This is a genomic window from Ferdinandcohnia sp. GQ5 (assembly GCF_059759275.1).
Map to the genome: position 1 here is coordinate 1 of NZ_JCAXEW010000018.1, position 57,671 is coordinate 57,671.

General features: G+C 38.4%; 38 protein-coding genes, 10 tRNA genes, 1 rRNA gene and 2 riboswitches (1 of these 51 running past the window's edge). Of the genes, 39 read left to right on the forward strand and 10 right to left on the reverse strand.

The window, feature by feature from the left end; genetic code table 11:
• Positions 1-41 precede the first annotated feature (41 nt).
• The 18 genes from rrf (at position 42) to glmS (ending at position 9,834) form a co-directional block, all read left to right on the forward strand.
• Positions 42-157: ribosomal RNA gene (gene rrf, locus AC6CHV_RS19725) — 5S ribosomal RNA — on the forward strand.
• A 6-nt stretch (positions 158-163) separates the two neighbouring features.
• A tRNA-Asn gene (locus AC6CHV_RS19730) sits at positions 164-238 on the forward strand.
• A 2-nt stretch (positions 239-240) separates the two neighbouring features.
• A tRNA-Thr gene (locus AC6CHV_RS19735) sits at positions 241-313 on the forward strand.
• A gap of 23 nt (positions 314-336) precedes the next feature.
• A tRNA-Glu gene (locus AC6CHV_RS19740) sits at positions 337-411 on the forward strand.
• A gap of 5 nt (positions 412-416) precedes the next feature.
• Positions 417-492: transfer RNA gene (locus AC6CHV_RS19745), tRNA-Val, on the forward strand.
• Positions 493-507: 15 nt separating this feature from the next.
• Positions 508-583: transfer RNA gene (locus tag AC6CHV_RS19750), tRNA-Thr, on the forward strand.
• A 15-nt stretch (positions 584-598) separates the two neighbouring features.
• Positions 599-683: transfer RNA gene (locus AC6CHV_RS19755), tRNA-Tyr, on the forward strand.
• Positions 684-1,011: 328 nt separating this feature from the next.
• A tRNA-Gln gene (locus AC6CHV_RS19760) sits at positions 1,012-1,086 on the forward strand.
• A 5-nt stretch (positions 1,087-1,091) separates the two neighbouring features.
• Positions 1,092-1,164 (forward strand) — tRNA-Lys (locus AC6CHV_RS19765).
• 5 nt (positions 1,165-1,169) lie between these two features.
• Positions 1,170-1,244, forward strand: a tRNA-Gly gene (locus AC6CHV_RS19770).
• A 23-nt stretch (positions 1,245-1,267) separates the two neighbouring features.
• Positions 1,268-1,343: transfer RNA gene (locus tag AC6CHV_RS19775), tRNA-Ala, on the forward strand.
• Between the two features lie 174 nt (positions 1,344-1,517).
• Positions 1,518-2,420 (forward strand): arginase, encoded by a 903-nt coding sequence (gene rocF, locus AC6CHV_RS19780; RefSeq protein ID WP_498079536.1) that lies wholly within the window; start codon positions 1,518-1,520, stop codon positions 2,418-2,420.
• 174 nt (positions 2,421-2,594) lie between these two features.
• Complete coding sequence (gene sigW / locus AC6CHV_RS19785) at positions 2,595-3,158, forward strand: RNA polymerase sigma factor SigW (RefSeq protein WP_121448404.1); 564 nt, start codon at positions 2,595-2,597, stop codon at positions 3,156-3,158.
• A 12-nt stretch (positions 3,159-3,170) separates the two neighbouring features.
• Entirely contained in the window at positions 3,171-3,794 is a 624-nt protein-coding gene (locus AC6CHV_RS19790; RefSeq protein ID WP_498079537.1) for a zf-HC2 domain-containing protein, read from the forward strand.
• Positions 3,795-3,937: 143 nt separating this feature from the next.
• Positions 3,938-4,759, forward strand: coding sequence for a diadenylate cyclase CdaA (gene cdaA, locus AC6CHV_RS19795; protein WP_341329644.1), 822 nt, complete (start codon positions 3,938-3,940; stop codon positions 4,757-4,759).
• Positions 4,752-5,990, forward strand: coding sequence for a CdaR family protein (locus tag AC6CHV_RS19800; protein WP_341329645.1), 1,239 nt, complete (start codon positions 4,752-4,754; stop codon positions 5,988-5,990). The genes cdaA and AC6CHV_RS19800 overlap by 8 nt, the downstream gene beginning before the upstream one ends.
• Positions 5,991-6,022: 32 nt before the next feature.
• A complete protein-coding gene (glmM, locus tag AC6CHV_RS19805) occupies positions 6,023-7,369 on the forward strand; it encodes a phosphoglucosamine mutase (RefSeq protein ID WP_498079538.1) in 1,347 nt (448 codons plus the stop codon).
• A gap of 662 nt (positions 7,370-8,031) precedes the next feature.
• Complete coding sequence (gene glmS, locus AC6CHV_RS19810) at positions 8,032-9,834, forward strand: glutamine--fructose-6-phosphate transaminase (isomerizing) (protein WP_498079539.1); 1,803 nt, start codon at positions 8,032-8,034, stop codon at positions 9,832-9,834.
• A 180-nt stretch (positions 9,835-10,014) separates the two neighbouring features.
• On the opposite strand, the gene AC6CHV_RS19815 is transcribed toward glmS, so the two are convergent.
• A complete protein-coding gene (locus tag AC6CHV_RS19815) occupies positions 10,015-10,671 on the reverse strand; it encodes a hypothetical protein (protein ID WP_498079540.1) in 657 nt (218 codons plus the stop codon).
• 239 nt (positions 10,672-10,910) lie between these two features.
• On the opposite strand from AC6CHV_RS19815, the gene AC6CHV_RS19820 reads away from it, so the two are divergent.
• Positions 10,911-12,077, forward strand: coding sequence for an MFS transporter (locus tag AC6CHV_RS19820; protein WP_498079541.1), 1,167 nt, complete (start codon positions 10,911-10,913; stop codon positions 12,075-12,077).
• Between the two features lie 270 nt (positions 12,078-12,347).
• A complete protein-coding gene (locus AC6CHV_RS19825; protein WP_498079542.1) occupies positions 12,348-12,818 on the forward strand; it encodes a CcdC protein domain-containing protein in 471 nt (156 codons plus the stop codon).
• A 168-nt stretch (positions 12,819-12,986) separates the two neighbouring features.
• On the opposite strand, the gene AC6CHV_RS19830 is transcribed toward AC6CHV_RS19825, so the two are convergent.
• From AC6CHV_RS19830 to AC6CHV_RS19840, 3 genes are all read right to left on the reverse strand, one after another.
• Positions 12,987-14,810: an ABC transporter transmembrane domain-containing protein gene (locus AC6CHV_RS19830; RefSeq protein WP_498079543.1), complete on the reverse strand. Its 1,824-nt coding sequence runs from the start codon at positions 14,808-14,810 to the stop codon at positions 12,987-12,989.
• Positions 14,800-16,557 (reverse strand): ATP-binding cassette domain-containing protein, encoded by a 1,758-nt coding sequence (locus AC6CHV_RS19835; protein WP_498079544.1) that lies wholly within the window; start codon positions 16,555-16,557, stop codon positions 14,800-14,802. The genes AC6CHV_RS19830 and AC6CHV_RS19835 overlap by 11 nt, the downstream gene beginning before the upstream one ends.
• An 80-nt stretch (positions 16,558-16,637) precedes the next feature.
• Positions 16,638-17,132: a MarR family winged helix-turn-helix transcriptional regulator gene (locus AC6CHV_RS19840; protein WP_341329655.1), complete on the reverse strand. Its 495-nt coding sequence runs from the start codon at positions 17,130-17,132 to the stop codon at positions 16,638-16,640.
• A gap of 261 nt (positions 17,133-17,393) precedes the next feature.
• Between AC6CHV_RS19840 and AC6CHV_RS19845 the strand changes: the two genes are divergently transcribed.
• The 3 genes from AC6CHV_RS19845 (at position 17,394) to AC6CHV_RS19855 (ending at position 20,896) form a co-directional block, all read left to right on the forward strand.
• The gene (locus AC6CHV_RS19845; protein ID WP_498079545.1) at positions 17,394-17,693 is read left to right on the forward strand and encodes a TIGR04104 family putative zinc finger protein; all 300 of its coding nucleotides are present in this window, start codon (positions 17,394-17,396) and stop codon (positions 17,691-17,693) included.
• Positions 17,694-17,906: 213 nt separating this feature from the next.
• On the forward strand, positions 17,907-19,121 hold the full coding sequence (locus AC6CHV_RS19850; RefSeq protein WP_440274489.1) for an MFS transporter: 1,215 nt from the start codon (positions 17,907-17,909) through the stop codon (positions 19,119-19,121).
• A 488-nt stretch (positions 19,122-19,609) separates the two neighbouring features.
• Positions 19,610-20,896: an Nramp family divalent metal transporter gene (locus AC6CHV_RS19855; RefSeq protein WP_341329658.1), complete on the forward strand. Its 1,287-nt coding sequence runs from the start codon at positions 19,610-19,612 to the stop codon at positions 20,894-20,896.
• Between the two features lie 68 nt (positions 20,897-20,964).
• On the opposite strand, the gene AC6CHV_RS19860 is transcribed toward AC6CHV_RS19855, so the two are convergent.
• From AC6CHV_RS19860 to AC6CHV_RS19880, 5 genes are all read right to left on the reverse strand, one after another.
• Positions 20,965-22,164 (reverse strand): phosphoglycerate dehydrogenase, encoded by a 1,200-nt coding sequence (locus AC6CHV_RS19860; protein ID WP_341329659.1) that lies wholly within the window; start codon positions 22,162-22,164, stop codon positions 20,965-20,967.
• A 126-nt stretch (positions 22,165-22,290) separates the two neighbouring features.
• Positions 22,291-22,369, reverse strand: a riboswitch (ZMP/ZTP riboswitch).
• Positions 22,370-22,507: 138 nt separating this feature from the next.
• The gene (locus AC6CHV_RS19865) at positions 22,508-23,170 is read right to left on the reverse strand and encodes a methionine ABC transporter permease (protein WP_121448472.1); all 663 of its coding nucleotides are present in this window, start codon (positions 23,168-23,170) and stop codon (positions 22,508-22,510) included.
• Entirely contained in the window at positions 23,154-24,194 is a 1,041-nt protein-coding gene (locus tag AC6CHV_RS19870; protein WP_341329660.1) for a methionine ABC transporter ATP-binding protein, read from the reverse strand. Before AC6CHV_RS19870 ends, AC6CHV_RS19865 begins: the two co-directional genes overlap by 17 nt.
• A 117-nt stretch (positions 24,195-24,311) precedes the next feature.
• Positions 24,312-25,145, reverse strand: coding sequence for a MetQ/NlpA family ABC transporter substrate-binding protein (locus AC6CHV_RS19875; protein WP_341329661.1), 834 nt, complete (start codon positions 25,143-25,145; stop codon positions 24,312-24,314).
• 63 nt (positions 25,146-25,208) lie between these two features.
• On the reverse strand, positions 25,209-26,318 hold the full coding sequence (locus AC6CHV_RS19880) for an iron-containing alcohol dehydrogenase family protein (protein ID WP_341329662.1): 1,110 nt from the start codon (positions 26,316-26,318) through the stop codon (positions 25,209-25,211).
• Between the two features lie 94 nt (positions 26,319-26,412).
• A riboswitch (SAM riboswitch) is annotated at positions 26,413-26,530 on the reverse strand.
• Positions 26,531-26,676: 146 nt separating this feature from the next.
• On the opposite strand from AC6CHV_RS19880, the gene AC6CHV_RS19885 reads away from it, so the two are divergent.
• The 8 genes from AC6CHV_RS19885 (at position 26,677) to AC6CHV_RS19920 (ending at position 44,081) form a co-directional block, all read left to right on the forward strand.
• The gene (locus AC6CHV_RS19885) at positions 26,677-27,819 is read left to right on the forward strand and encodes an alpha-hydroxy-acid oxidizing protein (RefSeq protein WP_498079546.1); all 1,143 of its coding nucleotides are present in this window, start codon (positions 26,677-26,679) and stop codon (positions 27,817-27,819) included.
• 469 nt (positions 27,820-28,288) lie between these two features.
• Positions 28,289-30,949 (forward strand): endo-beta-N-acetylglucosaminidase, encoded by a 2,661-nt coding sequence (locus AC6CHV_RS19890; RefSeq protein ID WP_498079547.1) that lies wholly within the window; start codon positions 28,289-28,291, stop codon positions 30,947-30,949.
• Positions 30,950-31,100: 151 nt separating this feature from the next.
• Entirely contained in the window at positions 31,101-34,115 is a 3,015-nt protein-coding gene (locus AC6CHV_RS19895) for an endo-beta-N-acetylglucosaminidase (protein ID WP_498079548.1), read from the forward strand.
• A gap of 214 nt (positions 34,116-34,329) precedes the next feature.
• Positions 34,330-37,044 carry a glycoside hydrolase family 38 N-terminal domain-containing protein gene (locus tag AC6CHV_RS19900; RefSeq protein WP_498079549.1) on the forward strand — a complete coding sequence of 905 codons (2,715 nt, stop codon included), beginning with the start codon at positions 34,330-34,332 and terminating at the stop codon, positions 37,042-37,044.
• 11 nt (positions 37,045-37,055) lie between these two features.
• Positions 37,056-38,387, forward strand: a complete 1,332-nt coding sequence (locus AC6CHV_RS19905; protein WP_341329667.1) for a glycoside hydrolase family 125 protein — start codon at positions 37,056-37,058, stop codon at positions 38,385-38,387.
• Positions 38,388-38,422: 35 nt separating this feature from the next.
• Positions 38,423-39,043, forward strand: coding sequence for a YesL family protein (locus AC6CHV_RS19910; protein ID WP_341329668.1), 621 nt, complete (start codon positions 38,423-38,425; stop codon positions 39,041-39,043).
• A 34-nt stretch (positions 39,044-39,077) separates the two neighbouring features.
• On the forward strand, positions 39,078-40,958 hold the full coding sequence (locus tag AC6CHV_RS19915; RefSeq protein WP_341329669.1) for a beta-N-acetylhexosaminidase: 1,881 nt from the start codon (positions 39,078-39,080) through the stop codon (positions 40,956-40,958).
• A gap of 12 nt (positions 40,959-40,970) precedes the next feature.
• Positions 40,971-44,081, forward strand: coding sequence for a glycoside hydrolase family 38 N-terminal domain-containing protein (locus tag AC6CHV_RS19920; protein WP_498079550.1), 3,111 nt, complete (start codon positions 40,971-40,973; stop codon positions 44,079-44,081).
• Positions 44,082-44,171: 90 nt separating this feature from the next.
• On the opposite strand, the gene AC6CHV_RS19925 is transcribed toward AC6CHV_RS19920, so the two are convergent.
• A complete protein-coding gene (locus AC6CHV_RS19925; RefSeq protein WP_440272447.1) occupies positions 44,172-44,900 on the reverse strand; it encodes a ThuA domain-containing protein in 729 nt (242 codons plus the stop codon).
• A 198-nt stretch (positions 44,901-45,098) separates the two neighbouring features.
• Between AC6CHV_RS19925 and AC6CHV_RS19930 the strand changes: the two genes are divergently transcribed.
• From AC6CHV_RS19930 to AC6CHV_RS19965, 8 genes are all read left to right on the forward strand, one after another.
• Positions 45,099-46,028 carry an ABC transporter permease subunit gene (locus tag AC6CHV_RS19930; protein WP_498079551.1) on the forward strand — a complete coding sequence of 310 codons (930 nt, stop codon included), beginning with the start codon at positions 45,099-45,101 and terminating at the stop codon, positions 46,026-46,028.
• A gap of 156 nt (positions 46,029-46,184) precedes the next feature.
• Complete coding sequence (locus tag AC6CHV_RS19935) at positions 46,185-47,063, forward strand: carbohydrate ABC transporter permease (protein ID WP_341333457.1); 879 nt, start codon at positions 46,185-46,187, stop codon at positions 47,061-47,063.
• 23 nt (positions 47,064-47,086) lie between these two features.
• The gene (locus tag AC6CHV_RS19940; protein ID WP_341329673.1) at positions 47,087-48,544 is read left to right on the forward strand and encodes an ABC transporter substrate-binding protein; all 1,458 of its coding nucleotides are present in this window, start codon (positions 47,087-47,089) and stop codon (positions 48,542-48,544) included.
• A gap of 348 nt (positions 48,545-48,892) precedes the next feature.
• The gene (locus tag AC6CHV_RS19945; protein ID WP_341329674.1) at positions 48,893-50,689 is read left to right on the forward strand and encodes a sensor histidine kinase; all 1,797 of its coding nucleotides are present in this window, start codon (positions 48,893-48,895) and stop codon (positions 50,687-50,689) included.
• Positions 50,682-52,187 carry a response regulator transcription factor gene (locus tag AC6CHV_RS19950; RefSeq protein WP_341329675.1) on the forward strand — a complete coding sequence of 502 codons (1,506 nt, stop codon included), beginning with the start codon at positions 50,682-50,684 and terminating at the stop codon, positions 52,185-52,187. Before AC6CHV_RS19945 ends, AC6CHV_RS19950 begins: the two co-directional genes overlap by 8 nt.
• 19 nt (positions 52,188-52,206) lie before the next feature.
• Complete coding sequence (gene gmuD / locus AC6CHV_RS19955; RefSeq protein WP_498079552.1) at positions 52,207-53,619, forward strand: 6-phospho-beta-glucosidase GmuD; 1,413 nt, start codon at positions 52,207-52,209, stop codon at positions 53,617-53,619.
• A gap of 382 nt (positions 53,620-54,001) precedes the next feature.
• Positions 54,002-56,998, forward strand: a complete 2,997-nt coding sequence (locus AC6CHV_RS19960) for an endo-beta-N-acetylglucosaminidase (protein WP_498079553.1) — start codon at positions 54,002-54,004, stop codon at positions 56,996-56,998.
• 112 nt (positions 56,999-57,110) lie between these two features.
• On the forward strand, positions 57,111-57,671 hold the start of the coding sequence (locus AC6CHV_RS19965; protein ID WP_498079554.1) for a glycoside hydrolase family 38 N-terminal domain-containing protein. Its footprint extends 2,562 nt past the window's final position; 561 of the gene's 3,123 nt are visible here — the first part of the coding sequence; its start codon is at positions 57,111-57,113; the stop codon falls past the right edge of the window.

Sequence of the window (57,671 nt, forward strand, 5' to 3'; positions counted from 1 at the left end):
AGTACGTTATCTAGTTTTGAAGGAATGAATCCTTCATATAGTCTAGTGGCGATAGCGAAGAGGTCACACCCGTTCCCATACCGAACACGGAAGTTAAGCTCTTCAGCGCCGATGGTAGTTGGGACTTTGTCCCTGTGAGAGTAGGACGTCGCTAGGCTTTTATTCCGCAGTAGCTCAGTGGTAGAGCTATCGGCTGTTAACCGATCGGTCGTAGGTTCGAATCCTACCTGCGGAGCCATTGCTTCCATAGCTCAGCTGGTAGAGCACTTCCATGGTAAGGAAGAGGTCAGCGGTTCGAGCCCGCTTGGAAGCTTAAAAAAGAGAAATTTACAAATTGGCCCGTTGGTCAAGCGGTTAAGACACCGCCCTTTCACGGCGGTAACACGGGTTCGAATCCCGTACGGGTCACCATTTTTGGAGGATTAGCTCAGCTGGGAGAGCACCTGCCTTACAAGCAGGGGGTCGGCGGTTCGATCCCGTCATCCTCCACCATTTTAATATATATTTGCCGGTGTAGCTCAGTTGGTAGAGCAACTGACTTGTAATCAGTAGGTCGTGGGTTCGACTCCTATCGCCGGCACCATCTTCATTTAATGATGGAGGGGTAGCGAAGTGGCTAAACGCGGCGGACTGTAAATCCGCTCCCTCCGGGTTCGGCGGTTCGAATCCGTCCCCCTCCACCATTTACATATCCTTATAAGCCTTTATTCTTTCTTTGGACAAGTTCAAAAGGTTGAAATAGGCTATTTTTATGAAGTGACATATTTTATTTCCTTAGATTCACATAATTTGTATGCTATATGAGCAAGATACTAGGGTAATAAAAAAATATAATTCCGTGTTATGATAACTTTTGAAAGATGAAAAGACATACTATGTTAAGGAATACATTAATATTAGTATTGTCGACGATATTTCGTAATATTTCCTACTGAAATATCCCAAAATATCCTCTTGCGTTGATTTTTCTTGATGTTTATTCAAGGAAGACTAATCACGTAGTAAAATCAATGGGCTATAGCCAAGCGGTAAGGCAACGGACTTTGACTCCGTCATTCGTAGGTTCGAATCCTGCTAGCCCAGCCATTTTAGAGCCATTAGCTCAGTTGGTAGAGCATCTGACTTTTAATCAGAGGGTCGAAGGTTCGAGTCCTTCATGGCTCATTTAAGCGGAAGTAGTTCAGTGGTAGAACACCACCTTGCCAAGGTGGGGGTCGCGGGTTCGAATCCCGTCTTCCGCTCCATGAACTACTTCTTTTTTATATTTGGGGCCTTAGCTCAGCTGGGAGAGCGCCTGCTTTGCACGCAGGAGGTCAGCGGTTCGATCCCGCTAGGCTCCACCAATAACATACAGAACTAACAATAAACCTATTAGGGTTTATTTTTTTTGCATAAACCCTACATTTATGTTCATTCTGTTCCCTTTATTCCTGCATATATATACATGTTTTTGTTGAGTTGAGTCATTCTATTAAAAGTAGGTACAATAGGGTATGGGAGAAGGAGGTTCATATAACATGAAGAAGGATATTTCCATAATTGGTGTGCCCATGGACTTAGGCCAAATGCGTAGGGGAGTAGATATGGGGCCAAGTGCCATCCGCTATGCGGGTGTCGTTGAACGATTAGAAAGACTTGAATATGATATAGATGACTTAGGTGATATTGAAATTACACGTCCCACTCGTGAAGAGATTGCAAAGGATCAGAACTTAAAGAACCTTGAAAAAGTTTCAGAGGCGAATGAAAAGCTTGCTGCAACAGTGGACGAGGTCATTAAAGCTGGTAGATTTCCGCTTGTCCTAGGTGGTGATCATAGTATTGCGATTGGAACTCTTGCGGGTGTTGCGAAGCATTATCAAAATCTAGGAGTTATTTGGTACGATGCCCATGGAGATTTAAATACAGCAGATACTTCACCGTCAGGTAATATCCATGGAATGCCACTCGCTGCAAGTCTGGGCCTTGGTCATAAGAGATTAACGGACATCTCTGGTTATGGTCCTAAAATAAAGCCTGAAAACATTGTCATTATTGGGGCAAGATCACTTGACGATGGTGAGAAGGAGTTTATTAAAAAGTTAGGAATCAAAGTTTATACCATGCATGAGATAGATCGTATAGGTATGACAAAGGTTATGGAAGAAACGATCTCTTATTTAAAAGACAAGACAGATGGTGTTCACTTATCATTGGATTTAGATGGTTTAGATCCACATGATGCACCAGGTGTAGGGACTCCAGTTCTTGGAGGCATTAGTTATCGTGAAAGCCATCTTGCAATGGAAATGTTAGAGGAATCAAAATTGATTACTTCTGCTGAATTTGTAGAAGTGAATCCAATCCTAGATGATAAAAACAAAACGGCTTCTGTTGCAGTTGCTTTAATGGGATCCTTATTTGGAGAAAAACTTTTATAATACTATACAGTATCTCGATACATGGGATGCTGTCTTTTTTTTATTTTTAAAGATTTGATTTCCTAGCACATAAACCAACCAAAATTTGTTAAAATGAAAATTATGGAGAAAATGAAACCTTTTAAGAAATGAATCGTAAATAATGATACCCGCGAGTAGAGCGGAGGTATACAAATGGAGACAATTATAAAAAACAGAATAAGACAGTTAAAAAATGGAGACCAGAATGCATTTGCGGAGATAGTAGAATTTTACAAAGACAAGGTTTTTCAGATATGCTATCGTATGCTTGGGAATCGACATGAGGCGGAGGATATTGCACAGGAAGCCTTTATTCGTGCATATGTAAATATCCATAGCTATGATTTGAATAAAAAGTTTTCAACATGGCTATACCGTATTGCAACGAATCTGTCGATTGACCGTATTCGAAAGAAAAAACCGGATTACTATTTGGATGCCGAGCTTGCAGGATCAGATGGACTAACAATGTATTCGCAAGTTGCCGCAGATGTAACACTACCAGAGGACGAGCTTGAGACAATGGAGCTACAAGAGTTAATCCAAGCAGAAATATTGAAGCTTCCAGATAAGTACCGTTCTGTTATTGTTTTAAAATACATCGAGGAGTTTTCACTAAAGGAAATTGGTGAAATTCTTGACCTGCCAGTAGGTACGGTAAAAACGAGAATTCATAGGGGCCGCGAAGCTTTACGAAACCAACTTCGACATGTATAGGGGTGAGAAAAAATGAACTGTTCAGAAAAAGACATGGTTACGTTAATGCATAATTACCTAGATGAGGATATTTCTGAAGAGGAAGAGAAGCTACTACGTGAGCATTTGCATGCCTGCGAATCCTGTAATCAACATTTTCATGAGCTAAAGAAGACAGTTGCGTTGGTACAAAGTACTTCTCATATTTCTGCACCTGACGATTTTACATTAAAGGTCATGCAAAATCTGCCGAAGGAAAAACGCACAGTAAGCTTTAGACGTTGGTTCAGGGAACACCCAATGCTATCAGCTGCCGCTCTCTTTCTTGTATTAATGGCAGGAAGTCTCTTTTCCGTCTGGAATGAAAGTGATCAATTTTCCGTTTCGAAACAACCCAATCTAATTGTTGAAAACAATACCGTCATTGTTCCAGAAGGTGAAACAGTGAAAGGGGATGTCGTTGTCAAGAATGGGAAGCTTGTGATAGAGGGAGACGTAGATGGGAATGTCACTGTGATTAATGGTGAGAATTATATGGCCTCTGCTGGAAATGTAACAGGCGAGGTTAAGGTAGTCAATCAAATGTTTGAGTGGCTTTGGTACCACATAAAAAAAGTTGGTATAGATGCTATCCACATTTTTGATAATGAAGAATAGGTCATCGGACACGGTGGCCTTTTTTTCGACGCTAAAATTAAGCTTATCCACCTACCAATTTGTAATCGGTTAGGGAAAGATATATGATATAATATTATAGCTAACTATGTATGTTTGGATTATTTCATAGAGGAAGTGTGAGAATGTCATTTAATGAACTCCCATTACTAGGTTACCTTGGCATTTTTCTAGATGTTCTCCTTGTCTGGTATGTGATATATAAAATTTTATCCCTTATTCGCGGAACAAAGGCTGTACAGCTTTTGCAGGGGATTATTGTTATTGTTTTTATCCGCTTATTAAGTAGCCTGTTAGAGTTACATACTTTGTTTTGGTTAGTAGACCAGGTAATGGACTGGGGATTCTTAGCGATTATCGTTATTTTCCAGCCTGAATTGCGAAGGGCATTGGAACAGCTTGGCCGTGGAAAAATATTTTCAAGAAGTGGTAATGATGAAGAAGATCATCAGGTAAAATTAATTGAGGCTATTACAAAAGCCACTGATTATATGGCCAAACGCCGCATTGGTGCACTCATCTCAATTGAACGACAAACGGGGATGGGGGACTATGTGGAAACAGGGATTCCATTAAATTCAGCGATTTCTTCTGAGTTACTAATCAATATCTTTATACCAAATACGCCTTTACATGATGGAGCCGTGATTATTCAAAGAAATCAAGTAGCGGCTGCTGCGTGTTATCTGCCACTTTCAGAAAGCCCATTTATATCAAAGGAATTAGGAACTCGGCACCGAGCAGCACTTGGGATTAGTGAGGTAACAGACAGCATTACAATCGTTGTATCAGAAGAAACAGGAAGTGTGTCTTTAACAAAGAACGGTGAACTGCACCGGGATTTGAAACCTGATGCATTTCGAGATTTATTAAAACAAGAAATAATTACAAATGAAAGCATTACCTCTCATTCACTATGGCAATGGAGGGGGAAAAAGAATGGATAGATTAATTGATAACCGTTGGGTTACTCGGATTATTGCATTGTTCCTTGCATTACTCTTATTTGCGTCTGTCAGCTTTGAGAACCAACCTGCTACCAAGAGTCCTGCGGGATTGCCACTATTTTCAAATTACACAGAAACATTAACGGAGATTCCGGTAAATACATACTATGACGATCAGAATCTAGTTGTATCTGGAGTTCCTCAATATGTAAATGTAACAATAGAAGGTCCATCTGGGGTTACCAAAAGAGAAGGTCTCCAAAAGGAAATCGAAGTGTATGCAGACCTAACACAGTTATCAGTTGGTACCCATAAAGTAAAACTACAATATCGGAATATATCTGAAAAAATAAAAGTAAAAATTGATCCTGCTGAAATTACAGTCGTCATACAGGAAAAAGTAACAAAGGAATTCCCGGTTGAAGTCGATTTTGTCAACCGTGACCAAGTAGCAGAAGGGTACTCCATTGGAGATCCAGTGGTCTCACCTCGAGTAGTGAAAATAACTGGCGCTTTAGAGGAAATTGAGAGAGTAGCTATTGTAAAAGCTGTTGTCGATCTTAAGGGAGTAACGAAAGACTTTACACAGGAATCAAGGGTAGCTGTTTATGATAAAAATCAAAATGTATTATCTGTAACAGTTGAACCAAACGTTGTGGAAATTGCGGTTCCGATTATTAGTCCAAATAAATCAGTATCTTTTGCCCTTAAGCAAAAAGGAAAACTTCCGGATGGATTAAGTTTAGTGAATATCACACCAACGACTAATCAAGTTACGATATATGGTCCGAAGGATGTGATTGACGAAATTTCATCGATTGAGGCAGAAATTGACTTAGATGATATAAGAGAAGACTCTAAGATTGAAGTGAAGGTTCCGATACCAAAAGGGGTTTTCAAAGTATCCCCTGAAAAAATTGAAGTTGCAGTTGATATCGAAGAAGAGTTATCGGAAACCTTCTCGGATTTATCAATTAGAAGTTTAGGCTTAGGAGACCAATTTGCACTTACTTTTTTAGACCCTGAAGCGGGGACACTTAATTTAGATGTGCAAGGTGCACCAAGTATCTTAGAAGGGACAAGTCCTACAAATTTTGATGTGTTTATTGATGTGACCAATCTCGGGGTTGGTGAGCATGATGTAGATATAGAAATCAAAGGCCCAGACAATGTTACGTGGGCATTACCTCAAGAAAAGGCAAAGATACGAATTACGGAAATGGAAGAGTAATTGGGTATCAGCAAAAGGAGAGATCATTTAAAATGGGAAAATATTTTGGTACAGATGGTGTACGAGGTGTTGCAAATAGTGAACTAACTCCAGAGCTTGCATTTAAGGTTGGAAGATTTGGCGGTTATGTGTTAACAAAGGATAAAGAACGACCAAAGGTAATAATTGGCCGCGATACTCGTATTTCCGGTCATATGCTAGAAGGTGCACTCGTTGCAGGTCTATTATCAATTGGAGCAGAAGTTATGCGTTTAGGTGTTATTTCCACTCCAGGTGTTGCATTTTTAACAAAGGCTCTAGGTGCGGAAGCGGGTGTTATGATTTCTGCTTCACATAATCCAGTACAAGACAATGGGATTAAGTTCTTTGGACCAGATGGCTTTAAACTTTCTGATGAACAGGAAAATGAAATTGAGGCACTTTTAGATTTACCAGAAGATCAGCTTCCACGTCCAATCGGGGCTGATTTAGGTCAAGTGAATGATTATTTTGAAGGTGGCCAAAAGTATCTTCAATTCTTAAAACAAACAGTGGACGAAGATTTCACTGGAATCCATGTAGCGCTGGATTGCGCTAATGGTGCGACATCATCCCTAGCTACGCATTTATTTGCTGACTTGGATGCTGATATTTCGACAATGGGAACATCCCCAAATGGTCTAAATATTAATGATGGTGTAGGTTCTACACATCCTGAAGCCCTTGCTGCCTTTTTAAAGGAAAAAGGAGCAGATGTTGGACTAGCTTTTGATGGTGATGGCGACCGACTCATTGCGATTGATGAAAATGGTGATATTGTTGATGGTGACCAAATCATGTACATATGTGCAAAGTATATGAAAGAACAAGGTCGTTTAAAGCATCAAACTGTTGTATCAACGGTGATGAGTAATTTAGGCTTTTACAAAGCGTTAGAAGAAAACGAAATCGAAAGTGTTCAAACAGCGGTGGGTGATCGCTATGTTGTTGAAGAAATGAAGAAGAGTGGATATATTCTAGGTGGAGAACAATCAGGACATATCATTTTCCTTGATTACAATACAACGGGTGACGGACTTTTAACAGGTCTACAATTAGTGAATATCATGAAAAGCACAAAGAAACCTTTATCCCAGCTTGCAAGTGAAATGACAAAGTTCCCGCAGTTGCTAGTGAATGTAAAGGTAACAGATAAATATCATGTAACCGATAATCCAGTCATTAAAGCGGTTATCGAACAGGTTGAAGCTGAAATGAATGGAAACGGCCGTATTTTAGTACGTCCTTCTGGAACCGAGCCATTAGTAAGGGTAATGGCAGAGGCTCCAACTGAAGAGCTTTGTAAAGAATACGTAGACCGTATCGTTTCTGTAGTAAAAACAGAGATGGGAACGGAATAAAAAATAATATACGTGTTCAAAAAAGAGGGTGAAAAGGACCGCGTCGACAAAAACGCCACGGCCTCATGTCTTGTCGACACTAGCACGTCCTGTACGTCGAAATTTCAAGGCGGCGCGGCTTTGAGTACCTGAGCGTATGCAGCTAATACGTGAGGAACGGAAAAGCAAGCCAACGCAGAAATTCGATGCGTCATTTTAAGCCGACTTTTTGAACTTCATAACATTTTCATTAAAAATATGCAAACTTGACACATAAAGGTCCAAGTTTGCATATTTTTTTAGTATACATGGAAAATATATACCATGTTATGATTGACGAGTATGGAGATTATGTTGTATTATTGTTCTTGTTCAATTTTTTGTAAAGGAGGGTTAACAGTAATAGTTTTAATTAAAGCGCCAGAACTAAACCATGAACGGAAGAAGTAACAATGCATAGGCTATTGTTATAGGTTTAGTTGACGAGGTGGAGGTTTATCGAAAATTCGGCGGATGCCTCCCGGTTGACCTCAATCACGACCGTAAGTCCTTTTCGTCAAAACAGAGGGGTGACTCTCTGCACAAACGGGAGGATATGATTGAGTAAAAGAGATAAATATGGAAAAAAAGGGGCAAGATAGCCCCGTGCTTTCTTGTTCCCTTTTTTAGGGAGGAACTTAATTATGTGCGGAATTGTAGGTTTTATTGGACATCAAGACTCGAAAGAGATTTTGTTAAAGGGACTAGAAAAGCTTGAGTATCGTGGCTATGACTCAGCAGGAATTGCAGTGATGAATGATGAAGGTGTTCACGTTTTTAAGGAAAAAGGTCGTATTGCGATTCTTCGTGAGACTGTAGATCAAAGTTTATTTGCAACTGCAGGGATAGGACACACTCGTTGGGCTACACATGGTGTGCCTAGTAGAGTCAATGCCCACCCACATCAGGCATCAACTGGACGATTTACTCTTGTTCATAACGGTGTAATTGAAAATTACAGTCAGCTTAAGAGTGAATATTTACAAAGTGTTGAGCTACTAAGTGATACGGATACAGAAGTTGTTGTTCAGCTATTAGAGCAATTTGTGAATCAAGGGATGGAAGTTGAAGAAGCTTTCCGAAAGACATTAAGCCTTCTAAAGGGGTCTTATGCAATTGCAATGCTTGATGAGCAAAACAACGAAACAATCTATGTAGCGAAAAACAAAAGTCCACTTCTTGTAGGTCTTGGCGACAACTTTAATGTTGTAGCAAGTGATGCAATGGCAATGTTACAGGTAACCGATCAATATATCGAGTTAATGGATAAAGAAATTGTCATTGTTAAAAAAGAGTCTGTCACAATTAAAAATTTAGCGGGTGAAACAATCAGCCGTGACCCATATACAGCAGAGCTTGATGCAAGCGATATAGAAAAGGGAACTTACCCACACTATATGCTTAAGGAAATTGACGAGCAACCTTTAGTCATGAGAAAAATTGTCCAAGAATATCAAGCCGAGAGCGGCAAGTTAGCAATTGATTCTTGTATTGTTGAAGCAATGAAGAATGCAGATCGAATCTATATTATCGCTGCTGGTACTAGTTATCATGCTGGTCTTGTAGGGAAACAATTCATTGAAAAAATAGCGCACATTCCTGTAGAGGTTCATATTTCTAGCGAATTCTCATACAATATGCCGTTATTATCGGAGAAACCATTATTTATCTTTATTTCACAAAGTGGTGAAACAGCAGACAGCCGTGCTGTGTTAGTACATGTAAAGGAAATGGGTCACAAGTCTATTACAATTACAAATGTACCTGGTTCAACACTTTCTCGTGAAGCAGATTACACATTGTTATTACATGCAGGACCTGAAATTGCAGTTGCTTCAACAAAAGCGTATACAGCACAGTTAGCAGTCCTTTCAATCCTTGCGTATGTAACAGCTGAATCAAAGGGAATAAAGGTTGGTATGGACCTTGTCAAAGAGCTTGGGATTATCGCAAACAGTATGGAGGCTTTATGTGATGACAAAGAAGTTATGGAAGCTATTGCTTGGGAGTACTTCACAACTACTCGTAACTGCTTCTTCATCGGACGTGCGATGGACTTCTTCGTTGGACTAGAGGGTGCCTTAAAGCTTAAGGAGATCTCCTACATCCAAGCAGAAGGTTTTGCAGGAGGAGAATTAAAGCACGGAACAATTGCCTTAATAGAAGAAGGGACACCGATTATCGCTCTAGCTACTCAAGAGCATGTTAACCTAAGCATTCGAGGAAATGTGAAAGAGGTTGTTGCACGTGGTGCACACCCATGTATCATTTCAATGAAGGGCTTAGAAACAGATGAGGACCGTTATGTGCTTCCAGCAGTTAACGAAATGTTAACACCACTAATCTCTGTTATTCCGTTACAACTTATCTCTTACTACGCAGCACTACACCGTGACTGTGACGTAGATAAGCCACGAAATTTGGCGAAAAGTGTGACAGTGGAATAAAGATTATACACTAAAAATTTTGGTGTTGAAAGACGAAAAAGTCAGGAACTGACTTGACAGTGTCTCATCAGCCTATTTGTAAAATTATCACTGAAGTAAGACTCAATCCAATTAAGGGATTGAGTCTTTTTGTTATGAAGGATTTATTAGTTTTGTGTTACTAAAAGATTGGATTGTTGCTCACTTCCTTGACTTTGAACGATTTAATATAATTAATATGGCACTACCTATATATCCGAATCCAACTGAACCAGCCAAGATGTCATAGACATCCATCACTGTTCCAGGATTTTTAAATACACTATTTTTAATGATCATCATGACGGTATAGGCAATGATAATGATTCCAAGACCGAGTAGACTTGCCCAAATATATACCTTTGTCGAATGGACTTCCTTGTTTAATACCTTTGGTGATGAAAGGATGAAAATTAATGATGATAAAATAGCAATGATAATCAGGTACTGTTTCAATGAAAAGGACAAGTAGTGAACGTTCTCGTGAATAGTGCCTTCCTCAACACCAGCTTCATACATAACATTTGAGGTTAAGAAAAGCGAAATGCTAATCACGATGGCGTAAATCCCACTGAAGTTCCCCAGAGGTCTATTACCGCTAGCTTTGCTTCGTAACCAAAATCCATATGTGAAGAATAGGACACTGATAAACATCATAATATACACACCGTTAACTAACGTCTGATTAGAAACTTCGTGTGAAAATTGATAGGAGATTAATGTTGCGAATGCTGTAAATGCAAAGAATGCCACATTTACAATAAGTAAACTTTTCTTTAGCGTAGCCAGTTGGATATCAGATTGTTTTTGTTTTTTCATTGCGAATCTCACTTTCCAAAAATCTAGAATGAGTCTAGTCATCCTCTCTGGAAGGCATTGGATTAACGACTTCCTCCGAAGTGATCACTTTAACCAGCTTAAGTATATCAGAATCATTCGCTATTTTTGTGGTGATTGTCTGTAGTGGCTAGTAATATCCCAGCATCTTCTTTTTATTAGTCCTTTTTTTACAATTCTGAATAATATACATGTAATATTAACTTTAAATGGGGGATGTAATGGGGTTAAGAGGGAGAGTAAGTTTAAGTGTGGGTTGGGTAACTTTGTTTCTTATGGGGACTGATTTATTTGTAGTGTCTCCGTTACTACCGTTCATTTCGGAGGCGTATAATGTTAGTTCAGCAATTGCAGGATGGATGGTAACTGTTTTTGCTGTAACATATGCTATTGCAGCACCTTTCTTTGGCTGGCTTTCAGATAAAAATGGAAGGAGAGCATTGATTACATTTGGCTTAGTGTTGTTCTTTATTTCTAACATACTAACAGCTTTTGCACCTTCATTTTTTTTGTTAATTGTTAGTCGAATTTTATCTGGTTTATCGGTTGCTTCAATAACTCCTTTGATATATGCCATCATTGGAGATATTGCCCCACCAAATCGAACAGGGACATGGCTTTCAATTGTTGTTTCAGGGCACTTAACAGCTCTTTGGGCAGGAGCACCATTTGGTACGTTATTAGAGCACTTTCTTGGTTGGCGTTCAGTATTTGTTGTAATGGCTATTATAGGAGCTATGTTGGCGATAGTAAATTTCAGTACTTGGAAATATACTCCTAAAAGCGATTTAACAAGAAATCCAATAGGAGGAAGTCTGCTAAGAATATTGGGTTCGGTAAGTGTTACAACCTTTTGGGCGATATCAATGTATGCTCTATATGTTTACTTAGGTGCATCTCTTTATTCTGAAAATGGATTCTTATCTACACAAATCGGATTAGCTATTACTTTCTATGGTATCGGGGCTGTTTTAGGGAGTCTTATAAGTGGACAATTAACAGATAGATTTGGAGAAAGGAATATATCAAAAGTTACACTCATTTTCTTGTCTCTCATTTTTATTTGTTTAGGTATATTCTTCTCATCTGGTGATTGGATTTATTTATTCTTGTTCCTATGGGCTTTGGTTGGGTATGCAGGATTTACATCATACCAAGCAAGATTAGCGGTTGAATATCCAAACGAACGAGGTTTTGTAATGGCGTGGAATAATACAGCTTTGTATATTGGTATTACTATTGGATCAATGGTAGGTGGTTATGTCATAACGAAATGGGGTTACTCTTACCTTCCGTATGTTTGTAGCATTGCGGCGGTCATTAGTTTTGCTCTTAGCACCCAAAAGGTCGAAGAAACAAAAAAAACAGCTCTTTCAGTAGATAGATGAACTTTTGAATGAAGTCTTTTTGTTCAACTAACGAAGCATTATTGTTTACGAAAAAATGTACAAATGGGCTTGGATCTAAAAAGGATTTATCCCCATGTTCATTGAATATCTAAACATGTAAATCAAATATCAAATGGAAGGAAAATTTGGTTGATAGGGTGTGAAAATAAAAACTCCTATTATGCTCTGTAAAGTTTGCCCAGGTTATTTACAATTATTAATTTAGATGTTCGATTACATTTGGTATAAGGGATGGAGTGGACAAAAAACATGCAATATGGAATGTACGCAATTTTACTTGTTATTTTTGGATTGATTCTTTGGAGGCGAACAAGAGCTATGGTCCGACCAATTAAAGGCTCGGGCTTACGAATTTTGCTACCGCTGCTCTATATGTCACCTGCCTTATCTGTGGTGATGCAACCTTCCGTTCACTTCACTTCTATAGAAATTGTCGTATCTGTGATATTTGGAACGATCTTATCTCTTCCATTGATTTATACAACTGGATACGAAATTCGAGAGGATGGGAAAATCTATGCAATAAAGAGCATTGGCTTTGTGATTGCTTTAATATTAGTATTTGTTTGCCGACGCTTAGCTAATTACTTTTTACCAGGCATTGAACCTTTGACATTAAACGCTTTATCTATTATTTCTCTGTTTGTATATGTTGGGTTATGGAGAATCATAAGTTTTATTAAATTCAAAAAGGTATACAACTCACGTGTAGCAGTGTAATAAATGTGTAGAACCCTTGATAAGACGTTAAGAAGTCGACTTGTTTCGGGTCTTCAACCTTTTAATAGAGCTACGGTCCTCAGCAATCAATGAAGGACATGGCGTGTAACGATTTCCCAATAAAAAACACCCCAATGGCTTTATACCTTTCGGGGTGCATGATTTGGGTTATGAAACCTCTTCAAATTGGCTGTTGTATAACTCTGCATAAAAACCATCTTTTTCTAATAATTCCTCATGGTTACCTGCTTCAATGATGTCGCCATCCTTCATTACAAGGATGATATCGGCATTTTTAATCGTCGATAATCGATGGGCAATCACAAACGATGTCTTTCCAACCGTTAGTTTATCCATCGCCTGCTGGATGAGCATCTCCGTCCTAGTGTCTACTGAACTTGTTGCTTCATCCAGGATCAACAATGGCGCTGTTTTCACCATTGCTCTAGCAATCGTTAATAACTGCTTTTGCCCTGCTGACAAACTAGCTTTATCATCCAGAATCGTATCGAAACCTTTCGGTAGAGTTTTAATAAAGTGGTAGAGTCCAACTGCTTTACAAGCTGACTCCAGTTCCTCATCAGTAACTCCCTTGCTGGAATAAATGATATTGTCACGAATGGTTCCCTCAAACAGCCAAGTGTCTTGAAGTACCATACAGAACAATTCATGAAGATTTTCCCTTGTAAGCTGACTAATTGGAACACCGTCAATTAGGATTTCCCCATCATTTACTTCATAGAATCGCATTAATAGATTAACCAAGGTCGTTTTGCCCGCACCAGTAGGACCAACAATCGCAACTTTTTGACCTGCTTTAACGTTTACTGAGAAGTTTTTGATTACAGGTTGATTCTCGTTATATCCAAACCTTACATTTCGAAACTCTACATCTCCATTGACTGTTTGAAGGCTTGTTGTCTTTTCACTTTCATCTGCAAGCTCCTTTTCCTCCAAAAATTCAAAAACACGTGCACTCGCAGCAGCTGTTGACTGGAGTTGTGTAGCGCCCTGTGCAATTTGAGAAAGTGGTTGTGTGAACAAACGAATATACAACATAAAAGAAACAATCACACCAAAGGAGATATAATCATTCACTGCAAGCGCAGCACCAACGATACAAACAACGACGTAACCAAGGTTCCCTACAAACATCATAAAAGGCATCATCAACCCAGATAGGAATTGGGATTTCCACGTACTATCGTACAATCCAGTGTTGAATTTGTGAAAGGTTTCCTTAGCTGTTTTTTCTCCATTATAGGCTTTAACAACTTGATGTCCTGAATAAATTTCTTCAATATATCCATTTAGCATCCCAAGTTGTTGCTGTTGTTTGACGAAAAAAACTTGGGATTTGGAGATAACAAATGACATTAACCCAAATCCAATAAATGTTGATAATACGGCAGAAATAGCCATAATCCAGTTTGTATAAAACATCATTATTAATGATCCAAAAAACAATGTGAAAGCAGAAGTTAAACCGCTAATACTCTGGTTAAGTGTCTGACCTACCAAATCGACATCATTGGTGACACGGCTTAACACATCGCCGGTACTTGTTGAGTCGAAGTATTTTAACGGAAGACGATTCATTTTTTTCGAAAGGTCTCTTCTTAACGCTTTTGAAATACGCTGTGTGACTGTGGCCATAATAAAACCTTGAGAATATTGAAACAAAAACATTAATCCATAAAGGATTAAAATAACGATCGCCACGTCAACAACCTTTTCCATGTCAATGGTCGTCATCATGCCCTCTACGATCGTATCGGTCATATTTCCAAGCAAATCAGGACCAATGATTGTAAAAATGGCCCCCGCCACGGATAGAATGACTGCTAGAATGATGGCAGGTACAAACGCTCGTGAATAAACGAATAATTGTTTAAAGCTTTTCATGCTTTGCCCCTTTTCTTGGCCTTCTTGGCCCTTGCGGGAACGTGCTGCTTTCTTCGACTTGAGTTTCGTTTTTTGTTTATCCGCCAATTTCAAGTTCCTCCTTTGACAGTTGCGAGTAGGCAATTTCTTGATAAACCTCACATGTTTTCATGAGCTCATGATGAGTACCAATTCCAACTATCTCTCCTTCATCAAGAACAATAATGCGATCAGCGTCGATGACGGTTCCAATACGTTGTGCAACTATTATGGAGGTTGCATCTTGTATTTCTTTCTTCAGACGTGACCGTAACACCCGATCTGTTTTATAATCTAGCGCCGAGAAAGAATCATCAAAGAGATAGATTTCGGGATTTTTATAGATTGCACGAGCAATAGACAATCTTTGTTTCTGGCCACCTGAAATATTCGTACCACTTTGGGCAATTTGTGCCTCATACTGGTCTTCCATTTTTTCCACAAATTCTTTCCCTTGTGCAATTTCAACAGCTCTCTCGATTTCGTTGTCAGTCTTATTTTCCCCTGTACCAAAGGCTACATTAGAAGCAACGCTGCCGCTAAACAAAATAGCTTTTTGCGAAACATATCCAACCTTATTTCTCAGAGCTTCAAGGCTATATTCCTTAACATTTGTTCCATCTACAAAAATGTCACCTTTCGTTGCGTCGATAAAACGAGGTACCAAGTTTAGGAGAGTACTTTTTCCACTACCTGTTGATCCAATGATGGCCACTGTTTCGCCTCGATGTGCACGAAAGCTTATATTTTTTAAAACATAATCTTCTGCTTCCGGATACTTAAAACTCACATTGCGGAATTCAACTTCTCCTACTGCGTTTGTTTTTTCTGTTAGATTTCCATCTTTGATTTTAATATCAGTATCTAATACCTCATTAATCCGTTTTGCTGAAACTGCAGCACGAGGCATCATAATAAATACCATTGATAACATCATAAAGGACATAATGATTTGCATTGCATAGGAGGAGAAGACCACCATATCGGAAAACAATGATAAGCGATTCGGTACCGAAGCATTGTTAATCAAAATCGCACCTATCCAATAGATGGCAAGATTCATTCCAGACATCATAAGGCCAATTGAGGGAAATAAGATGGCCATCGTCCTACCGGTGAAAAGATTTGTTTTTGTTAATTCATTATTTGCATCTTCAAATTTCTCTTCTTGATATTCCTCTGCATTATAAGCACGCACAACACGAATACCTGACAAATTCTCTCTTGTCACAAGATTCAATTGGTCAGTCAGAGTTTGAATAATCCGGAATTTAGGCAGTGCGATAAAAACGACAATAGCAATTAATACACACAGGAATGCAACGGCAACTCCTGTAGCAACGGTCCATTCCCAAGATTTGCCCATAATTTTCATAACTGCCCATACCGCCATAATCGGAGCCCGAATGACGATTTGCAATCCCATTATGATTAACATTTGAACCTGCATAATATCATTCGTGGATCGTGTAATTAAGCTTGGTGTAGAAAAAAGATTTACTTCCTCCATTGAAAAAGACAAGTTCTTTTCAAATACCATACCGCGCAATCGTACCGAAAATCCAGCTGCTATTCTTGCTGCTAGAAAAACGGTAACCATCGATGCAAGCATACTACCTATGGCACATAAGATCATGAATGCACCTTGTGAAAGCACATCGCTAATCTCACTGCCTTCTGTTTGTACAAGCCTAGTGATTTCTGCCATATAATCGGGAATTTTTAAATCAAGCCATACTTGTGTCACGATGAAAACAAGGCTACATAAAACGAGTAACCAATCTGTCTTCTGAAAATATTTAAAGATTTTCAGCATGTGTGGATTCCTCCTAAGGCATAATGTTGAATAATAAAATTTAAAGTACCAATGGGGTATTTTGAATGCTTTGATTCATTTCACTTATCAGCCATGATAAATAATTCTTCGAATGATTCTAGGTGATCTATCCCGTCTTTTTCCATCTTTCCTTTTACTGCTGTAAGTAATAACCTCATGCCTTCCTCCACAGTTTCCTGTTGTGATGGTGTTAATAATTGTAATGCTTCACTAATCGCGTGATTCACTGGTTTTGGTGAAGCTTTTTTTATTACATTCAGTTTCTCGTCACTGATCGTGATTATGACAGACCTTTTATCTTTCGGATTTGGTTTCTTAAGTAATATACCTCTGGCAGACAATCTTTCCACAATATCTGAAACGGTACTTTGGGTCATCCTCAGGTTATGTGTAAGTTGCTTGATGCTCGTCGAGTCATGAAGAAGCACTTGTTTAATGACCTTTAACTGAGGAACAGTGAGACCATGCTCCTCGGCATATTTTTGTATGCTCTTCGCCATATACCGATGTAAAAAATCAATCGATTCCCTTAAAAAATCTGCCTTTTCATCCAAGTTTTTTATCTCCCTTCAACATCCATCTTGTACGATTCATCGCATACGATATATCTTATCAGGTAATAAATCATATAATCATATAAACACCTTGTCAATTCATTTATTATAAATATTTTCAAAAAAATTACGGCCTCAAAAATCTTCCTACACAGTAACTATCGTTGAATAGTATCAATTGAAGTACCCAGTAAATGAAACTTATCGAACATTAAAAACGTAATTATTAATATCAAGTTTCTAAGAAAGGAGGAATTCGTAGTGCCTACTTGTCAAAACTGTAAAAGAAAGTGGTCTTGGTTTGATTCGATTAAGAAATTACTAGCATTTCGTAAAAAAATGATATGTAATCATTGTGGAGAAATTCAATACCAAAGTACAACTTCGAGAAATACTACTTCTTTATTAGTTTTACTCCCCATTAGCACTCTACCATTTTCTATAATGTTTGATTTATCTCCTATTTCTGTACTACTCTTGGGACTTGCCTTAATATTTGTGGCTCTGTTTGTAATGCCATTATTACTGAAATTAACTGATAAAGAAGAACCATTATGGTAAAAGGGGACTACAAGGCTGTCATTAAGAGCAGCTTTTTATTTTTGTACTAACGAAGCAATTTAGTTGAACAAGAAATACTGTTTTAAATGGGGGTTAGTGCAATCACTGTAAAGAATATATTTATAATTGCTGTAAGGTGGGTATGTATTAGAATATAATTTAGGTGTAAATATCGAAAGTTATACCGACACAAAATGAACATGAGGTTTAAATATGACTACATTTCTTTTATTAATCATCTACTTGGCTTTTATCAGTTTAGGTTTACCAGATTCTATATTGGGGGCAGCATGGCCCGCAATGCGGCCAGATTTTGGGGCACCACTCGAGACTGCTGGATACCTTTTTATGACAGTTGCAGGTGGTACCATTATCTCTAGTTTAGTGAGCGGAAAAGTACTTAAACGCTTTGGCACAGGTAAAGTGACAGTTGTCAGTGTCTTAATGACTGCTGCTGCATTGCTAGGATTTTATTTTGCTCCATCGGTTGCTTGGTTACTTGTGTGTGCAATCCCACTTGGGTTAGGGGCAGGAGCAGTTGATGCGGGATTAAATGATTATGTGGCTACACATTATCAGGCACATCATATGAGTTGGTTACATTGTTTTTGGGGAGTAGGAGCTACACTTGGACCAATCATTATGGCTCAATTTATTTTAGAGGAAAATGCTTGGAGAAGTGGATATCTTGTTATCTCTGTTCTTCAGTTTACGTTAGTTATCATCCTGTTCTTTACATTACCTTTATGGAACAGAGTGACAAAAAGCAGCAATATCACCTTAATTGAAGAGGAGGAAGCTGCAAAAATTACACCTAATGGTGAAGATGTTAAAGACGCAAAACCATTACAGATAAAAGGAGTAAAGCTGGCCCTTGCATCTTTCTTGTTTTATTGTGCAGTTGAAGCGACGGTTGGGCTTTGGGGAAGTAGTTTCTTAGTAAATGTCAAAGATTTAAGCCCGGCAACGGCAGCAAAATGGGTTTCCTTTTATTATGCAGGAATAACACTTGGTAGATTGATAACAGGTTTTATTACCTTTAAAATAACTAACCGTACACTAATTCAGCTGGGGCAAATAATTGCATTAACAGGTGCCATTATATTGATAATACCCTTGCCATCCCTTTTCTCACTAATAGGATTTATTATTGTTGGTTTAGGATTAGCACCAATATTTCCTTGTATGTTACATGAGACACCAACCCGTTTCGGAAAACAACATTCTCAGACAATAATGGGCTATCAAATGGCAGTAGCTTATACCGGTACTACATTCATGCCACCACTACTTGGATTTGTGGCGTCTCAAACTACAATTGGAATCTTCCCAGTATGTGTTGCTATGTTTATATTAGCGATGCTTCTAAGTTCCGAAAAACTTAATAGTCTTTTGAAAAACAAGCATTTACTGATAGCTCGACAGTAATCGATATACCACTCAGGCTGGATCCAAGAATGGGTTCAGCCTGGTTCTATAGGTTTTAATCAATAATAACTAATTCATTTTTAGAAGAATATACCATATTAAAGGGGAAGTAGCTTTAGAGAGTGGGACTGTATCCTAAGAAGCGGGTCTATTGGAGCCCGCTTTTTCTATGTGTAGAAAGTAATAGAAAGATGAAAAAGAAATAGTAAAATAGTATTACATTTTACATTTTGTAAAATTAACTAGGGTTATTATTTTACATTACTTCCAATACAATTGATAACGCTTACATGTTAAGGTTAATTATATTTAGATTATTTGGAAAATTGATATAATGGTGAGGTGATATCGATTTATAAAAATATAGCATCTTTTTTAGGGATATATTATTTGATGCACGAATATTGAAAAAAGGCTTATTACATATCCACCTAAGAAGAAGTGTTGTGTATTGAAATAAAACTATGAAAAATGGGGTGTTGGATAATTTGGAAACAAAAGTAGAAAGAACCTATGAACCTTTAGCTAATCCACCATTAACTCTAAAAGGGAAACTATCGGTAATTGGCCCAGGAATTGTTGTTGCTGCAACTGGTGTAGGAGCAGGGGACTTAATTATGGCTTCTATAGCAGGTGTTAATTACGGTTTAATGTTAATGTGGGCAGTCTTCGTAGGAGCATTAATAAAATTTATTCTAAGTGAAGGGATTGGAAGATTGTATCTAGCGACTGGTACTACATTTCTACAAAGTTGGCATTCGTTAGGATGGGTTGCAACCTCTTATTTTGGAGGGTATGCCATTTTATTTGGGATTATTTATGGAGTCGCAGCACCAACTGTATGTGGAATGGTTTTAGCCGCATTGTTACCTGGTACCCCTGTATGGTTAGGAGCGATTGTATCCTCTATAGCTGGTTTTATATTAGTTTGGTTTGGTAGATATCATTTATTGGAAAAAGTCATGATGGTATTTGTTGGCTTAATGTTTATTACAGTTGTTGGATCGGCAATTATTATTTTGGCTAGTTCAAATGATGTTACGTACCAAGTAATCCCTTCTGTGCCAAAAGGTTCATTTGCGACAATACTCGGATTAATTGGTGGGGTAGGTGGTTCGATCACATTAGCTTGTTATGGGTATTGGTTACAGGCCAAAGGCTGGAGTGGTAAGCGTTGGATGCCAACAATGAGGATAGATAATGGCGTAGCCTATACAGTTACTGGGATTTTTGCAGTGGCAATAATGATTATTGCAGCTGAATTATTATTCGGAACGGGCACAACAATTAATGGAAACCAGGGACTTCTTGGACTTGCAGATGCTTATGGCGAGAGATTCGGAAATGTAGCACGTTGGATTCTATTGCTAGGATTCTATGGAGCGGTGTTTACATCGGTTTTAGGGCCTTGGCAAGGTATTTCTTATCTTTTTGCCGACTTTGTACGAATAGTACGAAATGGTAGAAAGAAGAATAACGATTTAAATCAACCAATCTCTGAAAAAGACCCCGCTTATCGCGCGTACCTTGTTTGGATGACATTCCCGCCTATGTTACTTTTGTTATTTAATGAGCCTGTTGCAATTGTTTTTATTTACGGCATTCTTGGATCCATATTTATGCCCGCACTTTCATTAGGCTTATTATATTTATTAAACTCTAAACAAATTGACCCTGTTTATCGTAATGGTAATGCTACTAATCTATTTTTAGTACTTATTATTTTACTCTTTGTATACCTTGGTGGTAGTGAACTCATTGATATGCTCTTTTAGCTTATCTCATCAAAATGTTATTCTTTCTTTTCACACAAAAAAGCAAGGGGAGTGCCCCTTGCTTCTTTTTATATTACACGTGCTGAAATGATTCCGTTAATTTGCTTGATTCTTTCTAATATGCTAGGAACGATTTCCCCATTTACTTCATTATCAATGTCAATCATCGTATAAGCATATTCTCCGCGGCTACGGTTTACCATGTCTGCGATGTTTAACTCATAATTAGAGATAGCCGATGTGATTTGACCCACCATGTTTGGCACATTTTTATGAAAAGCTGTTACCCTTGTTTTTCCTGTATAAGGAAGAGATGCGTTTGGAAAGTTTACAGAGTTCTTAATGTTACCAGTTTCTAAGTATTCCTTCGTCTGACGAGCTGCCATAATCGCGCAGTTTTCTTCTGATTCGTTTGTAGAAGCACCAAGGTGTGGAGTGCAAATGGTATTCTTCATTTTTAATACATTTTCATTCGGGAAGTCTGTCATATACTTTCCAACGATACCATCTTCAAGTGCTACTGCCATATCGATTTCGTTTACAAGCTCTCCGCGTGAGAAGTTAATGATATGAACGCCTGGCTTCATAATGCTGAATGTCTGTTTATTAAACATTTCTTTAGTGTCTTTGGTTAAAGGTACATGAACGGTAATATAGTCAGACTCAGCAAAAAGCTGTTCAAGTGACATGGCACGCTGAACATTACGTGATAAGTTCCAAGCCGTATCAACTGAGATAAATGGGTCAAACCCGATAACATCCATATCTAAATCAAGAGCATCGTTTGCAACAAGTGCACCGATTGCACCTAAACCGATAACGCCGAGTGTTTTACCCTTGATTTCTTTCCCAACGAATTGCTTTTTCCCCTTTTCAACAAGTTGAGGTATTTGCTCACCTTTATCTTCTAATGTCTTTGTCCAAGCAATCCCTGAAAAAACATTACGGGATGTAGCCATTAATGCAGTTAATACCATTTCCTTTACTGCGTTTGCGTTTGCACCTGGTGTATTGAAAACTACAATACCTTTCTCGGTGCATTTTTGGATGGGGATATTATTAACACCAACACCAGCTCGTGCAATTGCTTTTAAGTTATCGCCAAACTCAAGGTCATGCATATCGAAGCTACGAACAACAATTGCATCTGGGTTCTCACTTTGATTATCAATTACAAAACGGTCATTTTTGAACACCTTTAGCCCGCTTTCAGCAATATTATTTAATGTTTTAACCGTTTTAACCTGATTTTCAATAAGTGTGCTCATCTCGTCTACCTCACTTTTGATTTGAATTTTAGTGACAAACTATTAGTATACAAATTTATGAATCTGGTCTGCTTATATTTGGTGGTTCGCCTAAAGATAAACAGAAAGAGGCAAGGGACTTTCCCTTACCTCTGCCCAGGCGAACGGCTCCGACACTATATGCTCCCTCGCGGTTTATCCGCGTGCGCCAGTCACATATAGCCTTTTTGATTTGTAAGTATGATACCAAGTTTTTTGATATATTTCAAGTTTTAATTAATTTTAAAACTTTGGACGATGGACTTGCGAGTGCTTCATGCTTAAGTATATTTTATAACCCGCTAGAAGTATCCCATTTGAACGGTTAATCTTTCTTCAAACGCGATGCCAAACTATTGCCTAGTGATTGTAGTCCTTGTACTAAGATTATAAGTAATATGACGGTTATATACATAACGTCCACTTCATAACGAAGGTGGCCGTAGCGGTATGCGAGATCTCCTAGTCCACCTCCGCCAACTAACCCTGCCATTGCCGATGCACCAATTAGACCGATGGTCGCAATGGTTAAACCAAGAATAATGGATGAACGGGATTCTCTAACAAGCACATGCCATATGATGTGCCGTGTTTTTATTCCCATTGCTTCATAGGCTTCCAATACTCCACGGTCAACTTCTAATAGAGCTGTTTCCATTAATCTGGCAATGTATGGAGCTGTGTACACAACTAATGGAACAATTACACCTTTAACGCCAATTGATGTCCCAACAATTAGCTTTGTAAAAGGAAGGATAAAGAACAATAAGATGATAAATGGGACAGAACGAATAATATTTATAATGGCGTTTAAAATTTGATATACATACTTATTAGCTAAGGCCTTTTCTGGTCTTGTTAAAACAAGCAATATTCCCAATGGCAGACCAATTAATACGGAAATCCCTAGCGCAATTCCAACCATTTGAAAGGTTTGGAGAGTAGCTTCCCAAAGATCACTGCCCCAAAGCTCAAGAAATTCTTCTATTCTTGTTTTCACTTACTCTCAATCCTTCCACATGTACTTGTTGTTGTTCTAAGAAGTTTAGGGCACTTTCAATCTCAGCCGTGTCACCCTTTAAGTGAATCAAAAGCTGTCCAAAGTTTTCTTCCTTTAAGCGGGTGATGCTTCCCGATAAGATGTTTGGATAAACATCAAATTTCTTACTAACTAAAGCTAATGCAGGTTCACCTGAAGATTCTCCAAAGAAGGAAAGGGTGACTACTTGGCCCGTTTCATTTAAAGTAGCTAGTATTTCATCCGGTATCTTATGTGAAAATAAACTATTAACAAATCTTTTTGTTGTATGATGCTGCGGGGAAGTGAAAATCTCTCTCGTTGTTCCTTCTTCAATAACTTCTCCATCTTCCATAACAGCAACCCGATCACATATACGTTGGATGACATTCATCTCATGAGTAATAAGTAAAATGGTGATCCCTAGTTCTTTGTTGATTTTTAATAATAGTTCCAAAATTGCTTCTGTTGTATCTGGATCAAGAGCACTTGTCGCCTCATCACTCAAAAGAATCTCTGGTTCATGGGCTAATGCACGTGCAATCGCTACTCTTTGCTTTTGTCCACCTGATAGCTCAGAAGGATAGGCATGATGCTTTTCCTCGAGGCCAACAATATTTAGATATTTTGTAACCCGGGCCTCGACTTCCTGCTTACCTAAGCCAGTAAGCTTTAATGGAAGTGCAATGTTTTCATATACGGTTGCTGTTTTTAAAAGATTAAAGCCTTGGAAAATCATCCCGATTTGTCCCCGTGCTTCACGGAGTTTTCCATTTGAGAGCTTTGTCAAATCTACATTATTTACGATTACAGAACCTGAATCAGGCTTTTCTAAAAGATTCACACTTCGGATAAGGGTACTTTTCCCTGCACCGCTGTAACCAATCACACCATATATCTCCCCCTTTTTTACAGAAATGGAAACATTCTTTAACGCGTGAATTGAACCTTGTTTAGCTGTAAAAGTCTTTGAGATTCCCACTAGTTCAATCATTTGTAAAACTCCCTTCTGAGCAGGTATACACCTTCACTTTTTTAATAATGTTTTGCAGTTGGCGTTTAAAGGAGGACGCAGTATAAATAGGGTTACCACGTCCTCCTGTAGCTTTTTTTACCAAGATGGAATAACAGATCCTTTGAATTCTTCTTCAACGAATTTAGCAATTTCCTCACTGCGATAAATATCCGCTAATTTCGTTAAAACTTCATCATCTTTGTTTTCAGTTCTTACTGCAGCATGGTTCACATATGGAGAATCCTTAGGTTCAATAAATATGGCATCCTCGGATGGTGTAAAACCTGCTTCAATAGCAAAGTTCGTATTTATAGCTGCTGCATCAAGTTCTTCCAGTTGACGTGCGATTTGTGCAGAGTCAAGTTCAATGAACTCATAATTATTTTTATTTTCCACAATATCCTTTACAGTTGAATTGATTCCGGTATCTGGATTCAGCTTAATAAATCCAGCTTTTTCAAATAGAAGTAGTGCACGTCCGCTGTTTGTAGGGTCACTAGGTAATCCAATTTTAGCACCGTCTTTTAGCTCTGAAACATCCTTCACCTTTAATGAATAAACACCCATTGGGAATGTAACAGTATCAAACGATTTTATAAGGTCCAAATTACGGTCTTCTTTAAATGCATTAAAGTACGGCTCAGTTTGGAAGATATTTAAATCAAGCTCTTCTTCATCCAAAGCAATATTTGGCATAACATAATCGGTAAAGACTTTTATTTCAATATTTAGGTTTTCTTTTTCAGCAAGTTCTTTTACCTTTTCAAGAATTTGTTCGTGAGGGCCTGCAGTTACACCAATAACCAGCTTTTCGTCACTATATAAACCTTCTGCTTTTTCGTCCTTTGAACCACTTGAACTACTTTCACCGCAGGCTGCAAGAACCGAGATAATTAAAACTAATAAACTAGCAAATAACCACTTTTTCATGTTTATTCCTCTTTTCGTATTATGTTAATATTATGGCTTGTATTTATGCTTATTCTGTTTCTATCAATTGACTCTAGAGAAAGTAAGATTTTCCACCTTACTTATAGCTGATAATAGTGCATCCTTTGAAATAGTTATATCCATAAAATGAATAGATTCTTGTGGGAGAGTTGCCTTTTTAATTATTGCTTCCAAAAGAGTTTTGTTTTCCGGATCAATATTTAAGTCTTTTAAATTTACTGGAAGTCCCCATTCATGATAATAGCTTGATAGTCTTAAAAGCTCTTGTTCTTTATTTTCTAGAGCTAACTGGACCAGAGTTCCATATGCAACAAGCTCACCATGTAAAAAGTTTTTGGCTTGGTTTGCTTCAGTAAGGCCATTATGAATGGAATGTGCTCCTGCTACTCTTCCTGCCTTTCCACCGAAGCCGCCGACCATACCGCCAGTCATAATAATGGCCTCAATTACTCTAACCAGTTCATCAGAGACACTTCCTTCAGAGGTAGATTGGATAGCTGCTGTGGCATCCTGTAGTAGAACATCTCTGCAAATAGATGCTGAGAACCTTGAAACCTTTAGCCAAACCGGTAGCTCTTGATTTTTGAAAAACGCAGAAATTAATGCCTCTGCTTCGTAATACTTCGCTAGTGTATCACCAATTCCTGCTCGTAGGTACTTTACTGGAGCTAAGGCAATAACAGCAGGCTCAATAAGTACTAAGGTATTGGCAAGAGGGAATTCAGTGTAGTGTGTAAAAACTCCATTTTGGTCATAAAAGACACTAAGTGGAGTCCATGCCGCACATGTAGATGCAATGCTTGGAATCAATATTGATTTTATACCTGCATTAATTGCTGAAGCCTTCGCAGTGTCTAGTGCAGTTCCGCCTCCGATGCCAATAACTGCATCAACTGAGTTTACTGATAGCTGATTAGAAATACTTTCAACCTTTTCTAAAGTGCAGTGACCCTCAATGAAAGTAAAGCTCGAAATAGGGGAATTGGTTATTTTCTCAGGCAAATAGGTGGATACTGCATTCCAGGCCTTCTTACCGCATACTATATGAATTTTTTGAACCTTTAACTCAGATAAAAGGGGTTCTAGTTCCTTAAGGATCCCTTCACCAATTCTAAAATGACCGGGTGCTCCTTTTACTGTTTGTGTTGACATATAATTCATCCCTCCATTCTTTTAAGTAATTTACCAGATAATAAAAAATGCCTCTCATAAAGAGAGGCATGGATATACTTTAGAAGTAGCACCTCTCTCATTTTTCAAAATACATTGTATTTTGCAGGATTTAGCACCTGTTCATGTCTTCGTTTAACATGAATGGTTGCCGGGCTTCACAGGGCCAGTCCCTCAGCCGCTCTTAATAAGAGATTGTTATGAAATTTATTATTTTGATATTAAACTTGTTTAAAAGGTAAGTCAATCTTTTTTTTCTAAATTGTCAAAACTCCAATTGACTACCCCATTTTTAAGTAGTAGGGTAATTACAATAAATATGGAAAGAAGGCTTTATACAATGAATATATCAAAAGTTAAAGATGCGTACATAGAGAATATTGTGAAGGATGAATATTTTCCGGTCTCCTATGTGGAATTAGAGGAGCAGGCAAAAAAGAAAATGTCTGCTGGAGGCTTTGGGTATGTTCGTTCAGGAGCAGGTGGCGAAGTGACCTTGAGACAAAACCAAGAATCATTTAACAAGTATTCCATAGTACCAAGGATTTTACGGGATGTATCAAATATTGATACAAGCATCACCTTGTTCGGAAAAACATACCCCCATCCTTTTTTACTTGCCCCGGTTGGAATGTTAAAGCTGGCACATGAAGAGGCAGAATTGGCAGTGTCAAAAGCAGCCGCTGCTTGTCATGTGCCTTTTGTCCAAAGCACTGTTTCAAGCTATTCGATTGAAGATGTAGCAAAGGTATCCGGTAATAGCTCAAAATGGTTTCAACTTTATTGGTCAAATAATAAGGAGATTTCCTTTAATATGGTTAAACGAGCAGAGGAGGCGGGTTACGAAGCAATTGTTTTAACTGTTGATACAGTTATGATGGGCTGGAGAGAAGAAGATATGAAGAATCGTTTTTCACCATTAAAGCTTGGGGTAGGGAAAGCGAATTATGAACAGGATTCGGTATTCTTATCCTCTTTAGATAGTCAAGATTTAGAGTCTATTATTCAAGGAATCTTAGATAATATTCACCATCCTTCACTTAACTGGACTCATGTCGCTGATTTAAAGGAACGGACCTCATTGCCAATTTTAATAAAGGGGATTCTTAGTTCGGATGATGCTAGACTTGCGGTTAAGAATGGTGTAGATGGAGTTATTGTTTCCAATCATGGAGGTAGGCAGCTTGATGGTGTCATTTCAGCCATTGATGCATTGCCACTTATAGTGGAAGAGGTAAAGGGTGAAATTCCTGTCTTATTTGATAGTGGGATTCGACGAGGTTCTGATATTGTTAAGGCACTTGCGTTAGGGGCGGATGCGGTCTTTATTGGCAGACCGTATGTATATGGACTTGCAGCTGCAGGACAGAAAGGTGTAGAGAAGGTGCTTGGCAACTTTATTCAAGATACAAAGGTTTCCATCGCATTGGCTGGTGCATCTAGTGTAAAAGACCTTAAAACACTCAGACTAATTAAATCATAATTTGGGTTTGTCTAATATATTTATAGTTTTGTCCGATATCATCAACATTTTGTTTATATCCAAAAATTGAATTAGTTAGAATGCCTTCCGAGCGAATCGGAAGGCTTTTAATATGGCTTGAAAATTGGTTATCTATATTTTTACTAAATTTAATACATTTTATCTTTCAATGATTAGGAAATTGGTAATGGTAACTAATGCTCATGTATTTTTACCTATATAAAAAAGGGATGGGTGTTTTTATGGAGTAATTTTAGAAATAATGGAAAAAGCTTCTATAAAATAAAAAATCACTGATGGGGGAGGTTATCACCCCTATTTTAATAGAAAAAGCAGCTAATAGAAGATAGTAAATACGGACCTTTTATTTTGTAAGTGTTTTCATTAACTTTGTAGGGAGGCATAGAACAGAGGGCATGTTTTAAGCTTCGTTAGATAGAAAAATGAAATGGAAAGGGAGAGAAGGAATATGTTTGAAAAAAAGCAGTGTTTCTGGATGGGTATTTTTTTCTGCTTGTGTATTATGATTTTGGCACCAAGTGCAACCTTTGCTAAACAGCCGGAATCATCCTATTGGTATCCGGAACAACTTTTAGACTGGGCACCAGATAAGGATCAAGATGCTATTTATAACCGTAGCCAGACTCCATTAGCAGAGCGGGAGGTACTTTATAAAGTAAATGAAAATGCACAGTCAGAAGCAAAATTAGTTGCTTTATCAGCCCTTAACCCTACCACTAGCGGGGTTCCTTCTCAGGGAGGAGAAGACTTTTTTGCCAATACATTTAGTTATTGGCAATATGTAGATCTTATGGTGTATTGGGCAGGTTCTTCAGGGGAAGGAATTATTGTTCCACCAAGTGTAGATGTAACGGATGCTGCTCATAAAAACGGTGTACCTATTTTAGGAAACGTTTTCTTCCCACCTATTGTCTACGGTGGCAAGGAGGAATGGGTGAACCAAATGCTGACCCAGCGGGAAGATGGTTCTTTTCCAGCGGCAGATAAACTATTAGAGGTAGCGAACTATTATGGATTTGATGGTTGGTTTATTAATCAGGAAACAGATGTCAAAGATGTAGAAGTGGCACAAAAAATGCAAAAGTTCCTTGTTTATTTGCAGAAGCATAAGCAGGAAGACATGCATATCATGTGGTATGATTCAATGACAAAAGACGGGAATATCGATTGGCAAAATGCATTGACAGATAAAAACAGTAGCTTTTTACAGGACGGAAAGAAGCGGGTATCCGACAGTATGTTTTTGAACTTTTGGTGGCGGGACCAACAATCATCCTTTAATAAAGCACAGGAAATAGGAAGAAGCCCTTATGATTTATTTACTGGAATCGATGTAGAAGCAAATGGAACAAGTACAAAGGTTCCTTGGCAGGGAATCTTTCCTGAAGGCAAAACACCACTAACATCTTTAGGAATTTACCGCCCAGATTGGGCCTTTAAGACATCCGAAAGTATTGAACAGTTCTATCAAAAGGAAAATGAGTTTTGGGTTGGTGAGTCTAGTAATCCTACAACCACAGCTAACAATGGCTCATGGAAAGGAATTGCTCACTATTTCACAGCCAAAACAGTCATTAAGGAATTACCTTTTGTCACACATTTTAATACTGGTAGCGGAAAGTTTTTCGCAGTTGATGGAAATAAGGTAAGTAACCAATCCTGGAATAATCGTAGTCTACAAGATATCCTGCCAACCTGGCGTTGGATAAAAGAGGGCGGACAAGCAATTGATGTTGGTTTTGATTGGGAAATCGCTTATAACGGGGGAAGTTCATTAAAGCTTTCAGGTGCTATTGATAAAAGCAATCCTACTCATATTAAGCTTTATAAAACCAATCTACCGATTCAAAAAGATACGGAAATCGCTCTAACCTACAAAACAGATATGAAAAAACCTAATATGAAAATAGGAGTCAGCTTCGTTGACAATCCTGACCAGTTTACATTTTTCGATATTAAAAAACAAAGTCATAATCAGTGGATGACTGAAACGATAAAGTTGAAAAAGCACAAAGGTAATAATATCGCAGCTATCTCACTTTTAGTTGACGGTAACGAGAATGTGGAATACTTTACAACGAATATTGGAGAAATTAAAGTTTATAACAAAAAGGACAAACAACATATTTACTCCCCGGAACAAAGCAAAATTAATGAGATCAGCTTTAACAAGGGAATCTATTCTGATATCTCACTTGCTTGGGAGCCGTCTGATTCCGATATTAGTCATTACGAAATTTATCGAGAATTACCAAACAATCAAAAGCAGTTAGTCGGCACAACGCCAAACCATGTGTATTTTCTTTCTAATCTTAAACGAAATGGAAAAGAAAATAGCACAACCTTAGAGATTGTTACCGTAAACAAGGAATTTAATCGAAGTGAGCCAAACACGGTTACGTTTGAATGGCCACCATATCCAAAGCCAGAAGCAGACTTTTCTGCGGAAAAAACCATTGCAGCGCCAGGGGAGGATATCCAATTTTTCAATGCTTCAACAGAAGTTACAGAAGAAGTTGAGTGGCATTTTGAAGGAGGTACACCTTCCGTCAGCCACGAGGAAAATCCGGTTGTAACCTATGTTGAAGAGGGCGTATACCCCGTTACCTTGGTTGCGAGGAACAGCGAGGGAGAAAGTGTTCTGACTAAAGAGGCGATGATAACCATTTCCGAAGCAGCTAAGGATATTGAAAATGTTGCTCTAAACAAAACTGCTACCGCAAGTGGTCAGTGTGCAGCGACGGAAGCTGCAAGCTACGCAGTTGATGGCAAAATAACGGACAACAGTAAGTGGTGTGCCCTAGGTGAAGCACCACATTGGTTAAAGGTTGATCTAGGTAATCAATATGCGCTATCAAAGTTCGTCGTGCGTCATGCACAGGCCGGTGGGGAGCCACAAGCATTCAACACACAGGCATTTCGAATTGAGGCCAGCACGGACGGTGAACATTGGATAGAAGTTATTAAGGTAACGGATAATACAGCGGGTGTTTCAGAACACAGTATATCATTAACAAATGCTCGTTACGTACGATTGTGGACTGACAAACCAACTCAAGGCAGTGACCAGGCTGCAAGAATTTTTGAATTTGAGGTCCATGGTTCTTAAATCGGTAGTTTCCTAAGGAGGCAAGAGATATCCCTTGCTTCCTATAAATCAATAAAAGTATAGTCTACTTTAATTATAATTATCTGATTATTATAATTAATTTGGTTTTCTAACTATGTAAAAACTGTACTTAATAAAGAGGAGGATCAGTATGAGGAGAAGAAGTAGGTTTTACAGTCGTATTTTGACTATAACTGTAGCTTTTATGTTATTTAGTTCGATTGCTGCCACAGGCGTAAAAGCTGACGTTAATGGGGATGGAACAAATGCGGTGAATGAGAATTATATGGACAAGCTTAGTCTGAAGCCTCTTGCACCTGCATTCAGAGTGGATACACTTTTGGAGTGGTCTCCTGAAACGGATCCTGATGCGGAATTGAACCGAGCAAGTGTCCCCTTAAATCAGGAAAGATTTAAAGGAGAGCAAGTAAATCCTCTTGCTAACCCAGAGGCAGGAATAACCTCCGCAGCAATTACAACATGGAATCACGATGAAGCGAGTTCCGTCGGAGGTAATGAGTTTAACGTATACGCTTTTGACAACTGGCAACTTCTTGATTCTTATATTTACTGGTCCGGAACGAATGAGGGAATCTTCGCCATCCCAACACCGGATATTGTTGATGCTGCTCACCGCAATGGGGTACCTGTCTATGCAACACTTGGTTTCCCGTGGGGCCAGTCAGAAGAAGGGGTCAAAGAAATAGAAAAATTCACCAAACAGGCTGCAGATGGAAGTTTTCCGGTTGCGGACAAGATGATTGAGGTGGCAGAATACTTTGGATTTGATGGTTATTTCTTTAATCAGGAAACCTATGGTGTTAGTAAGGAAACGGCTGTACGTATGAATGAAATGATGCATTATATCAAACGAAATTCAAAACTACATATTAGTTGGTATGATGCTCAAGACAACGATGGAAAGATTAACTATCAGGATTCCATCAACAGCAAAAATGACATGTATGTGAAACCAGCAGATGATGGGGTATACGCAGTCGATGAATTCTTTTTAAACTACAACTGGAATACCAGTAAGATTAACACAACAGTTGAAACGATGAATAGTCATAATCGTAACCCTTTTGATGCTTATGCAGGTTTTGAGGTTCAACAAAACTCCTATAACACAAGTGTTAATACGGATGCTCTTTTGGGTGAAAATAAACAGCCAAAGGTATCTATAGCTTTATATACACCGAACTCAACAATGGGATTGGCGGAAAATCCTGCCGACTTCCATGAGAAGGAAAAATATTTCTGGACAGGACCGCAGGGTGATCCTACACTTGCAGATGATTCTTCCAAGTGGAAGGGTATGGCCCGATTTGTGACAGATTCATCTGTCATTCAAAATATGCCGTTTATTACGAACTTTAATAGCGGTCATGGAAAACAATATTTTGTAGATGGGGAAAAAGCTAGTATTCTAGAATGGAATAACCGGTCTATCCAGGATATAATGCCAACCTGGCGTTGGTGGATTCGTGGTGAAGGAAGTAAGTTGAATGTCACTTATGACTTTGATAAAGCATATAACGGTGGAAATTCACTAAAATTCAGCGGTGATCTTGATGCAGGTTCTGTCAACGACACGATGCTTTACAGTACAAAACTTCCAATTACAGATTCAACTAAGATTCGCCTAGTTTATCAAAATCAATTAGGTGCTGATGTTCAGCTTGGTGTGGCATATAGTGAAGATTATTCAGAGGATAAGATGAAGTACTATTCGCTTCCAGAGTCAGGGGAGGGTTGGCAAACAACCGTAGTGGATTTAGGAGAGGATACTGGGAAGACAGCTTATGCGCTTAGTCTTAAGGTAAGTAACACTAATAAGCTTGAGAACTATTCACTTCATTTAGGGCAATTATCCGTATTTGATGGAAAAGCTGAGGCTATTTCCAAGCCTAACAATGTTAAAATTCTTGAAAAGCTAACGAAGACAGCGTTTGAAGCGGAAGCCCGTCTAAGTTGGTCCGCTAAAGAAAACGTATTGCATTATGAGGTTTACCAAGAAAATGCCGATGGGGTGGAAACACTTTTAGGAGTTACACCGAATAATTACTTCTATACACCAAATATCACCCGGACTGCCAAAAACGCATCTAGTGACAACATTACATCCTTAAAAGTTGTCCCAGTCAATCAGGATTATGTTCGTGGAGAAGGTACAATTGTTGCTTTTGATTGGGGTATGGGTACTGATGCTACGGAGATTGAGAATAATCCAACCTCACCTAATGTGGCTCTTAATGCTAAGGTGACATCTGTCTCATTTGAAAACTCCGCAGAGCCTGCCTCCAAAGTATTAGACGGAACAGCGATCGGTAATAGTAAATGGGCAGCAACAAATAAGAAAAGTGGTTACATGACTATTGATATTGGTGAAGAGAAAACAATCCGTCGTTGGCGTGTTGAACATGCCGAATATGGTGGGGAAGCAAGTAATATGAATACTGTTGATTTTGAGTTGCTTTACAAGGATGAAAACGGGGAATGGGTCGGAGCGAAAAGGATTACAAATAATACCAAAGCTGTGACTGATATTATATTAGACGAGCCTATTACAGCAAGTGAATTCAAACTGCAAGTTTATAATAGCGGAACATCCCCTTGGGGTGCTATTCGTATCTATGAATGGCAGATGTTTGAAAGTGCTGCTTTGCCAAGAACGGAAAATATAATGATGCATTTTGTAAATGCAGAAAATAACTTGGGTGCAAAAGACAAGGTAACGATTGAAAGAGTGAAGAAAGGACAAACAGTTCGATTATACAAATCCCTTGATGCAAAAGATGTTTTGATAGAAATGATTGCAGAACAAGATGGAACGATGACGCTTGAAGGGTTAGATTTTGGCGTTGAAGCAGGAAGAATCTATTACACTGTTCAGCAACAGGATGAAAGAGAGAGTCTAAGGTATAGTGTGGCTTACTTGAATGAAAAGGTAACAGAAGTTGTACGTCAAATAAACAATTTACCAAAGCTTGATGAATTAACACTTGATGACAAGAAGGTCGTAAATGAGTGCAAGGTTGCCTATAACAAGCTTCATCCAACATTAAGGAAACAGGTTACAAATTATGACCGCCTCGTTATGGCGATGGAGCGAATTCAGGAGTTAAAGAAGGACTTCAACAACGGGAATAAAAAGAACGGATAAAAAAGAAAGGGGCCATTCTTCATTGTGATAAAGCAAAGGGGAATGCCTCTTTTGGATTTTCTTTAGAATTAGTGAATTATATATATGATTTGCTGGTATTCTATTGCTTCATAGTGCCAGTTTTTTTATTGTTAAAATGAAGTGAAACTTTATTTTTAAATAATGATAGCGTTTTCTATCGCTGATATAAAAGAAAGTGGGTAAGGAAAAGTCTATGAATAAAACAGCACATATTATTTCTCACTCCCATTGGGACAGGGAATGGTATTTACCTTTTGAAAAACACCGCTATTACTATATTCAATTAATGAACAATCTAATTGAACAGTTCAAAAAGGACGGAAATGATTTTCAATCGTTCCATCTTGATGGACAAACTGTTCTTTTGGAGGATTATTTTGCTGTACACCCAGAGAATCGTGACATTGTGAAACAAATGATTAAAGAGAAAAAACTGCATATTGGTCCTTGGTATGTACTGCAGGATGCATTTTTAACGAGCTCTGAGGCGAACGTAAGGAATCTTCAAATTGGCTTGAACGACACGAAAATCTATGGTCCTGCCGCAAAAATTGGTTATTTCCCTGATACATTTGGTATATACGGTCAGGCGCCGCAGCTGTTAAAACAAGCGGGGATTGATACAGCTGCGTTTGGTAGGGGAGTTAAACCAACTGGATTTAATAATACTGTATCTGACACACTAAACTTTGAATCTCCTTATTCAGAGATGCTTTGGGAATCCCCAGACGGATCTAGTGTTTTAGGAATATTATTTGCGAATTGGTATTCAAATGGAAATGAAATACCGGTGGATGAGGAAGAAGCAAAGGCATTTTGGGATCAAAAGCTTCAAGATGCTGAGAAATACGCCTCAACGAATCAATTGTTATTTATGAACGGCTGTGACCATCAGCCACTTCAAAAAACAATACCAGAGGCAATTGAAACTGCAACGTCCCTTTATCCAGACTATCAATTTAAACATTCTAGTTTTGAAGAATATACAGAGGAATTAAAAGCATCACTTCCCGACCAGCTACAGGTCATTAAAGGGGAACTACGCAATCAGAGAACGGATGGATGGTCGACTCTTGTCAACACTGCATCAAGTCGAATTTATCTAAAACAGTGGAATAACCTTTGTCAGACCCTGTTGGAAAAAATCGCCGAACCTTTGGCTACTATGCAGTATTTAGCGGGTGGAACCTATCCACGGGAATATATTCGTTTTATGTGGAAATCACTTATGAAAAACCATCCGCATGACAGCATTTGCGGTTGTAGTGTCGATGAGGTTCACCGTGAAATGGTCACCCGTTTTGAGACGGTTTCCCAAATGGGGGATGTATTTGTTAAGGAAAAAGCAGGAGAACTAGCTGAATCTATTGATACATCACAGGCGCCTGCGGGAGGAATACCACTTGTTGTCATGAATACAACTGGCTGGGAAAAGAATGAAGTTGTTACAAAAGTAGTTGATCTTGAAAAAGTGTATTTCTCACAAATGCATTTTGAAGAAATACCGGACTATTTGCAGAAAAAGGAAACACCAGGATATAAATTATTGGATGATGAAGGCAATGATGTTGAGTTAATGTTAGGAAACTTAAATATCGAATTTGACTATGACTTACCAAATGATCGTTTCCGTCAGCCGTTCTTTGCTAAACGTGCAGAGCTATCATTCTTTGCAGAGGGAATACCTTCCTTTGGATATAAAACATTCTACATTGTGCCAACTGAAACCCAAGAGCAGAAACATGACGAAGAAACGAAGAATACCGGTGAGATGCATAACACCGTATTCAAAATGGAAAATGAATATGTTCATATGCATTTCCATGAAGACGGCACCTATGACTTAACACATAAGAAAACGGGAGAAAGATTTTACCGACTAGGAATCTATGAAGATACTGGGGATGTAGGCAACGAATACATGTATAAAGAGGCTGAGAATCATGCTCCTATCACAACAAAAGGAGTTCCAGCAGTATTTAACCTGATTGAAAAAGATAATCTAAGAACAGTCCTTGAATTTACGCACACATTATCGATTCCGGTTTCTGCTGATGATTACTTAGCTAGTGAAAGACATAAGTTGATTTGGCATAAAGAAAGAAAAGCAGGCAGATCAGCTGAAATGACAAGTTTAACACTTCGAACTGTTGTCACACTTGAAAAAGGAATGAAGGGTCCATCCTTTAAGCTTATGATTGATAATCAAGCAACTGATCACCGCTTACGTGTCCTTTTCCCTACAGGACTAAAAACAGAAACACATATGGTCGACAGCATTTTTGAAATTGCAACGCGCCCGAATACACCGGAGAAAGAATGGGAAAATCCAAGCTTTTGTCACCATCAGCAGCGATTCAGTAGTTTAGCAGATGACAAAATGGGCTTAACGATTGCAACAGATGGTCTGCAAGAATACGAGATCCTACAAGAGACCGGCACAATTGCTGTAACCGTACTTCGTTCAGTAGCGGAACTTGGGGACTGGGGCTACTTCCCGACACCTGAAGCACAATGCCTTGGTATGCAAACAGCAGAGTGGCAGGTACTACCGCATGAAAAAGATGTCATTCATTCACAAGCATATGTAGATGCTTACCAATATAAAGTACCACTTGTGATTGTTCAGACAACTATTCATGAAGGGAGATTGCAGAACACACATAAATTTGTAAACACAAAATCTAACGGTCTTGTATGGTCATCAATGAAAGTGGCTGAAGATCATGGTGATGTCATAATCCGCTGGTATAACCCTTCTGAAGCAAAGGATAGCTTGAAGGTCACTATAGGGGATTATGAATCTTATAAAAGTACAATTCTAGAGGAAAAAACAAATCAAAAAGAGGATGTTTATAACGTAGGAAAATATGAAATTATTTCACTTGGTTTCATTAAAAAAAGATAGGAGTAAGAACAATGACTTTAGTAATTCCCAATTCAATGCAAAAGTTAATTAACCATGTAAAAGAATTCTTTCCTGGTGATGAAAAGTTACAGCATATGTTTGAGCAATGTTTTATTAATACGTATACGACTACACTGAAAAAAAAGGAAGATGGAAAAACGTTTGTAATTACCGGAGATATTCCGGCGATGTGGCTACGTGATTCTGCTGCCCAGGTTCGCCCTTATCTTCTAGCTGCCGAAGAGGATGAAGAAATGGCAGATTTACTTGAAGGGGTAATTCGCCAACAGTTTGCATTTATCTTGCATGATCCGTATGCGAATGCCTTTAACGAAAGTGCAAATGGAAAAGGACACCAATCAGATTTGACAGATATGACACCACATATTTGGGAGCGGAAATATGAAGTTGATTCATTGTGTTATCCAGTCCAGCTTGCCTACCTATTTTGGAAGTCAACAGGTCGGACAACTTTTATCAAGGAAACATTCCAACAGGTGATTGAAACGATTATTCATGTATGGAAGACTGAGCAGGATCATGAAAATCTTTCTCCTTATCAGTTTGAGCGTGAAGATGTCCGCCAATCTGATACGTTAACTCGTGATGGAAAAGGTGGACGTGTTGTCACAACAGGAATGACATGGAGTGCTTTCCGTCCAAGTGATGATGCATGCACATACGGATACCTTGTACCAGCCAATATGTTTGCTGTTGTTGTTTTGGGATATGCTGCTGAAATCTGCGATGAAGTCCTAAATAATGATGTATTAAAAGAAGAATGCGTGGAGCTTCGTGATGAAATTCAAAAAGGGATAGAGGGATATGCGAAGCTTGATCACCCAGTTCACGGAGAGATGTATGTTTATGAAACAGATGGAGAAGGTCGTTGTAACCTAATGGACGATGCGAACGTTCCAAGCCTATTGTCTGCTCCTTATTTAGGGTATCTTCCATACAATGACACGACCTATTTAAATACACGTCAATTTCTGTTAAGTAGGGATAATCCCTATTATTATGAAGGAAAATATGCAAACGGAATTGGAAGTCCACATACACCTGACCATTATATTTGGCATATTGCCCTAGCAATTCAAGGAATGACCACAACTAGCGAAGAGGAAAAACAGCAAATTTTGACTTATTTTAAGAATACAGACGGTGGAACTAATTATATGCACGAAGGCTTTAACGCCGATTGCCCAGAAGAGTTTACGAGAGATTGGTTTGCCTGGGCAAACACGATGTTCAGTGAATTCGTATTAAGTTTAACTGGAAAAGCCGTTAAAGGAAGTCCACTTCATCAGCAATTAATCAAAAACAACAGCAACAAAGCCTAGAAATCGGGTTAGTAGCTAGAAAGAGGGATGACGTAATGGAAAAAACTCCATGGATGATTGTTGTTTGTGAATGGATATGGAGAGTTATCCTGGCCAATCTGTGTTGGTTTGCTTTTACCATTCTGGGATTAGGAGTTTTTGGTTTTTTTCCAGCATCAGTTGCTCTGTTTACCATTGTTCGGAAATGGATGAAAAAGGATACAGATTTTCCTGTATTGAAAACGTTTAAACAAGTTTATTTTAAAGAATGGAAGAGAAGTAATGGAATCGGCCTTGTATTTTATAGTATCGGCCTGTTCCTTTTTATTGACATCCGTATTGCAGAACAATTCATGTCAGGTGTGTTTGCTAGTTTCCTTTTAGTTATCTTATATGTATTAGTATTTGTGTTATTAATAGCAGTTGGATACTTCTTTGCAACCTACGTTCATTATGAACTATCAACAAAGGGATATATTAAACAGTCGTTTCTGCTGACATTGACCGGTTTACCATACACCATATTGATTGTGACCGGTTTAATATTCATAGGCTACACTATTAATCTATATCTCGGTCTAATACCGTTTGTTTCCGTAGTAGCACCTGCTTACTTGATGATGAGAGTCAGCCTCTATCGATTTATTTCTTTAGAAAAACGGGCACTGCAGCAATAACTATTCTGGATTTGGTAAAACAGGGGGATTTGATATGGAACTGAATTTAAAGGGAGACCTTTTTTCCGTTATAGATGGAATTGAACTTATAGCAAAATATTTAGATGTTGAACTTTCTTCAGAGGGCTACCCAATTCAAGTAAAGAATCAGAAAGGTATGTTAAGGGTTGCGAATAATGAAGGCCAAGGAGAAATTACTTTTGATAAGCCGGTTCACTTTTTTCGTGCATTAGGATTATGGCTTGAACATTATGGCAAAAACAACGTATTTGAAATAGCAGAGGATCCGCAGTTTGAAATGAGCGGTGTTATGCTAGATGCCTCTAGAAATGCCGTGCCTACGGTAGCCGATGTAAAAAGGCTACTCAGAAGAATGGCTGTCATAGGCTTAGATACATTAATGCTTTATACGGAGGATACGTATGAGGTAGAGGAACATCCATACTTTGGGTATATGCGGGGTCGATATAGCGCTGAGGAATTAAAATCATGTGATGAATATGCAGGTAAATTAGGTATCGAGATGATTCCATGTATTCAAACACTGGGGCATCTACGGGAAGCGCTTAAGTGGAATTATGCTTCTGGATTTAGAGATACAGACGATATTCTTTTAGTTGATCAGCCTGAGACTTATGAATTCTTAGAGAATTGTATTAGAGCTGCTTCAGAATCTTTCAAGACTAAGCGTATTCATATTGGTATGGATGAGACCTTTCAGCTTGGCTTAGGTAAGTATTTAGAAAAACACGGCTATGAGAATCATATCGATATCATGAACCGACACCTCCAAAAGGTAGTTTCTATTACTGAAAAATATGGATTCAAACCAATGATTTGGAGCGATATGTATTTCCCTTTGTTTTCCAAAGACAGCAAATATCAGGATGAGTTTGGTCAAATTCGAAAGGATATTCTTGATTCTATTCCTGAGGTTGAACTTGTTTATTGGAATTATTATCGCAATGAGCAAGATGTATATGAAAAGGACTTTCAAAATCATAAGTTACTAGGCCAAACTCCTATTTTTGCTGGTGGTGCTTGGACATGGAATGGAATAGTACCGAACTATGGTAAAGCAATCGCTACTACAGAAGCTGCTATGGCAGCATGCAAAAAAGAAGGGATCAAAGAAGTATTTGTAACACTATGGGGTGATAACGGTGCAGAAACGCCTTTTTCAACATCATTACCAGTCTTGCAATTGTTTGCAGAGCATACCTATCACAAGGAAGTTACATTAGAACAAACGGCTGAACGGTATGCCTTTTGCGGCGAGGGACAATTTGAAGACTTCATGGTTCTGAAAAAACTGGATGAAACCCCTGGTGTCATGAAGGATAACATGAATACGTCAATGACTTCTAAGGTATTGCTGTATCAAGATATCTTAATTGGGCTATACGACGAGAATATTCGCAGTCTGTCCTTAGGTGAGCATTATGAAGAGTTAGTCCATAAGATTGAAAAAGCGAAACAAAACAATCCAAAGTGGGAAACTCTTTTTGACTTTTATGAGCAATTAGCTAGGGTATTGAGCGTGAAAGCGGAAATTGGCATTAAGCTAAAGGGGGCTTATGATCTAAAAGATCACGAGCAAATGAAATCAATCCTTATTAAGCTGGATTGGATTCAAACCCATGTTGATCAATTACGTCAAAAGCATCGAAAAATTTGGTTTGCAGCATACAAACCATTTGGATGGGAAGTTATTGATATTCGTTATGGTGGTGTCATTACACGGATTGATTCAGTCAAATACCGAATCAATGAGTGGCTTGAAGGAAGAATTAGTAGTCTCGAAGAGTTAGAGGAGAAACGTCTACGCCATGACGGACCATGGGAAATAGTCGATGGGCTAGTAGGCGGAAATGTGTATCACCGAATTGTAACAGCAGGTAATTTTTCATTATAGAGGGGTGTAAACATGTTTTTAACCGAAAGAAAATTTGAAGAGCGTATTAGAGAATTAGAAGGTTACCGTTATCGTGAATGTGTTGGCATAGACAAATTTTACACTCATGAAGATGATGGTGAGATTGGTGCCTACCCGCCGTCCGAATACAATGCAACAAATAGTATGCAAATTGGTGACTATTGGAAGGGACGCGATCGCTATCTATGGTTACATGCGTATGTAGATAGCCACATTTCAAAAAATGGTCAACAAATTGTTGGACTTTTCTCATTCGGTAAGACAGGTGGGGGTAATAACTCCGGGTTTGAATCGTTACTATTTGTAAACGGCAAGCCATATCAAGGTGTTGACTCTAATCATGAAGAGGTTCTTTTTGATGAAAAGACTTCACATGAACCAATGCGTTTGGACTTCCGGCTCTGGTCAGGACTCGAAGGGGGAGGGGTTCCAACAGAAAATGAGTTTAAACTACAAATGGCTAAAATTGGTTGGCTTGATAAACAAGTAGATAATTTATATTATACACTTTTAGCTGCATTTGAAGTGTTAAAAGAAACGAAAGAGGCTAATTCCTCCTATTCGATTTTGAAAAAAATGATGCAGGATGCTTTGATGGGTATTAATTGGACTGAACCTGGAAGCGCGGAATTCTATGAATCTTGTTATGAAGCAGAAGCTGGATTAACAGAGGCACTTCAATCTTTCGAAAAGGTATCTGATATTACGATTCATACCGTCGGTCATACGCATATTGATGTTGCTTGGCTGTGGAGGCTAAGAAATACGAGGGAGAAGTCGGCCCGTTCATTCTCGACGGTTCTGCACTTAATGAAGCAATTTCCAGAATATCTATTTTTGCAAACCCAGCCTCAGCTCTATGATTATATTAAAACAGATTATCCTGAGATTTATGAACAAATGAAGGCAAGAATTGCAGAAGGCCAGTGGGAAGCTGGTGGTGCAATGTGGCTGGAAGCTGATTGCAATATCCCAAGTGGTGAATCGCTTGTTAGGCAAATCCTACACGGGAAAAACTTCTTTAAAGAAGAGTTTGGCATCGACTGTGAATATTTATGGCTGCCGGATGTTTTTGGTTACAGCTGGGCACTGCCACAGATCTTGAAAAAGTCAGGTATTAAAACCATGATGACAACAAAGATTAGCTGGAACCAATATAACCGTATGCCACATGATACCTTCTATTGGAAGGGAATCGACGGATCGGAGATTTTAACGCATTTTATTACTACACCTGAGCCATGGAACTCTCCAGATTCTTGGTTCTATACGTATAATGGCTTTATTACTGCCAAAACAGTAAAAGGTGCTTGGAATGGCTATCGCGATAAGGATTTATCCAAGGACTTACTACTATCCTATGGATATGGGGACGGCGGCGGTGGTGTAAATCGCCATATGCTAGAAATGAGACGTAGGTTTGATCAACTGCCAGGTATGCCGAATGTGAAAACTTCCACAGCAGGGGACTTCTTCAAAAAACTACATGAAAATGTTAAGGAATCTACAGGCTATATTCATAAATGGGATGGTGAGTTGTATCTGGAATACCATCGTGGTACCTATACGAGCCAGGCATTTATGAAAAAAATGAACCGAATGCTAGAGTTATTATATAGAAGAGCGGAATTCTTATCCTCTTGGCTGTCCCAAGACGGTGCATGGATTGGGGAAAATGAGCTGAAAGAAGGATGGAAAATCATTCTAAGGAACCAATTTCATGATATTATTCCTGGTTCATCTATTCATGAAGTATATGAAGATGCTAAAGAAGAATACAAAGAGGCACTTCAAATCGTCAATCAAGTGGAGACACAAATTGTTCAAACCGGAATTGAGCAAGCTGACCGTTCTGTCGCTGTTATAAATTCAACACATCATAAGGGTAGAAAAAATGTATTTATCACTATGTTTAATGATTTTACAGCAGGTAATTGGAAGGATGAAAGTGGTCAAATGTTAAATCATCAAAAACAAGCGAATGGCTGGCTTGTTGAGGTAGATAGCCTTCCGTCCTTTGGTGCGAAAACATTGTATTTTGAACCGATTGAGGCTAGTCAGGAAATGGTAACTTCCTTTACTTACCATGATAGAAAATTAGAAACACCATATTATCTTGTTGATTGGAATGAGTTTGGTCAGATTACTAAGCTTTATGATAAGGAAGCAGGGCGTCATGTTTTAGCTGAAGGCCAAGTTGGAAACGTACTGCAAATTTTTGAAGATAAACCTCTTGCCCATGATGCGTGGGATATTGATATCTTTTATCAAGAAAAGATGGAGGAAATTCATGATGTTGCTACGTTTGAAGTGGCCGAAAATGGCGAACTTAGCTTTAGTATTCTAGTTACATGGAAATACCATCATTCTGAATTTTCCCAGCGCGTAGTTTTCTATAAAAATGACCGCCGTATTGATTTTGAAACCGATGTGGATTGGTATGAAAAACGAAAATTACTCAAAGTTTCTTTCCCGGTTGATATTCGTGCAACAGAGGCAACCTATGATATTCAATATGGTAATGTAAAACGTCCGAATCATTGGAATACAAGTTGGGAAATGGCGAAGTTTGAATCAGTTGGACATCAGTGGGCCGACATGTCAGAACCAGATTACGGGGTAAGTTTACTGAACGACTCTAAATATGGGTACGACATTAAGGATAATATCATGCGATTAACGCTATTAAAATCTGCCATTCATCCTGATCCGAATGCTGACCAAGGAGATCATTCCTTTGTATATTCCCTTTACCCACATTTCGGGGACTGGAGAACGGCGAAGACAGTGGAAAAGGCATGGGATTTAAATGATCCAGTTATCGCTGTAGAAGGCAAATGGATGAAGGAAGAATCATTTATTGAAATAGATAATGAGCATGTTTGGATTGACTCTATAAAGCCAGCTTACGATGGTAACGGAGTGATTGTACGATTACATGAATATGAAGGACGTAGAGGTAAGGTGAGCATGAACATTCAGAAAGAGTTCACCTCATGGGTTGAGACCAATTTGATGGAAGAGCCAATTGGAAATAAATTAGTATCACCTATTGAGTTTGAAATCAAACCTTATGAAATTAAGACCTTTAGAATTCGTTAGTCAAAAAATTGACCGGCTGAATGATTTCAGTCGGTCAATTTTTTTACAAGAAAACTTGGTATTTAATGATACCTACCGATAACTTTTTCATCATTCTTTACTTTGTGTTAAATCCTCGAGAGCGGGCACATTCCCGTAAACGGAATGCTTTTTTTTGATAGGCTCGGCCCATTTCACCGCATTAATGATTACTTGTTGAATTTGTTTGTTATGATAGGTCGGATAAGTTTCGTGTCCAGGCCTAAAGTAAAATACTTTCCCATTACCTCGTGTATATGTACAGCCGCTGCGGAATACTTCACCACCTTCAAACCAACTGATAAAGATTATCTCGTCAGGCTTAGGTATATCAAAATGCTCTCCGTACATTTCTTCATTTTCCAATTCGATATATTCAGGAATTTCTACTGTAATTGGATGGCTAGGGTTTATGGTCCATAAGCGCTCCTTTTCACCAACTTCACGCCACTTTAGATCACAGCTTGTTCCCATTAGTACTTTAAATATTTTAGAAAAGTGGCCAGAGTGAAGAACAATCAGCCCCATTCCATTAAGAACACGCTGTTTGACTTTCTCTACAATCTCGTCTTTAACCTCACCGTGAGCAAGATGTCCCCACCAAATTAAAACATCGGTATTGTTGAGGACCTCATCTGTTAAACCGTGCTCACTTTCATCTAAAGTGGCAGTTCGTACCTCAAAGCCCTCCAACTGAAGAAAATCTGAAATCGTTCCGTGAATACCGGTTGGGTATAAATCGCTTACAATTGGATTGCCTTGTTCGTGCCGATTTTCATTCCAGACGGTCACTTTCATCATCAATCCACTCCTTTCTCTACAAAAAATGATGAAATATTCGACTAAATCATAAAGCGTTTACAAATGAATGAACATAGATTTTGTCGATTTCTAAGATTTTTGCACTTAATCCCAAATTAGTCAACTATTAATAGTCCCTCTTTCCCTATAAAATATAACTATGGAAGTGCTTACATGGGCTGAAAGGAGGAAGAAATTATGAAAGGTATATTGAAAGATATCTATAAAAATAGAGTATGGCTTCTAATGATTCTGCCAGGAACAATCTGGTTGCTACTATTCTCTTATTTGCCAATGTTCGGCCAAGTGTTGGCCTTTAAAAAGTTTCGGATTGATCCCGATGGTTTCTTTGCAAGCGTTATAAATAGCGAATGGGTAGGCTGGGATAACTTTAAATATTTATTTAGTTCAAACGATGCATGGATTATTACTAGAAATACTTTGATCTACAATCTTATTTTTATTGTTGTGGGGCTAATAGCGGCAGTAGCAACAGCTATCCTACTCAGTGAATTGATTAACAAAAGACTTTCAAAGGTCTATCAGACTTCTATCTTATTTCCACACTTTATTTCATGGGTTATCGGAAGCTACTTTGTATTCACTTTTTTAAGCACTGAGCATGGTTTACTAAATCAATTTCTCGGCTGGTTCAACATTGACTCCATTTCATGGTATAACGAGTCAAAATATTGGCCATTTATTATCGTGTTTATGAGTCTGTGGAAAGGTGTTGGCTATGGTAGTATTGTTTATTTAGCATCTATTGTTGGAATTGATCGAACATATTATGAGGCAGCTATGATTGATGGTGCTTCAAAATGGAAACAGATTAAACATGTTACCTTACCTATGCTTAAACCGTTAATGATTATCTTAACAATCATGAATATCGGTAGAATCTTTAACTCGGATTTCGGATTATTTTATCAAGTTCCAAGAGACTCCGGAGCGTTGTATTCAGTTACAAACGTAATTGATACTTACGTTTACCGAGGTCTTATGAATCTTGGGGATATTGGAATGAGTACGGCTGCAGGTCTTTATCAGTCGGCAGTTGGATTTATCCTTGTTATCATCACTAACTATATTGTAAGAAAAGTTGATGAGGAAAGTGCATTATTTTAATTTTATTCCATCGTGAAGGGAGGAAGTCGCCCGGCGGCTAACGATATGGCAAAACTAGAACGAAATGAATCACCGGTCGTTATTTCAAGTTCACTAGGAGAAATGAAGGGGGGTGGGACAAAGGTTGTAAGGAAAAAACATCGTGATCCTCAGCATATGCATCCAGTCGTTAATGCGATAATTAGTGTACTGCTAGGGATTTTAGCTTTCACGTGCATTTTTCCATTTATCTATGTCATTATTATTTCCTTTACTAGTGAGGAGAGTATAGTTAGAAATGGGTTTCAATTAATCCCTAAGGAATGGAGCCTCGATGCATACCACTATCTATGGAGTATGAAAGAGCAGTTATTCCGCTCTTACGGTGTTACGATTTTCATTACAATTGTTGGAACAATTATCAGCGTTTTAATGATCACCTTTTATGCTTATGCGATTTCAAGACCACAATTCAAATATCGCAAGTTTTTTACATTCCTTGCATTCTTTACCATGCTTTTCAGTGGTGGGTTGGTTCCTACTTATATAGTAGTAACCCAATTCCTGGGTTTAAAAGATACTATTTGGGCGTTGATCTTACCGCTTACTATGAATGCCTTTTATATCATCATCATGAGAACATTTTTCCTGAAATCAGTTTCTGAATCGATTTTAGAATCAGCGAGAATAGATGGAGCAAGTGAATGGAGGATTTTTTTCCAAATCATTTTCCCTCTTTCATTACCAGGGATTGCAACAATTGCATTGTTTAGTACATTGGGTTATTGGAATGATTGGTTTACAGCTTTACTTTACATTGATGACCCAAATCTAGTACCACTCCAATCCTTATTAATGAAAATTGAGGCAAATCTTGAATTTATGAGGCAGAATTTGGATGTGGCTATCATGCAACAAAGCTTATTTGATACCATCCCAGAAGAATCAGCAAAAATGGCAATGGTTGTTATCGCCACTTTACCGATAGCGATTTCGTATCCATTCTTTCAAAAGTATTTTATTAGTGGACTGACTATTGGCGGCGTTAAAGAATAAAAAAAGAAAAGGGGAGAGCTGTAATGAAAAAGAAGTTATGGATTTTGATTGCATTAGTTCTGTCTATTGGAACTATTCTTACTGCTTGTAGCGGTAATGAAGATAGTTCAACAACGGAAAAAGGTGATGGAAATGGAAAGCCATATGAAATTAAATGGTATACCATTGGAACACCACAAAAAGATACTGATAAAGTATTTGAAGAAGTAAATAAGTATCTAAAAGAAAAAATTAATGCCACAGTTGACATGACCCAAATAGATTGGGGAGATTGGGCACAAAAATCTCAAGTCATGATTAACTCTGGGGAACAATTTGATATTATCTTTACGAATGGTACTGACTATGTTCAAAACGCACAAAAAGGTGCTTTCCTAGCCATTGATGAATTGCTAGAAGAGGAAGGCAAGGAATTAAAGCAAGCCATTAACCCAGCACTTTTAGAAGGAATTAAAGTTGATGGTAAGACTTATGGTATTCCTGCAAATAAAGAAGCTGCTAGACAATCGGTTTATACATTTAACAAACGACTTGTTGACAAATACAACTTTGATATTTCAAATGTGAAAACTCTAGAAGATCTAGAGCCAATGTTAAAGGTTATTAAAGAGAATGAACCTAGCATCACACCAATCGCAACATTTGATGCATTTTTACGCTATGATTATGTCTTTAACGCTGAAATGCCATTTGCCTTCCCATTCGAGGGTGATACAGATCATGTTATAAATCCATTTGAAACAGACGAAGCTATGCAAACGCTTAAAACAATGCACAGCTATTATAAAGCTGGCTACCTAAAAGAGGATGCTGCAACAAGTAAAGACAGCTGGCCGATGGATGTAGAAAACTGGTTTGTCCGCATGGGTGGTTTCCAACCATATGCAGATTTACTATGGTCTCGTTCAGCGAAGTACGAGGTAGTTTCTGTACCTGCGGAGCAGCCAACAACTGTAAACGATTCCGTATCTGGTTCAATTCAGGCAATTTCAGTAACATCTAAAAACCCTGAAAAAACGATGGAATTCTTAAATTTACTTAATACGGATCCTTATCTTCGTAACTTAGTAGATAAGGGAATTGAAGGCGTACATTACAAGAAGAATGAGAATGGCACAATTGAAGATCTGCCTGCACGCATTGAAAGCTATAACATGCCATCTTATTCACTAGGAAACCACTTTATCCTAGACCTTTACAAAGATGACCCTGAAGATAAATGGGAAAAGTTCCAAGAGTTTAATGATTCTGCCGTTAAGGCGCCATCACTAGGTTTCAATTTTAATAGTGATCCCGTTCGTTCAGAACTTGCATCCATTACAAATATTTCGAAGGAATTCTATCCTGCCTTGGCAACAGGATCTGTTGACCCAGAAGAATATTTACCAAAATTCAATAAGAAATTAAAAGAAGCCGGACTTGATAAAGTGTTAGAAGAAATACAAAAGCAATTTGATGAGTGGAAAAGCTCGCAAAAATAACTAAAAACAAATCAAGCTGGGTGGAATATTCCAGCTTGATTTTATTTCATACAATAAAAAAACATGAGATTTTGAACATAAAGTTTGCCTAGCTCCAGTGCCATAACGGCTAGTGTCTTTCGCTTTCCTCCTTATGAAAAGTAAATATTAGATTGTCAATTACTCTTTTTGAGTCCTTTATCCCTATTTAAGCGCTTCTGGCCAAATGTTCCTGACCAGGTAAGAGCGCGAGCGCTATTCTTATCCAGGGATGTATTTACCTGAAGCTGCATAGAAAGATCATGTCTTCGATTCTTTCCACTGTGATAAACTTGAACTGAAAAACTACACATAATTGAGGGATTGGAAATGAATTCGAAACACAACAGCCGTTTTCACCAAAGAATATTTAATAAACTTTTTTTAACCTCTTCCATTACGATTATTGTTACTGTCATCATCTTGATTGTGACAATCACAAACTATTATTCAGAAATCATTATACAAAAGGAAGTCAATGTCAGTACAAGAACGATAGAAAGGGTTGAGGATTACTTTTCCGCCAAAGATTCAGATATTGATAGGGCAATGCGAGATCTTTATATTCAAGGGGAGCTGATTGATGATATTTCCTTTGCCCTTCATAACGGATATGGGAAATATTTGGAATACCGCCTTGATAAATTTACGGAGGACCATACGTATTTTCCTACCAATTTAGATACGTATTTTAATGGCTATTTTAGTCAGGATAATGATATTAACGCCATTAGCTTACGTTCAGAAGATAGCCCTGAAATTGAATATTTGCTCATTAATAATTATCTGAGGTGGAACAAAAGTATTGATAACTCGGAACCAAATTTAAATGATGTACTCCCGGGGGGATACTATAACCTAAGCGGAGATGCTTTGCCAAAAGGGCAGAAGTTAAAAGATACAATTACGAAAAAGGCTGTCATTAATAACCCGGTCACGCTCGAAAAAATAGGTGAGATTTCCGTCTATTACTCTACTGAGCATTTAGATAGGATGGTCAAAAAGGATGAAGGGGCACCGGCTTCTTTCTTTCTAATTGATGCCAATGGCCAAATCGTTTATTCCCATAATAAAGGAGTTCCTCTCCCTCTCGTCCATCAAGTCAAGCAAGAAACAAATGAAACAAAGATAGAGTATAAATCCGAAGAATATTACATTAATACCATTGCGAACAAAGGTGATTATACGTTTGTAAGTGTCATTCCCGATAAAGGGTGGCAAAAGCTATCAATTATCAGGGGAACAATGTGGGTTGTCATCATCTTTCTAATTTTGGCGGCTATTTTAATCAGTTATTCATTTATGCAAAATTATTCTCGGCGAATTAATAGAATTGTGTCAACCATCCGCCGAGTAGAAAAAGGGGACCTGAACGCAAGGATCCCCGAAACGAAACATGAAGATGAGTTATCTAAGATTTCGTTCAATATCAATTCGATGTTAAATGAACTAAATAATTACATTGAACAATTTTATCTGCTCAATATGAAACAACAGCAGGCGGAATTAAAAGCGCTTCAAGCACAAATTAATCCCCATTTTTTATTCAATACGCTTGAAGCAATCCGAATGGTATCTGTCTTGGAGGGTTCCAAAACATCCGGTAAGATGATCTTCCATTTATCTAAATTGTTCCGCTACTCACTGGAATCAAAAGACATCGTACCGCTCTATACCGAAATTGAATATGTCCAACAATATTTAACATTAATGCAGTTTAAACATCCGGATAAACTGCATGTCCATTTTGATATTCCAGATGAGGTGAAACATACATTTGTTTCAAAATTAACCCTACAGCCGATTATTGAAAATTATTTTGTTCATGGTTTTAGAAAAGATCGGTCCAATAATGAATTAATTATACGAGCTTCTAATCTGGGAGAAAAAATTGAAATATGTGTAGAAGATAATGGCAAGGGCATGTCTGAAGAAGAATTGAACAATATTGTACAACATATTAATCGTGAAGATGGTGATGAAATGCAATCTATTGGGTTGAGAAATATACATCAACGTTTGAAACTGAGATATGGGAACAAGTATGGTATTACCATAAAGAGTAGCAAAAACACGGGAACAATGGTCACTTTGTCTATTCCAGTGGAGGGGATTTCTTATGTTTAAGGTTCTATTGGCTGATGATGAACCCATCATCACAAAAGGATTATCAGCGATCTTGGACTGGGAGGATTACGGTTTTGAAATTGTTCATACAGCAGAAAGCGGAGAAGAGGCGCTCTCCTATATTAAACAGCATCCCATCGACATTCTGATTACAGATATTTTAATGGGGGAAATGTCCGGCTTGGACTTAATTCAAGAGGTTAAGAGTGTTCGGCCAGAGGTTAAAAATATTGTCCTAACAGGTTATCAAGAGTTTGAGTTTATTAAACGAGGGTTGTTACTAGGGGTTGAAAACTATTTGGTGAAACCTGTCGATGAAGAGGAATTGTTGACAACGATTCAAGCCGTAGGACGAAAACTTAGGGCTAATCTGGCAGGAAGTCGGCCAGAGGGAACGACTACATTATTGGATAATACATTATGGCGCTTTCTGACAGGGGAAATAGATCAGCATGATTTTCTTGAAAAATTGGCATTATACAATATCGAATTAAACCAACCGTCATATAATGTTTCAATCTTAAATCTTGAACATTATCAGAAGTCTGAAGTGGTTAAGTACGTTAGACACTTTATTGCAGAGCAATACTCGGCAATATCTTTCTGTAGTCCTGATCAAGAGATCGTGGTTATTTTTGGAGGTGTAAGTGAAGAAGAGTTGGTAAAGCAAAACCAAAGTCTTCTTGATAAACTCTGTAATGAGCAAAAAGAGGCAGGCTTATTCTATTTGGCTATGGGCAAGCCGGTTTATGAGATTGATAAGCTAGAAGAAAGTTTTGCGATTGCTAGGGAACATAGCCTTCTGCAGATATATTCAGAACCAAATGTGCTGATCTCAGATAAAGAAATAATTGATCATCAGGAGGAGTTAAAACGGCAGCAGGAATTTAAGGGGAATATTGTTAAACAACTAATGAATGCAGAGGAAGAACCTTTAGAACTGATTGATTGTTATCTTAAGGATTTAACAAAGAAATCAAATGTTATCTCGCCCCTAGTGGTAAAAAAGTATGCACTGGATTTAATTTCTTATATCCATTATTCACTACAACCCGAGGATTTCTCCCTTTATACAGGTGTTGTCGAACGAATGTTTTATAGCTCGGATATCGCGCAGATAAGGGTCATTATAACCGAATATTTTTATGAATTAATCCTGACCATTCATAACCATGTTCATTTACGAAGTCCGATCGTACAAAATGTGCTTCAGTACACCCATGCCCATTATGTCCAAGGGCTATCATTAAAAACACTAGGGCAGCAGTTTCATGTAAATGCTATTTATTTGGGACAATTATTTCAAAAAGAAGTAGGGGTCGTCTATTCTGAATATCTGAATCGCTATCGATTGGAAAAAGCAAAAGAATTACTGAAAACCACCCATTTTAGGGCTGGAGATATTGGGAAAAAAGTAGGGTATTCTGATACCACTTATTTTTATAAGCAATTTAAAAAAATGATTGGCACGACACCGAGTGAGTGGAGGAAAATTTAAAAGAGTGAAGGTGAAATCTATGGGAAAAGTATTCGAAGAACAAAATATCCACTATCGTTTTCCTGAAAACTTTTGGTGGGGAAGTGCAGCATCCGGTCCACAAACGGAAGGCGCAGCACTGAGTGCTGGAAGAAAACAAAGTATTTGGGATTATTGGTACGGCATCGAGCCCGAATGTTTTCATAATGGAGTTGGCCCAGAGCATACATCGGATTTCTATCATCGATTTAAACAGGATATTCAGCTAATGAAGGAGACGGGCCATAACTCATTTCGGACCTCAATTCAATGGTCACGATTAATTCCGGATGGCACAGGGGAAATAAATGAGGAGGCCGTTTCCTTCTACAATCAAGTCATTGATGAGTTATTGGCTAATGACATTGAGCCGTTTATTAATTTGTATCATTTTGATATGCCAATGTGCATGCAGGAAAAAGGAGGCTGGGAAAGCAGGGAGGTAATCGATGCCTATGTAAATTATGCACAAAAATGCTTCCGCTTATTTGGTGACCGTGTGAAATATTGGTTTACATTTAACGAACCGATCGTGCCTGTCGAGGCAGGTTATTTATATAATTGGCATTATCCTAATGTGACAGATTTTAAACGTGGGGCAGTTGTTGCACATCATACCATTGTTGCCCATGCAAGGGCGGTAGAGGCATTTAAGGAATTGAATCTTGATGGCAAAATTGGTATCATTCTAAACTTAACTCCAACTTATCCAAGAAGCAGGGATGCGGAGGATGTAGCCGCAGCGCATATTTCGGACCTATTCTTTAATCGTAGTTTTCTTGACCCTGTCACAAAAGGGAACTATCCAAAGGACTTAGTTGATATTTTACTAGAAAGAGATTTGCTTCCAACCATAGAAACCGGTGATTTGGAAGTTATTAGAGATAATCCTATTGATATTTTAGGAGTTAACTACTACCAACCGCGCCGCGTTAAAGCCAAAGAGGAGTCTGAGCCGGAGAATGCACCGTTTATGCCGGAACATTTATTTGATCCTTACATCATGCCAGGGCGGAAAATCAATCCACACCGTGGATGGGAGATTTGCGAAGAAGTTATCTATGACATAATGGTCGATCTTCGTAAAAATTATGGTAATATTCCCTTTTTCATCTCAGAGAACGGTATGGGGGTTGAAGGCGAGGAGAAGTTTCGTAACGAAGAGGGATTTATTGAGGATGAATACCGGATTGAGTTTGTGAAGGAACATTTAAAATGGGTGCACAAAGGAATTGAGGAAGGGGCCAATTGCCTTGGGTATCATATCTGGACATTTATGGATAACTGGTCATGGACAAATGCTTATAAGAACCGCTATGGATTGGTAGAGGTAGATTTAAAAAATGGTTTGGAAAGAACCATTAAGAAATCCGGCAGATGGTATAAACTGTTAGCAGAGAACAATGGGTTTTAATCCTATCGAAATTAATAAAATATAAATAATTCCATGAATCAAAAACGTACCAACCTATGAAGTGGTACGTTTTTTTCTATGTATATATCAATCTTTTCTTGATCCACAGTGTTCTTTATTTTAACCAATGAATCTATGTTTTTACCAATAGGATGGACAGTAAAGTACTGCTAAAATGATGGAAGGGCTTACATCAATGTCGCTTAGGGCATTAAACGAATCTTTTATGTATAAAAGGACGGTGAAACTTATTAGTCATTCATTCGCGTGATGCATTACACAGAGAGTCATTTGTAAGGGTGCCATTGGTTAGAACAGAGTGAGATTAATTTACTTCTTTTGTCGCAAACTACAGCAGTTTATAAATAAGGGAGGAAAAAGAATGTTTTCTCGATTGGGAAGAATAAAAAAAACATTAATCGTAACACTTTCTATGCTTCTTATCTTGCAGATTAGCTTTTCATCTACGGCTTTGGCAGGGGACACACTACCGTATACAGGCAAAAGTGCAACTGGATTAAATCAGCCTACACAGCATGGGTATACAGCAAATGACATTATCGAATGGGACCCGAAAACGGATAAATATGCCGAAATGCTAAGGGCGAAAGTACCATTACAAGAAAGAATTGAACCGTTTGCCTCTACACAGGCAAACCCTGAATTGAGCCAGGAAACACAAATGTTTAATCTTGCTGGTGATTATGGGAATTCCTTTATGGATAGTACGGCCTATACGAATAAATTTGGGGAATACACGTTTCCATTCTGGCAGTATACAGACTATTATTCCTACTGGCACGGAATGGCGTCGGCGGATGTTCCGAGAGACTTATATAATCCTAGCCTACCGTGGTATGAAAGATGGTTTGAATTTGGTGTATTAAACATTCCAAATCCTGCTTACACAAATGCCGCACATAAAAACGGGGTAAAATCTCTTGCCGTTATTTTCTTCTCAAGCAATGACAGGGGACCTCAAACCTATACACAAATGTTTGTTAAGGATGAGAATGGAAATTTCCCTGCTGCTGAAAAATTGATTGAAATTGCTGGTTATTTTGGTTTTGATGGTTATTTCTTTAACCAAGAAGAGATTACCGGGGTAGCGGTCGAGGATATCCCTACATATAAAGAGTTTTTAAAGGTGTTGAGAAATAGTGGTCTATATGTCCAGTGGTATGATTCCGTCCATAATGAAACTGGCAAAACGAGATACGAAAATGAGTTTACCGAGGTTAATAGTCCTTTTTTAAAGGACCCACAATATGGCGATCTTGCCCATTCAATTTTCTTAAACTACCTTTGGAATAATGACAAGATGAAAAATTCTAAAGCACATGCAGAGAGTTTAGGTTTAGATCCCCTTGAAACGGTATTTGCAGGTGTTGAGGCTGGCGGCGACCGATTTAAAAAACACCGGAATGATTTACGAAATAATTTAGATGAAAGTGGAAAACTGATGAATAGTATTGCAATGCTTGGCTCCGACTTTACACATCACGGATTAGATGAGGACCTTGGCGGAGAAGATACGATGCGGAGGAATAACAGCGATTATCAATGGATGTCGTTCATTCGTGATCGTGCATGGTGGACTGGTCCGAATCAGGACCCAACCCGTACTGGCAGAAATGCAGACGTTGACCTGTCTGATGTAGCAGCAAAAGGAGACAACTGGGATGGCGTTGCTGCATATATAGCGGAACGAAGTGTTATTCAAGGCTCCAATTTTGTATCCAATTTTAACATTGGCCGTGGGTTGGCCTATTATGTCGATGGAAAGGTCAGCAATTCTGAAGAATGGTCCAATATTAATATTCAGGATATTCCTATTACTTGGCAGTGGTGGATTGATACGACAGGTACACCACTACAGGTAGATTTTGATTTTGGTCCTAACTACAATGCAGGTCCACGCTACGATTATGAAAAGGTAGGTGCCTATAACGGAGGTAACTCGCTTGTAGTTAACGGTACATTAGATGCTGAAAACTACCTACGCCTCTATAAGACCGATTTGCAGGTAAAAGAGGGTTCCGAATTCTCACTTACGTATCAGAAAACCTCACAAGATGACACATCCGTTATGAGTATCGGTTTACACTTTAAGGACTCTCCTGAAGAGGTAGTAAAACTGGCAGTATCCAACTCGGGTAAACGGACCGATGGCTGGGTAACAGCAAAAATTGACTTATCTCAATATGCAGGTAAAGAGATTGCTGCATTTGGGCTAGTTTTTGAAAATGGCGATGTAGCGGTTGATGAGTACCAGATGAATATTGGGCAAGTAAAGATTACCGATGGATCGATTGCAAAACCAGAGGCACCAACCGGTCTGCAGATAACAAAAGCTCTCCGCGATTCCAATGAAATGTATATTTCATGGGATTTAAAAGGATATGATGAAGTCAATCAATACAATATCTATAATAACGGAGCTTATGTTGGTGGGATTTATGATGAAGTGTTTTATATCAAAAACCTGAAGGGATTATCAGGTGAGGTTTCTGTGACAGCCGTGAGTCAAGATGGTCAAGAAAGTGATCCTGCGGTTGTTCATTACGACTTAACTAAAGGAGTTCGTAACATTAAAGCTACCCAAACGGATAAGGGTGATATGGTAGTATCGTGGGAGAATCCTAAGGATGTCAATGGAAAGACTACTATAAATATTTCTACAGATTACGATTATGCCAAAGAAGTCAATAGGATTGTCACTGTTAGCAAAGGCAAAACAGAAGTAAAACTATCCAATATGCCAATTAACGGGGATAAATATCATTTGAAAATAAAAATTAACAGCCATGACTGGATAAGCTACCAGGGCACGTTTATTGACAAATATATAGAAGCATATTCGGCAGAAAAAGTCACAATTGAAGGGAATTCCGTTACGTGGGAGTTACCTGAAGCAAGAGATTGGCATTACCTGTATATTTATGAAAATGGAGAAGCCAAAACGTTTAATACAACTTACAGTCAAGGACGCAAACCTTATATTATTCGCGGACGCACACATTTAAATGAGCTCACATTCCAAACTCAATCAACGGACAGTATCCTTGAATTTGTGATGGAAGACTATACTGGCAATAGAGTCAGTACTGTTGTCAGAATTACCTTGGATGAGATTTATGGTGTAATCAACGGATTGGTTGAGAAAGAGGAATTGGCCGAAACAGCCGGCAAACAGTTAACGGGAACATTGAAGAGTGCGAAAAAACATTATGACAGCGGTCGCATGAAGCAAGCGGCAACTCACTTGGAAAAATTTAAGGATACCATTGACCGTAACCAAGTGAAAGATGTTTCTGAAGACACAAAGAATATGTTAAAAGCTAGTGCGGACTATTTACTAAGAACATGGTCGGAATAAACGGCTGCTAGCGTACGTTAAGTAAAGATTACTATGGTGCAGTATGGCAGATACAAAAATGGTCTGCCATACTCTGTATTTTTTAAGATTAATAGCTTGGGAGGAAACGACTTTGACATTGCAGACAATTCAGCGATTTATTCAATATTTATCAAATCACGAAAATCTGGAATCCATCCAGATCCAAGATTGGCGCGCAAAGCGCGGCAAATATATAGAGCCGGAAAAATATGAATTCGAATCTGAGGAACCCCTACTTATTAATGAAGGTGATTGGTTAGTCGATTCAGGCACAACCATGTTTTTGGAAAAAGAGGTATCAATCCCAATTGAATGGCGGTATCGACCAATGGGACTAACTTTTCTACCCGGTGCCAAGGGTCTTAGGACTCTTCATGAGGCATTGGTTTCGTTAGATGATATGCCTTATCATGGAATTGACCGTAACCGAAGCTATGTTCCTTTTCCGGAGAAAGCGTGGGGGAAAGAAAAAATCAACATTAAAATAGAACTATTTAACTATGCTGGCCAAACGCAAGACGAGTTAAATTATCAGAATGAACCAGCCGAATTTGATCCTCCCCCCCTCACCCTTCTTAAAGGAAGCATTGATCTTCCGAACACGGCTGTCCAAAGTCTGTTGGCAACTGTGAAGGCCTACTATGAGACGGCT

Coding starts and splice junctions, on each gene's coding strand:
- rocF (WP_498079536.1), top strand. CDS start 1,518: ATGAAGAAGGATATTTCCATAATTGGTGTGCCCATGGACTTAGGCCAA.
- sigW (WP_121448404.1), top strand. CDS start 2,595: ATGGAGACAATTATAAAAAACAGAATAAGACAGTTAAAAAATGGAGAC.
- AC6CHV_RS19790 (WP_498079537.1), top strand. CDS start 3,171: ATGAACTGTTCAGAAAAAGACATGGTTACGTTAATGCATAATTACCTA.
- cdaA (WP_341329644.1), top strand. CDS start 3,938: ATGTCATTTAATGAACTCCCATTACTAGGTTACCTTGGCATTTTTCTA.
- AC6CHV_RS19800 (WP_341329645.1), top strand. CDS start 4,752: ATGGATAGATTAATTGATAACCGTTGGGTTACTCGGATTATTGCATTG.
- glmM (WP_498079538.1), top strand. CDS start 6,023: ATGGGAAAATATTTTGGTACAGATGGTGTACGAGGTGTTGCAAATAGT.
- glmS (WP_498079539.1), top strand. CDS start 8,032: ATGTGCGGAATTGTAGGTTTTATTGGACATCAAGACTCGAAAGAGATT.
- AC6CHV_RS19815 (WP_498079540.1), bottom strand. CDS start 10,671: ATGAAAAAACAAAAACAATCTGATATCCAACTGGCTACGCTAAAGAAA.
- AC6CHV_RS19820 (WP_498079541.1), top strand. CDS start 10,911: ATGGGGTTAAGAGGGAGAGTAAGTTTAAGTGTGGGTTGGGTAACTTTG.
- AC6CHV_RS19825 (WP_498079542.1), top strand. CDS start 12,348: ATGCAATATGGAATGTACGCAATTTTACTTGTTATTTTTGGATTGATT.
- AC6CHV_RS19835 (WP_498079544.1), bottom strand. CDS start 16,557: ATGCTGAAAATCTTTAAATATTTTCAGAAGACAGATTGGTTACTCGTT.
- AC6CHV_RS19850 (WP_440274489.1), top strand. CDS start 17,907: ATGACTACATTTCTTTTATTAATCATCTACTTGGCTTTTATCAGTTTA.
- AC6CHV_RS19860 (WP_341329659.1), bottom strand. CDS start 22,164: ATGAGCACACTTATTGAAAATCAGGTTAAAACGGTTAAAACATTAAAT.
- AC6CHV_RS19870 (WP_341329660.1), bottom strand. CDS start 24,194: ATGATTGAACTAGTGGGAATCTCAAAGACTTTTACAGCTAAACAAGGT.
- AC6CHV_RS19875 (WP_341329661.1), bottom strand. CDS start 25,145: ATGAAAAAGTGGTTATTTGCTAGTTTATTAGTTTTAATTATCTCGGTT.
- AC6CHV_RS19880 (WP_341329662.1), bottom strand. CDS start 26,318: ATGTCAACACAAACAGTAAAAGGAGCACCCGGTCATTTTAGAATTGGT.
- AC6CHV_RS19885 (WP_498079546.1), top strand. CDS start 26,677: ATGAATATATCAAAAGTTAAAGATGCGTACATAGAGAATATTGTGAAG.
- AC6CHV_RS19890 (WP_498079547.1), top strand. CDS start 28,289: ATGTTTGAAAAAAAGCAGTGTTTCTGGATGGGTATTTTTTTCTGCTTG.
- AC6CHV_RS19895 (WP_498079548.1), top strand. CDS start 31,101: ATGAGGAGAAGAAGTAGGTTTTACAGTCGTATTTTGACTATAACTGTA.
- AC6CHV_RS19900 (WP_498079549.1), top strand. CDS start 34,330: ATGAATAAAACAGCACATATTATTTCTCACTCCCATTGGGACAGGGAA.
- AC6CHV_RS19905 (WP_341329667.1), top strand. CDS start 37,056: ATGACTTTAGTAATTCCCAATTCAATGCAAAAGTTAATTAACCATGTA.
- AC6CHV_RS19910 (WP_341329668.1), top strand. CDS start 38,423: ATGGAAAAAACTCCATGGATGATTGTTGTTTGTGAATGGATATGGAGA.
- AC6CHV_RS19915 (WP_341329669.1), top strand. CDS start 39,078: ATGGAACTGAATTTAAAGGGAGACCTTTTTTCCGTTATAGATGGAATT.
- AC6CHV_RS19920 (WP_498079550.1), top strand. CDS start 40,971: ATGTTTTTAACCGAAAGAAAATTTGAAGAGCGTATTAGAGAATTAGAA.
- AC6CHV_RS19925 (WP_440272447.1), bottom strand. CDS start 44,900: ATGATGAAAGTGACCGTCTGGAATGAAAATCGGCACGAACAAGGCAAT.
- AC6CHV_RS19930 (WP_498079551.1), top strand. CDS start 45,099: ATGAAAGGTATATTGAAAGATATCTATAAAAATAGAGTATGGCTTCTA.
- AC6CHV_RS19935 (WP_341333457.1), top strand. CDS start 46,185: ATGCATCCAGTCGTTAATGCGATAATTAGTGTACTGCTAGGGATTTTA.
- AC6CHV_RS19940 (WP_341329673.1), top strand. CDS start 47,087: ATGAAAAAGAAGTTATGGATTTTGATTGCATTAGTTCTGTCTATTGGA.
- AC6CHV_RS19945 (WP_341329674.1), top strand. CDS start 48,893: ATGAATTCGAAACACAACAGCCGTTTTCACCAAAGAATATTTAATAAA.
- AC6CHV_RS19950 (WP_341329675.1), top strand. CDS start 50,682: ATGTTTAAGGTTCTATTGGCTGATGATGAACCCATCATCACAAAAGGA.
- gmuD (WP_498079552.1), top strand. CDS start 52,207: ATGGGAAAAGTATTCGAAGAACAAAATATCCACTATCGTTTTCCTGAA.
- AC6CHV_RS19960 (WP_498079553.1), top strand. CDS start 54,002: ATGTTTTCTCGATTGGGAAGAATAAAAAAAACATTAATCGTAACACTT.